We start from the raw sequence: 54,493 nt of genomic DNA, 5'->3' as shown, positions 1-54,493 counted from the left end.
CGTCTCGGCCGCCCGAACGCTCGGTCTGCCGGCCCGCTACGTCTCGGGCTATCTGCTGACCGAAGGCCATCCCGAGCAGACCGCGAGCCATGCCTGGGCCGATGTGCACCTGCCGGGTCTCGGCTGGGTCGGCTTCGATCCGGCCAACAAGATCTGCCCCGACGACCGCTATGTCCGCGTCGCCACCGGCCTCTGTTACCGCGATGCCGCGCCGATATCCGGGCTGGTCCATGGCATCGCCAGCGAGACGTTGAAAGTCACCGTAACGGTGGAACGGCAAGGGCAGACGCAGAGCCAAAGTCAGAGCCAGTAGACGTCTCTGCCGAATCTGCCCCACATCCGGCCTGCCGGCCACCTTCGGCTGCGACGGAGACTCGGGCACGCCGCTCGATCTCCCCGCCGTTGACGGGAAAGCCTACGACAAGGGAAGTTTGGAGCGGGCAGCAGTTCGGAATTGCCACTCAACGCGAGGCGGTCGACTGCAGCAGCCGGCAGAGAGAGACAAGCCCGCTGTCATAGCCGCCGCTCACCACGTCGCGACAGCGTTTCAGCAGCTTCGTCCGTTCGTCGGCGGACATGGCGGTGAATGCGGTGACCGCAGCAGCGCCGGGCTGCCCGACGGCCCCGCCGCTTGCCGGCCCGCCGGCACCGGTACCGGTTCCGGGCAGGACGCCAAGTCCGAGACCGCCCGCACCGCCCGCCGCGGCGCCAACGGCAGCGCTCAATCCGCTGTTGCCTGAGCCGGCGCTCACTGCGGCGCTGACACCGTTGCCTCCACCACGCTTGACGACTGCATTGGCGTTGGTGCCATTGCCGACGCCCACCGTCGCATCGACATCGGCATTCACGCCCTGCCCCCGGCCGAGCGAGGCCGCGGCCGAGGCATTCGCACCGCGCGCGCCGCCGACGGATGCGTCGGCATCGGCACGGGCGCCGCCACGGCCTAACGCTGCGCTCACGCCCGCGTTAACCCCTCTCGTGCCCCCAAGCGATACATCGACATTCAGGCCGGTGCTTCCGCTGGAACTTTGAGCGAAGGATGGCGTCACCAAGAAAGTGGCCGACAAAAACAAAACAACAGCTGTCTTCCGCATGTTCGTCCTCCTAAGCGATCAGCGGCCCCAAACGGGCCGCTTGCAGAAATAAGACGGAACACGCCAATAAGTTTCAGAGGATGCTGCATCGAGGAATGCGACCCTGCCGCCTGAGCGACTGATGAGACGTGCAGGGGGGCGCGCTCCAGCGAGAGCGGCGGCACGCGCCTGGGGGTCGCGCCGCCGCTCTATCTGCCTGTTTTTTGCCGCGGGGCCAGGTGATTCCACCCGGCTGCAAGATGCCCTAATGGCTGTCGCGGTCCATCGGGATGCGATCGCCGCGCGGCCCGACCAGGAAGTCGAGATCGGCGCCGCTATCGGCCTGCATGACGGTCTTGATATAGAGGCCGCCATAGCCGCCGGTGAGCGGTTTGACCGGCGACACCCAGGCGGCACGGCGGCGGGCGAGCTCCTCGTCGGAGACGTGGAGGTGCATGGTCCGGTCCGGGATATCGACCTCGATCAGGTCGCCGTTCTGAACGAGCGCCAGAGGCCCGCCCTCGGCCGCTTCGGGTGCAGTGTGGAGGATGACGGTGCCGTAGGCAGTGCCCGACATGCGCGCATCCGAAATACGGATCATGTCGGTGATGCCCTTCTTCAACACCTTCGGCGGGAGGCCCATATTGCCGACCTCGGCCATGCCCGGATAGCCCTTCGGGCCGCAATATTTCAGCACCATGATGCAGGTCTCATCGATGTCGAGATCCTCGCGGTTGATGCGGGCGTGGTAGTCCTCGATGCTTTCGAAGACGACCGCCCGGCCCTTATGCTGCATCAGATGCGGCGAGGCGGCGGACGGTTTCAACACAGCGCCCTTCGGCGCCAGGTTGCCGCGCAGCACGGCGATGCCGCCCGATTTCGTCAGCGCCTTTTCCCTGGGTAGGATCACGTCCTCGTTGTAGTTCGTAACGCCCTTGACGTCGTTCCAGATCGTGTCGCCGCTGACGGTGATGGAGTCGTTGTGCAGCAGCCCCATCTCGGCAACCGCCTTGATGACCACCGGCAGGCCGCCGGCATAATAGAACTCCTCCATCAGGTACTTGCCGGAGGGCTGGAGGTTGACGATGGTCGGCACGTCGCGGCCGAGCCTGTCCCAATCGTCGAGCGAGAGATCGACGCCGATGCGACCGGCAAGCGCCAGGAGGTGCAGCACCGCATTGGTCGAGCCGCCGACTGCGCCGTTGACGCGAATGGCGTTCTCGAAGGCCTGCTTTGTCAGGATGTCCGAGGGCTTCAGGTCTTCCTTGACCATCTCCACGATGCGGCGGCCGGTGAGCTGCGAAATCACCCGGCGGCGGGCGTCGACGGCCGGGATGGCCGCATTGCCGGAGAGCGTCATGCCGAGCGCTTCGGCCATCGACGCCATCGTCGAGGCCGTGCCCATGGTCATACAGCTTCCTGCGGAACGGGCCATGCCCTGCTCGGCATCCATGAACTCTTGGAGACTCATCTCGCCGGATTTGACCATTTCCGAGAACTGCCAGATCGCCGTGCCGGAACCGACGTCCTTGCCGCGCCACTTGCCGTTCAGCATCGGGCCGCCGGAGACGACGATCGCCGGAATGTCGACGCTGGCCGCACCCATCAGCAGGCTGGGCGTGGTCTTGTCGCAGCCGCCGAGCAGTACGACGCCGTCGACCGGATTGCCGCGGATCGCCTCTTCGACATCCATCGCCGCCAGGTTGCGGAACATCATCGCCGTCGGGCGCAGCGTGCTCTCGCCCACGGAGAAAACCGGGAATTCGACGGGGAAGCCGCCGGCCTCGTAGACACCGCGCTTCACCCGCTCCGCGAGGTCGCGCAGATGCGCGTTGCAGGGCGTGAGCTCCGACCAGGTGTTGCAGATGCCGATGATCGGCCGGCCGTCGAAGGTGTCGGCGGGCAGCCCCTGGTTCTTCATCCAGGAGCGGTGCATGATGGCATTCTTGCCCGTACCGCCGAACCAGTCCTGCGAACGCAGCTTGCGCGGCCACTCAGCTTTCTTTTTCATTTCTTCCTTCCTTCAGGCCCCGTGGGTGCGGGCTGGAACACGACGGCTTTGGAGCGGGATGGGGAAGGCAAGTGCCGTCCGATCCCGCTCTTGGGCTTAAGCCAGCGTGTAGGCTGTCTTGACGGTTGTGTAGAATTCGGCGGCATATTTGCCCTGCTCGCGCGGGCCATAGGAGGAGCCCTTGCGGCCGCCGAACGGCACGTGGAAATCGACGCCGGCGGTCGGCAGGTTGACCATCACCATGCCGGCCTCGGCATTGCGCTTGAAATGCGTCGCATGCTTGAGGCTCGTCGTGGCGATGCCGGAGGAGAGCCCGAACGGCGTGTCGTTGGCAACGGCGAGCGCCTCGTCGTAATCCTTGACCCGGATGACCGCGGCGACCGGGCCGAAGATTTCCTCACGGGAAATCCGCATCGCATTCGTCGCCTCGGTGAAGAGCGCCGGCTGCAGGTAGAAGCCGGGCGTGTCGCGCGCAATGAGCTCGCCGCCGAAGGCGAGCCTGGCGCCCTCGTTCTTGCCGATGGCGATATAGTCGGTGTCCCGGTTGAGCTGGCTCTGGTCGACCACCGGGCCGATATGGGTGCCGGCCTTCAGCGCGTCGTCGACGACGAGGCCCTGCATGCGCTCACCCATTGCCGCGACGAACTTGTCGTGGATGCCCTCGGTGACGATGATCCGCGACGAGGCGGTGCAGCGCTGGCCGGTCGAGAAGAAGGCGGAGTTGACCGCCGCCTCGACGGCCACGGAAAGGTCGGCATCGTCGAGCACGACGAACGGGTTCTTGCCGCCCATTTCCAGCTGGAACTTGCGATTGTGCTCGACCGAGGCCATGGCAACGCGCTTGCCGGTCCCCACGGAGCCGGTGAAGGTGATCGCCTGCACGTCCGGGCTTTCGAGCAACGCCTGGCCGACGACCGAGCCCTTGCCCATGACGAGGTTCAGGACGCCCTTCGGCAGGCCGGCGCGATGCAGGATGTCGACGATCGCCCAGGAGCAGCCCGGGACGAGTTCGGCCGGCTTGAAGACGATGGTGTTGCCGTAGCAAAGCGCCGGGGCAATCTTCCACGCCGGAATGGCGATCGGGAAGTTCCACGGCGTGATGATGCCGACGACGCCGACCGCCTCGCGGGTAACCTCGACGCCGATGTTCGGGCGGACCGATGGCAGCGTCTCGCCGGCGAGGCGCAGGCATTCGCCGGCGAAGAAGTCGAAGATCTGGCCGGCACGCACCGTTTCGCCGATGCCCTCGGCGAGCGTCTTGCCTTCCTCGCGCGACAGCAGCCGGCCGAGCTCGTCCTTGCGGGCGAGGATTTCGTCGGCGGTCTTTCTCAAGATTGCGTGGCGTTCGAGAATGCCGGAGCGCGACCAGACCGGAAACGCCGCCTTGGCCGCGGCAATCGCGGCTGAAGCATCGTCGGCGGTGGCACGGGCATATTCGCCGATGACGTCGTTGGTGTTCGACGGATTGACGTTGGCGACGCCGTCGCTGCCGACCCATTCGCCGGCAATGAGATTCTGATGAAGTGTCATGGGCTTCAGCCTCCTTGTCTTCTTGTCGCAAGGGGCCGCCCGTCGCGGCCCGACGCTGCTTTAGCAGATATATCAGAGCTGATGTATGGCGATCTCTTCTTCCGCGGCGATCGCCAGCGGATTACGCAGCGCAAGGCCAAAATCCCTGGCCTCGATCTCGAAGACGTCTCCCGCTTCGGTGCGGATGCCGTCGCCGAAGGAAAGCGTCGCGGTCCCGAACATGTGCACATGCACGTCGCCCGGCTCGCGGAAGAGACCGTATTTGAAGTGGTGATATTCCAAGTTGGCGAAGCTGTGCGACATGTTGGCTTCGCCCGAGAGGAACGGCTTTTCCCACAGGACCTTGCCGCCGCGCAGAATTCGCGACGTGCCGCGAATGTCGTCCGGCGCCGCGCCGATGCGGATTTCCGGGCCGAAGCTTGCCTGCCTGAGCTTCGAATGCGCCAGCCACAGGTAATTGACCCGTTCGGTCTTGTGGTCGGAGAACTCGTTGGCGACCGCGAAGCCGAGACGATAGGGTACGCCCTTGTCGGAGATGATGTAGATGCCGGCCATTTCCGGCTCCTCGCCGCCGTCCTCGGCAAAGGAGGGCGAGGTGAGCGGCTGACCGGGGGCGACCGCGGCCGTGCCGTTGCCCTTGTAGAACCACTCCGGCTGAACGCCCTTTTCGCCGGCCTTCGGCTTGCCGCCTTCGAGCCCCATGCGGAACATCCTCATCGAGTCGGTGAGTGTCTCCTCGGCCGCCTCGGTGGTTTTCTTGTGCATCGCATCGCGCGTCGCGGCGGAGCCGAGATGCGTCAGCCCGGTGCCGGTCAGGTGCAGGTGCGCCGGATCGGGATGGGTGATCGGCGGCAGCATCTGCCCTTCGGCATAGGCCGCCTCGAGGTCGATCGTCTCTCCGAGGCCCTTGGCGTCGATGACCGCCTGGAGGTTCTTGCCGCCATTCGCCGCTTTCAGCGCCAATGCGTAGACGCTTTCCGCGTCCTTGACGACGCGCGCCGTTTCGCCCGGCACGCGCACTGCGACTGCAATCGATCCGTCTTGCTTCCTGACTTGGGAAATCAGCACGTCTCTATCCTTCCTGATCGAGTTGGATTCGGGCATCGGGTTTCCATGAGGAAAGGCAATGCTCCGCCTCGAGAGTGGCTCGCGCCACCCAGCTATGACGGCCTTGATCGGCCGCCGATTCATCATGTGGTCAGTGAGAGCTGACCGGATTCCCGATCAGCCCTTGCCCTTGTTCTTGTTGTAGACGTCGAAGAACACGGCTGCGAGCAGCACGAGGCCCTTGATGAGCTGCTGGTAGTCGATGCCGATGCCCATGATCGACATGCCGTTGTTCATCACGCCCATGATGAAGGCGCCGATCACCGCACCGGTGATCTTGCCGACGCCGCCCGAGGCCGAGGCGCCGCCGATGAAGCAGGCCGCGATGACGTCGAGCTCGAAGCCGACGCCGGCCTTCGGCGTCGCCGAATTCAGGCGCGCCGTGATGATCATGCCGGCAAGCGCCGCGAGCACGCCCATGTTGACGAAGGCATAGAAGGTCAGCCGCTCGGTGTTGATCCCGGAGAGCTTGGTGGCCTTCTCGTTGCCGCCCATGGCATAGACCCGGCGGCCGATCGTCGAGCGTGTCGTGACGAAGGTATAGGCGGCGATCAGCACGCCCATGACGATGAGCACGTTCGGCAGGCCGCGATAAGTCGAAAGCTGGAAGCCGATGAACAGGGCGACGACGCCGATGACCGCCATCTGGACCGCGAAGAACACGAAGGGCTCGTTTTCGGTGCCGTGCTGCTCGTTGATCCGGCGATTGCGGATACCGGCATAGATCGCATAGCCGACGAGGGCCAGCACCGCCACCAGCGCCACCATGTTCTTGATGATCTCCGGGCTCGGGTTGAGGAAGTAGAGAAAATCAGGAACGAAGCCGGTCGAAAGGATCTGGAAGTCCTTCGGGAACGGACCGATCGGGCGCCCGCCGAGGACCACATAGGTCATGCCGCGGAACACGAGCATGCCGGCGAGCGTGACGATGAAGGACGGTATCTTCTGATAGGCGACCCAATATCCCTGTGCCGCCCCCATGATGCCGCCGACGACAAGACAGGCGGGAACCACGACAATGGCCGGCAGACCCCATTTGACCAGCATGATCGCCGAAATCGCCCCGACAAAGGCGACGATCGAGCCGACCGACAGGTCGATGTGACCCGCCACGATGATCAGCAGCATGCCCAGCGCCATGATGACGATGAAGGAATTCTGCAGCACCAGGTTCGTGATGTTGACAGGCCTGAAGAGAACGCCGCTGGTGACGAACTGGAAGAACAGCATGATGATCACGAGGGCGACCAGAAGGCCGTATTCGCGGATGTTGTTCCTGAGGTAGTCCCCGATCGACGGTTTGGTGGTGTGGGTGCTCGTATCGGCGACCATTAGTGTTTCTCCCCTGAACGCATGATGGCCCGCATGATGGATTCCTGACTTGCTTCCTCCTTGGAAAGCTCCGCCACGATGCGGCCCTCGTTCATGACATAGATGCGATCGCAGGTTCCGAGCAGTTCCGGCATTTCCGACGAGATCATCAGGATGCCTTTGCCCTCGGCTGCGAGCTGGTTGATGATGGTGTAGATCTCATACTTCGCGCCGATATCGATACCGCGTGTCGGCTCGTCGAGTATGAGGACTTCGGGATTGGTGAACAGCCACTTGGACAGTACGACCTTCTGCTGGTTGCCACCCGAAAGGTTTACCGCCTCCTGATAGATCGAATGCGAACGGATCCGGAGCTTGGTGCGGTAGTCGCCCGCAACCTTCCTCTCCTGGCGCTCGTCGATCACGCCGTTCGCGGCCACCGCGCTCAGATTGGCGAGCGTGGTGTTCTCCTTGATATTGTTGATCAGCACGAGACCAAGCTGCTTGCGGTCTTCGGTCACATAGGCGAGACCCGCCTTGATCGCTCGCGGAATGGTGCTGACGTCCACAGGCTGACCGCGCATCGTCACCTCACCAGTGATCTTGTGGCCCCAGGACTTGCCGAAGATGCTCATTGCCGTCTCGGTGCGGCCGGCGCCCATCAGCCCGGCAATGCCGACGACCTCGCCGGCGCGGACCTTGAAGCTGACATCGTGGAGGAACTGGCGGTCGCGATGATGCTGGTGAAAGACGTTCCAGTTCTTCACCTCGAGCAGCGTATCGCCGATTTTCGGCTCGCGCGGCGGGTAGCGGTCTTCCATGGCGCGGCCGACCATCCCCTTGATGATCCGGTCCTCGCTGATGTCTTCCTTGTGGCAATCGAGCGTCTCCACCGTGCCGCCGTCGCGCAGGATGGTGATCTGATCGGCGACCTTTTTGATCTCGTTCAGCTTGTGCGAGATGATGATCGACGTCATGCCCTGGTTGCGGAACTCCATGAGCAGCTTCAGAAGCGCGTCGGAGTCCGTCTCGTTGAGCGAGGCGGTCGGCTCGTCGAGGATCAGCAGCCGCACCTTCTTGGAAAGCGCCTTGGCGATCTCCACCAGTTGCTGCTTGCCGACGCCGATATCCGTGATCAGCGTCGCCGGGGATTCGGTGAGGCCCACCTTCTTAAGCAGCTCCTGCGTCCGGGAGAAGGTCTGCGGCCAATGGATGACGCCCTTATCGGCGATCTCGTTGCCGAGGAAAATATTCTCGGCGATCGACAGCAGCGGAACGAGCGCCAGTTCCTGGTGGATGATGATGATGCCGAGTTCTTCGCTGTCGGCGATCGTGCTGAAGCGCCGCTCCTCGCCGTCATAGTGGATCTCGCCTTCGTAGGTGCCGGCGGGATAGACGCCACTCAGCACCTTCATCAGGGTCGACTTGCCGGCGCCATTTTCACCGACCAGGGCATGGATCTCGCCTTCGCGGACCTTGAACGAGACATTGTCCAGCGCCTTGACGCCCGGGAACGTCTTCGTGATGCCCCGCATTTCAAGAATGATATTGTCCATATTCAGCCATTCCAGCGGCAATCTGCGACAGACTGCTGGCTTCCACCCGCTGCATGGCCCCCGCATCGACGGAGATCCGGGGCACCCATGAGCAGTTCAAATTATCACAGCGACCATGGTGCGTCTGCAAAGATGCAGGTCGCGTCAGGCGAAAGGGTCCGCGGTCAGCCGCGGACCCTTGAGCCAGATCAGTTGTTGATCTGATCTTCCGTGTAGTAGCCGGAGCCGACGAGAACGTCCTTGGCATTGGTCTTGTCGACCGAGACCGGCTTCAGCAGGTAGGACGGAACGACCTTGACGCCGTTTTCATAGGTCTTGGTGTCGTTCACTTCCGGCTCCTTGCCACCCATGATCGCATTGACCATGCCGACAGTGACCTTGGCGAGCTCACGAGTGTCCTTGAAGACGGTGGAGTACTGTTCGCCGGCGAGGATCGACTTGACCGACGGCAGCTCCGCATCCTGGCCGGTGACGATCGGCATCGGCATGTCGCCGGAGCCGTAGCCAACACCCTTCAGGGCCGAGATGATGCCGATCGACAGGCCGTCATAGGGCGACAGAACGCCATCGACCTTGGCATCGGTGTAGGTGGACGACAGCAGGTTTTCCATGCGGGCCTGGGCAACTGCACCGTCCCAGCGCAGCGTACCGACCTGGTCCATGCCCATCTGGCCGGACTTCACGACGATCTTGCCGCTGTCGATCAGCGGCTGCAGAACCGACATCGCGCCGTCATAGAAGAAGAAGGCGTTGTTGTCGTCCGGCGAACCGCCGAACAGTTCGACGTTCTTCGGCTCCTTGGCTTCCTCGAGCTTCAGGCCCTGGACGAGCGAGGTGGCCTGCAGAACGCCGACCTGGAAGTTGTCGAAGGTGGCGTAGTAGTCGACATTGCCGGAATCGCGAATCAGGCGGTCATAGGCGATGACCTTGACGCCGGCGTCGGCGGCCTTCTGCAGGATGTCGGAGAGCGTCGTGCCGTCGATGGCGGCGATGACGAGAACTTTCGCGCCCTTCGTCACCATGTTCTCGATCTGCGCGAGCTGGTTCGGAATGTCGTCGTCGGCGAACTGCAGGTCCGGCGTGTAGCCGGCTTCCTTGAACAGCTTCTCCATGGTTTCGCCGTCGGAAATCCAGCGGGTCGACGTCTTCGTCGGCATGGAAATGCCGACCGTGCCCTTGTCCTGGGCAAATACCGGCGCAGCGAAGGCTGCGACGGACATCGCCGCGGCTGCGAGAAGCGAAGTAATCAATTTCATCAGATCTCTCCCTGAGTGTTGAAGCCGGCGGCCGGAGCCCCCGTCATATGCGCAGCGATTCACCGGTCCGGAGAGATCGTCCCCGGCGGCGTTTCAAGATAAAGGAAGGTCCTCCCTGTCTTAGCATACTCCCGCATGCGCTGGCGCACATCGGTGGAAACTGGAATCAATTGCCATAACTGTCAAATACAATATCGCTTTGCATGCATACCAAAATTGATATACGACTCTTAAAGAGTGTGATTTATGAGTCTCTTGAATAGCGGGGCCGGTCAATGACCCTCGACAGCAAGCCGAGCGTCGCGATCCAGGCGGGCGACTCCTTCGACACCGGCCTCTTCCGGTCGGGACTGAAGATCAACCACCTGCGACTCATCCTGGCGATCGACGACCATCGCCGCATCAGCGCCGCGGCCGAATCGCTCGGCGTCTCCCAGCCGGCCGCCTCGCGCATGCTCGCCGAAATCGAGGCGATCGTGAAGGCCCCGATCTGCGCGCGGGTAGCCCGCGGCGTCGAATTGACCCGCTACGGCGAAGCGCTCGCCCGGCGGGCGCGGACGATCTTTCTCGAGTTGCGGGAGGCCGCGCGCGAAATCACCGAATTGAAGACGGGGAGCGGCGGTTCGGTGTCGCTCGGCTCCGTCACCGGCCCGGCCCTCAACCTTGCCGTGCCCGCGATCCGCCAGGTTTCGACGGCCTATCCCGGCATCGAGATCAATGTGCAGATCGACAACAGCAATGTCTTGACGCGCGAGCTGCTCGCTGCACGCCACGACTTCGTCGTCGGCCGTATCCCCGACGACCTCAACCCCCGGCTCTTCAACCTCGTCGAAATCGGCTTCGAGGAGGTTTGCCTGATCGTTCGCCAGGGCCACCCGCTGCTCGACCATGCTTCCGCCAGCGCCGACGACTTGCCCGGCTATGATTGGGTGTTTCAGCCGCCGGGCACGCTGCTGCGCCGTGCCGTCGAGGACAGCTTCATCTCGGCCGGCGTCCGGCTGCCGTCGACCGTCATCAACACATCCTCGATCATCCTGACCCTGTCGATCGTCCGCAACACCAACGCCATCGCCCCTGTGGCGCTGGACGTGGCGAAGCTCGTCGCCGGCAACGGCACCCAGGCCGGAGAAATCCGCATCCTGCCGACCGAGTTCCCGATCCGCATCAAGCCCTACGGCCTGATCACCGCCGAGGGCCGGGCGCTCCCCCCGAGCGCGAAACTGCTCTACGACCTGATCCTCAAGCAAAGCCGCACGTGATCAGCCCCGCATAATCCTGGGCCAGCAAGATCATTCGGCTTGCACGCGCTCTTCGCGCGCGGCAGACCACGGGAGACGCCATGTTCGGCATGTCGGTGTTTCAATCGGTACTCGAGCGCCTGAAGACCGAGCAAAGCCTGCTGGGCGACGTGGAGGCTGGCGGGGATGAGACGGCGTGCGAAGGCCCGGGATCGCCGATCGGCCGTTCGAAGGCATTTGTCGTCGAGACGCCGGCACGAACGACCGCTCCGTTCGCCGCGGTCGAGAGAGCCTACCTGGACCTCGCATCGGCCGAACGGAGCGAGGAACCGTTCGTGATGCCCGACCACTTGCAGCGCACGAGCCTCACCGATGTCGCCGCCGAACTTGATCTCGGCGAAGGGGAAACCGGGCTGACGCTCGCTGCCAAGCGGCGCCGCTTTGCGGCCGCGAACCACCCCGACCGGCTGCCGCCGGAGTTCCGGTTAAACGCGACCATCCGCATGAAACTTGCCAACATGCTGATCGACGAAGCCTTGCGACGGCTCGGCCAAGCGGCGAACTAAGTTGCGCTACTTCGGCTCCTCACCCCCGCCGGTTCCTTTTTCCTCAGCCTGCTTCGGCCTGTAGAAGATCAGCAGTGCGGCTCCGGCATAGGCGGTCACGACGAGGAAGATCGTCGCCCACATCATCTGGCCGCCATAGAACTCGACAGCCGTCCACACCGCACAGAAGGCAACGATAAGGAGTCGGATCCACAGGGGTCGATAGAACGGATGATCCGGATCGATGAATTTGATCATGACATTGCCTCTGACGACACTCAGCGCCTTGCCCCTCCGTCTATCGCAAAATTCGCGGGATCGATACCGATTAATGGACAAATTGTTCGGCAATCGTCGGCGTCGGGAAAGGGCGCCGAAAAGACGAACGGCGGGGATCGACGAGCGTTGTCTCCGGCTTGACGCCCGAACTATAAATGGAATAAACATTCTGAAAATGCAAACGGCGGCCGTTTCGTTCCGATTTGATCCGCGTCCCATGAGGCAGAATGCAGGTCGGACGTGACGGCGTGGGAGAGAGGCGCAAGGTGCGGGAACCGCCGCTCGCCCCTCTCATCGGTTGGAATTCCGCGGACGCCACTGCGCCCGCAACGCCTCTGCGCGATGAGCGTCAATATCATCGCGCACCCACCCGGTCTGCGACCGGAATTCGAGAGAGACGAAGATGACAGTGAGATTTGGTCTTCTGGGCGCCGGACGTATCGGCAAGGTTCACGCGAAAGCCGTCAGCGGCAATCCGGATGCCGTCCTTGTCGCGGTTGCCGATGCGTTTCCGGCGGCGGCGGAGGCAATCGCCAAGGCCTATGGCTGCGACGTTCGCACCATCGAGGCGATCGAGGCGGCATCCGACATCGACGCCGTCGTCATCTGCACGCCGACCGACACCCATGCCGACCTGATCGAGCGCTTCGCCCGGGCCGGCAAGGCGATCTTCTGCGAGAAGCCGATCGACCTCGACGTCGATCGCGTCAAGTCATGCATGAAAGTGGTCTCCGAAACCGGGGCGAAGCTGATGGTCGGCTTCAACCGCCGCTTCGATCCGCATTTCATGGCCGTGCGCAAGGCGATCGACGCCGGCACGATCGGCGACGTCGAAATGGTGACGATCACCTCGCGCGATCCCGGCGCCCCGCCGGTCGATTACATCAAGCGTTCGGGCGGCATCTTCCGCGACATGACGATCCATGACTTCGACATGGCGCGCTTCCTGCTCGGCGAGGAGCCGGTTTCGGTGACGGCCACGGCCGCCGTGCTCGTCGACAAGGCGATCGGCGACGCCGGCGACTATGACAGCGTCTCCGTCATCCTGCAGACGGCATCCGGCAAGCAGGCGGTCATCTCCAACTCGCGCCGCGCCACCTACGGCTACGACCAGCGCATCGAGGTGCACGGCTCGAAGGGCGCCGTTTCGGCCGAGAACCAGCGCCCGGTCTCGATCGAGATCGCCACCGGCGACGGTTATACGCGCCCGCCGCTGCACGACTTCTTCATGACGCGCTACACCGAGGCCTATGCAAACGAGATCGAGAGCTTCATCGCTGCGATCGAGAAAGGCGCTGCGATTACCCCGTCTGGCAAGGACGGGCTCGCCGCACTCGCCCTTGCCGATGCGGCTGTCCGCTCGGTCACCGAAAAGCGCCAGATCAGCGTCGCCTGAGGCAGGCACTCTGAAAGGACAAAGGCCGGGCGTTCCCGGCCTTTGTTGCTTGAGGCAGATTACGCCTCGACCGACCGAAGAACCGGGGCGTCCGATGACACGTTCGCTGCGGCACTCGGCGCACGTCCCGGACGGCCGGTGAGGAAGCCCTGAACCTGCCGGCAGCCCTCCTCGACGATGATCTGCTTCTGCCGCTCGGTCTCGACACCCTCGGTCACGACCGGCAGGTCGAGGCTATGGCCAAGCGCGATGATCGCCCGGATGATCGCATGGGCGGCGGGGTCTTTGTCGAGCGCCGCGGTGAAGCTGCAATCGATCTTCAGCTTGTCGAAGGGGAAGGTCTGCAGGTTGGCGAGCGAGGAATGTCCCGTGCCGAAATCGTCCATGACGATCCGAACGCCGAGCAGCCGCAGCCGGACGAGCGCCGCCAGCACGTCTTCCCTATTGTGCAGCAGCGCCGCCTCGGTGACCTCCAGTTCCAGCCGCCGCGGTTCCAAGCCGGTGCGTCGCAGGATGCCGGCAATCTGGTCGAAGAGGCTCGGCACGAGAAACTGAACCGGCGAGATGTTGACGGAAACCGGCAGCGGCTCCGTCCAGCGGACCGCTTCGGCGCAGGCCTGTTCCAGCACCCATTCGCCGATCTGGATGATCGAACCGCTTTCCTCGGCGATCGGAATGAAGACATTCGGCCCGATGAGCCCGCGCTCCGGATGCCTCCAGCGCAGCAGCGCCTCGTATCCGACCACGCGATCGTCACGAACGTCGACGAGCGGCTGGTATTCGAGGAATAGTTGATGCCTGAGGATCGCGTGCCGGAGGTCGGTCTCCATCTGGCGGCGCGAGCGCACCGCCTCGTCCATTTCCGCATCGAAGAAGCAGGCGATACCCTTGCCCGTCTGCTTGGCCCGGTAGAGTGCCGTATCGGCATTGTTGCAGAGCCGCTCGGCCGTCGCTCCGTCAGCGGGATAGATCGCGACGCCCATGCTGACGCCGACGGCCATCGGATCGCGGTGTGTATCCATCTCCTCGGCAAAGAGCCGCAGGAAGCGGTCCGACAATTGCCGCGCCGCCTCCGGCTGGGCGGCGCCGGTCTGCAGGATGGCGAATTCGTCGCCGCCGAGCCGCGCGATCGTATCGGCCTCGCCCGCGGCGGCGCGCAGGATATCGGCAACCTTGCGCAGGATCCGATCGCCTTCGCCATGGCCGAATATATCGTTGACCGCCTTGAACCGGTCGAGGTCGAGACAGAAGATCGCGAGTTGTTCATTCCTCGCAGCGGCGACCGTCAGCGCCTGGCGCATCCGCCTTTCGAAGGAACTGCGGTTGGAAAGATCCGTCAGCGCGTCATGATGGGCGAGATGCTCGATCGTCCTTTCGGCCTCCTTGCGGGCGCTGAGGTCGCGCACGAAGATCACGTCGGATTGCCGGCCGCGATATTCGATCGTCCGGCAGAGGTGTTCGACCGGGACAAGCCGCCCGTCGGCCCGGACCAGTTCGACCTCCGCGGAACCGCTCTCGATCTGGCGCTCGCGGCCGTGCGATGAGGCGAAGAGTTCTTCCGGCTTTCTGCCGATGAGATCGGCCACCTTCATGCCGCAGAGGCCGACGAACCGCTCGTTCGCATCGATGATCCTGCCGTTGCAGACGATCATCATCCCTTCGAGCGACGCGTTGGCGAGGCCACGCAGGTCGGTCAAATGCCGATCTATGAAGAGCGCGCCCAGCGCCGTGAGGATCAGCGTCGTCGAAGCCACGACGACACCGCCGGCGAGCCAGACAGGATCAAAGGCATCCGCTGCCGTCGCGCTCGGATCGGGCACCAGGGTGACGCCGCTCATCGAGGTGAAGTGCAGGACGCATATCGCCAGCACGAGCAGCAGCGTCGGAACGACCAGCTTGCGCACGCCGCCGAGAGCCTGAAAGGTATGGAGCGCAAAGGCGGCGATCAGCGGCCCGACGACGACGGCGGCGAAACTCATCTGCGGATCGAAATCGATGCGCGCCTGCGTCTCGACGGCGCGCATGCCCGTCACATGCATGGCGGCGATGCCGAGGCCGAGGAAAATGCCGGCGCCGGGGAAGGCGTAGCGGGAGGTGCCGAGAAGGGCGCCCGCAAAGGCGAGCCCGGAGGCGACCACCGCGACCAGCGCCGAAAACAACGTACCCCAGGCATCGTAGGCAATCGGCACGCCGCCATCATAGGCGAGCATCGCGATGAAATGCGTCGACCAGACCCCGACGCCGCAGGCACAGGCGCAGGCTACGGTCCAGAGGTGCCGCTGGAGGCCCTCGCTGCGCTCGGCGCGCTGCAAGAGCAGCATCGTCGCCGCGCTACCAGCCAGACAGACGATCGCCGCCACCGCAACCAGGCGCCAGTCGTGACGATCGCTTATGCATGCAATTACTGAGAACATGGCCGTCTCCCGTCCCGGAAACAGCTTGGCAAGCAGACGCTAAATAACTGTAAATTGCACCAGTATGATAATTCGCCTCTGGAATGTCTGACGCCTGAATTACCTAGGAATGCCCGGCGGCCGTGATGTCGCTGTCGACCGCGCTCAAGGCGCGGTCGAGATGGCCGTCGAAGACAAGCCGCTGCTCGTCGCCGACGACGGTGATCTCCGGCAGGCCTTCGAGGCGCACCTGCAAGGATTGCGCGAGCCCCTCCTCCACCCCCTTCTGCAGCAGGTCGAAATAGCGCGTCCCCTGCCCTGTGATGTAGATCGGCATCGGTTCGTAGAGGCTCAGCATGCGCGAAATGCCGTTTCCGAGCGCGATGCCCGCCTGGCGGAAGGCATAGCCGGGCATGCGCTGGCCCTGCCGCGCGCCGGCGGCGATCTTGTCCATTTCGGCAAGCGGCACGAATTTCGCCGGGATCGTGTCGGACGGCACCTCGAAGGCGGCGCGCAAGATGCCGTAGAAACCCGCCGCCGCCTCGATGCAGCCATAGGCGCCGCAGCGACAGAGACCCGCTGACGAGGCGTGCAGCATATGCCCGAAATTCGGCGCGGAAACGTCGAGCTCGCCCGACCGCCCCCTTCGGGCAAGACCGAGACCGATGCTGTGGCCGAGCGAGATGGCCGCCAGCCCCTTGAAGGCGTCGCCCTTCTCTTCTGCCTTGGCCGCCAGCGCCTGGGCGACGAGCAGTGTCTCGTTGCTGAGCATGATCCGGGCCCGCCAATCGGGCCGGAGCAGTTTCGAAAAATCGAGTTCTTGGCGGCCGAAGACCGGCGACCAGAGGAGCCGCGCCCCGTCGCCCGCCACCAGCCCCTTGCTGCTGATCGAAACGGCAAGCACCCCCTCTTTCTCAATGCGCGAGCGCTGCAGCAGACGCTCGAGCGCCGCCAGGAAAACCTGGCCGAAAGCCGCCGCGTCGCCGGCGTCATGGCTTCGCGCCTCCTCGAAGCGATCGAGGAGCACGCCGCCATAGTCGGCCAGCGAATATTGAACGATGTCGGAGGAGATCCGCACGACGATCACGTAGCCGCAGTCCCGCCGCTGCGCAAAGAGAACGCGCGGCCGCCCCCTGCCCCCTTGAACATGCTGCTCGGTCTTGGCGATCGTACCCGACCGTTCCAGTTCGGCGGTGATGACGGAGATCGTCGCCGAGGCAAGGCCGGTCTGCTCGGCAATCTCCGTATGGGACAGCGCGCCCTTTCGCCGAAGCGCAGAAAGCACGAGCGCAGTGTTTTGCTGACGCACGACTTCGGTGCTCGTTTTGGTCAGCATTGCACGTCCCTGGGCTTGGCGGATTGCGCGATCACGTGCCCTCTCAAAGCATCTGTTGACTGGCGAAACAAGACGTTACGGGCCTTGTTGACAGCCTTCTAAAACTCTGACATTTATTTTCTCGACTGTCGAGAAAAAAGCCTTGCACCTGTGGCGACGCTATTTGCGACAGCAGTTCACGGCTCGTCGGGGATGCGTGCGGGAGGTTCGTGCGCGCGGCGCTGCCACTTGGGAGGATAGAATGAAATCCATTTTGAAGCTGATGGCAGGGGCTGCCATCATCGCGTCCATGCATTCCGCAGCGGTCGCGAAGGACCTAGTCGTCGGCGTCTCCTGGTCGAACTTCCAGGAAGAGCGCTGGAAAACCGACGAAGCGGCCATCAAGGCAGCGCTCGAAGCCTCCGGCGACAAGTATATTTCCGCTGACGCGCAGTCCTCTGCCGCCAAGCAGCTCACCGACATCGAATCGCTGATCGCCCAGGGCGCCAACGCGCTGATCGTTCTGGCGCAGGACTCCGACGCGATCGCCCCGGCGATCGAGAAGGCCACCGCGGAAGGCATTCCGGTCGTCGGCTACGACCGCCTGATCGAGAACCCGGCGGCCTTCTACATCACCTTCGACAACAAGGAAGTCGGCCGCATGCAGGCCCGCGAAGTGTTCAAGGCGAAGCCGGAAGGCAATTTCGTCTTCATCAAGGGCTCCTCCTCCGATCCGAACGCCGACTTCCTCTTCGCCGGCCAGATGGAAGTGCTGAAGGAAGCCGTCGACGCCGGCAAGGTCAAGAATGTCGGCGAGGCCTACACGGACGGCTGGAAGCCGGAAAACGCGCAGAAGAACATGGAGCAGTTCCTGACCGCCAACGACAACAAGGTCGACGCGGTCGTCGCCTCGAACGACGGCACCGCCGGCGGCGCGATCGCCGCACTTTCGGCCCAGGGCCTTGCCGGATCCGTTCCGGTCTCGGGCCAGGACGGCGACCATGCGGCGCTCAACCGCGTCGCGCTCGGCACGCAGACGGTTTCCGTCTGGAAGGATGCCCGTGAGCTCGGCAAGAAGGCGGCTGAAATCGCCGCGACGCTTGCCGGCGGCAAGACGATGGACGAGATCGAAGGCGTCCAGACCTTCAACGGCGGTCCGAAGGGCGTCGCCATGAAGTCCGTCTTCCTGGCACCGATGGCGATCACCAAGGACAATCTGAACGTCGTCATCGACGCCGGCTGGATCTCCAAGGATGCCGCCTGCCAGGGCGTGGCTGCCGACTCCGTTGCCGCCTGCAAGTGACGGACGTTTGAAGTGACCTCAAGACGCCGCAACGGGTTCCGTTGCGGCGTTTGCATGAGGTCGGAACGGTTCTGCCAGCGCGATGCTATGATTGCGGCAACGCCGCGTGAGCGACCGGTAAACACGTAAAGTAGTGGGGGACGGCGGCCATGGCCGACACGACACATACCGCACCTTTCAATCGCGCCCGCAGCGCGGACGAAAGCCCGGTGAAGCGCTTCTTCCGCGCCACCGAAATCGATACGCGCCTGCTCGGCATGGTCGGCGCGATGCTGATCATCTGGATCGGCTTCCATTTTCTGTCCGGCGGCCTGTTCCTGACGTCGCGCAACCTCTGGAACCTGTCGGTGCAGACCGCCTCGATCGCCGTCATGGCGACCGGCATGGTGCTGGTCATCGTCACGCGCAACATCGATCTCTCGGTCGGCTCGATCCTCGGCTTCGTCGGCATGATCATGGGCGTGCTGCAGGCGGAGCTCTTGCCGCAGCTCCTCGGCTTCAACCATCCGGCCACGTGGATCATCACCCTCTTCGCCGGCCTGTTGCTCGGCGCCGGGATCGGCGCGCTGCACGGGATGATCATCGCCTTCCTGAACGTGCCGTCCTTCATCGTCACGCTCGGCGGGCTGCTCGTCTGGCGCGGCGCCACCTGGTTCGTGACGAGCGGCCGCACCGTCGCGCCGATGGATACGACCTTCCGCCTGATGGGCGGCGGCACCGAGGGCTCGATCGGCGCGGCCGCGAGCTGGATCGTCGGCCTCATCGCCTGCGTCGCGATCGTCGCCAGCATCATCCACTCGCGCAGGCAGCGCAAACGCTTTGGCTTTCCGCGCCGGCCTATCTGGGCCGAGTATTTCCTGTCGGCGGTCGGCTGCGCCCTGGTGCTCGGCGCCGTGGCGATCGCCAATAACTACGGCTGGCCCGTCAACATCGCCCGCAAATACGCCGACGCCAACGGCATCGCCTGGCCGGAAGGCGGCCTGTTCATCGCCCATGGCATCGCCATTCCGGTGCTGATCGCCATCCTGATCGGCATCATCATGACCTTCATCTCGACCCGGCTGCGCTTCGGCCGCTACGTCTTCGCGATCGGCGGCAACCCGGAAGCGGCTGAGCTTGCCGGCATCAAGACCCGCTGGGTCACCGTCCGGATCTTTGCGCTGATGGGCATGCTCTGTGCCGTTGCCGCGGCGATCTCGACCGCCCGCCTCAACGCCGCCACCAATGCGCAGGGCGAGCTTGACGAGCTTTACACGATCGCCGCGGCCGTTATCGGCGGCACCTCGCTTGCCGGCGGCATGGGCACCATCGCCGGCGCCATGCTCGGCGCGCTCGTCATGCAATCGCTGCAGTCGGGCATGGTGCTGCTCGGCATCGACAGCCCGCTGCAGCGGATCGTCGTCGGCATGGTGCTCGTCACCGCCGTCTGGCTCGACACCGTCTACCGCGCCCGCGCCAAGTAATCAGGAGTTCGAACAATGACTGAACAACGCACTCCGCTCGTGGAAATGAGGAACATTTCCATCTCCTTCGGCGGCATCCACGCGGTCGACAACGCCTCCGTCGACCTCTATCCCGGCGAGGTCGTCGCCCTTCTCGGCCACAACGGCGCCGGCAAGTCGACGCTGATCAAGATCCTCTCCGGCGCTTATAGACGCGACGAAGGCGAGATCCTGATCAACGGCGAGCCGGCCGACATCAGCAACCCCCGCGACGCCAAGAAATACGGCATCGAGACGATTTATCAGACGCTCGCCGTCGCCGACAATGTCGACGCTGCCGCCAATCTCTATCTCGGCCGGGAGCTGCGCACCCCCTGGGGCACGCTCGACGACGTGGCGATGGAGGCGAAGGCGCGTGAGGTGATGGGCCGCCTCAACCCCAACTTCCAGCGCTTCAAGGAGCCGGTGAAGGCGCTCTCCGGCGGCCAGCGGCAATCGGTGGCGATCGCCCGCGCCATCCTCTTCAACGCCCGCATCCTGATCATGGACGAGCCGACCGCGGCCCTTGGGCCGCAGGAGACGGCGCAGGTCGGCGAGCTCATCAAGCAGCTGAAGCGCGAGGGCATCGGCATCTTCCTGATCAGCCACGACATCCACGACGTCTTCGACCTCGCCGACCGCGTCTCGGTGATGAAGAACGGCCAGGTCGTCGGCCACGCCCGCACCGAGGACGTCACCAAGGACGAGGTGCTCGGCATGATCATCATGGGCAAGGTGCCGGCGAAAGCCACCCCCGGCCCCGGCGCCATGCAGATGGCTTGAGGCCCGAATGGTTTGGGGCCTGTATGGCTTGGGGCCCGTATAGCTTGAGGATTGAGCGGCCGACAGGCCGAACCGCGGCCCCGAACTCCGCTCCGGCCAGAGAAATCCGCTCACGCCTCGATGCCGCATCCCCCGGATGCGGCATTTTTTCTTGGGCGGCCAGCGCACGCCGATCGATGCACCGCGACCACAGCTTCCGCGCGGAAATCGAATTTCCCCCGCACTCTCTTGCAATTGGCCATTGAAGCGGCACGCAAGCTAGGCTAAGAACCGCTCACAGCCTGCTTCGGCGGCCCTGGCCGCCAACGGATGCACCCGTAGCTCAGCTGGATAGAGTGTTGGATTCCGATTCCAAAGGTCACAGGTTCGAATCCTGTCGGGTGCGCCATAATCCTAAAGATTTCATTAACTTAAGCATGTTTTTTCTTTCCTCCGGATCGCTACGATTTGGCGCTACATTCTTGCGTGGATCGATAGCTAGACGGCGACATGGGGGATGCCGATCTTGCTTAGCAGGTCAAGCAACGTAAAGGTTACACCTCGACCGGCAATGCAAACCGCTATTGCTTGATTATAATGTCTGTCGCTCGCTCAGACTGAGTGGTCAGCGGACGCTCGGACAAGCGATCACCACGCCATCCTCGATCTCATCTTTGCGGTCATCGCTCTTGACCGTGGCTGGCATAGGTAAACTAACCCCAGTGAGATCAACGGGTTTTCCCGAAGTTTCCTCTGAAGAACTCAACAACGAATCAGGTCGTTACTTGCTCAAAGTGCAGGTCGCGAATAACTTGTGTGCGAGGATGATAAGGACCGAGGCCTAATGCCGGAAGATTTTTCGTGGGAAGTTGAAAGACCTTCGACCCCCCTGTTCATCCACTTCGATGTTGAAGACCATCATATAAAACTCGATACCTTCATCCAGACGGCAGATAGCGCGCGGCGGATTATCGATTCTCTAGACCAAGCCTTGTTTGGAGGTGGTCTCGACTACGAACTCGTAGTCTTGCCGCCGGAGAGCGGCAGTTTTTTACAGAGGCTGGCGGTGCTACTGACCACTGCTGCTGCTGTTGTTGTTTTTCTGGATAGTGACACTCCTGCTGGTTTCATTGAGGGGCTGACTGGAAAGCCGACGTCAGCGTGGATGAAGGAGTTGGGCAGCCTTAGTCGAGAGACCATCGAACATGGTCTTGCAACGGAAGAACCGACCGAAGATGAAGTTAACAACGTGCGTCTGGCTCCCCCCGATCCCACACGCGAAGAACTCGCGTGCAGGTCCGCTGAAAAGTTTCTGACAACGGTAACGCGTGCCATCCTCGAAAAAGAAACCCACGAACTAGTTCGGCTTGGCATGGACGATGGAGAGCTTGTGGGCGCGCTGGACGCTCGTGCCGACTTCTATGCTGCCTGTTTCAACGATGGAGACGTCAAACGCGTCGGCTTTACACCGGATGACACATTTCCTATTCCTCGCAATTCCTTCCCCGGCCGATCGCAGAAGCCCATTCGAAAGGAGGGCGAGGAAGACCCGCCAGAATGGATAGTTGCCATCGAAAGTATCAATGTTACGTCGCCGAATTGGGTTCAGGAGGATCAACGAACTCGCCAGTGGAAGGGCAAAGATGCCAGCCGACGCGACTGCTACTTTGTCATTGAGGATGCTGAGTTTTGGCGACTCGTTAAGATGAAAAACCTTCAGGTAGAAGTTTGGGATAGCCTCAAAGTCCAATGGGCCTATCGCGTCGTTGATGGCAAGGCAAAGCAGCGACGCGTCTTACGCGTGCTTGAGTTCAATGGGACAAACCTCGCGACGCCTCTGCCCCCTGATGCGATAAATGCTATTTTGGGAGACCACTCGTCTGCGACTGGATCACGGGCAGAACCATCACTCTTCGAAGGCTGGTAAACCTGAGCGAGTGCTCGCCGAGGTCGGCCGCCTCGATTTCCATCTTCTCTTGCTCCTCGGGCAGGCTATTCTGGCGGAGGCACCGGCGCCGATCCGTGGATGCTGCTTCATCGCCCTTCTTTTGCCGCACACGCCGGCCCCATCGCAATCATTATCATCCACTCACCTGAGGCAATCATGACCGCATTCAACGTCGTTCGTTTCAAGGTTAAGCCCGGCATGGAGGACACCTTCCTCGATGCGCACCGAAACATCGCCGCGAGCTGGGAAGGCATGCGGCACGCCAACATCGTGAAGACCGGCGAGGGGCGCTTCTGCATCATCGTCGAATGGGAGAGCATGGAGGCGCTGGCCGCCAGTCGGCCACAGATGATCGCCACGCTCGACAGCTTCCGCGAGTCGCTCGAGGACCTGGGCGGCGGGTTGGGCGTGACCGACCCGGTCGCGGGACCGGTGGTCCTTTCGTTGAAATAGGTGTTCGCGGGTCAGAACCGATCGGCGCGCGTCGGCTCGGAGGCGCCAAGCCCCTCACTGGTTCTCCTCCAGCCACGCCTTCAGCGCCACCGCATTGTTGTGGTTCTCGTCGCGCGCCGCATAGAGCAGCGTCACCGGCCCTTGCTTGAGCAGATCGCGCAGCTCTTTCACCGCCGCCTGCGCCGCCTCCTCTTCGAGTTCCTGGGCATAGGCTTCGCAAAACGCCTCCCAGTCCTCCGGCTTGCCATGGAAGCGCTCGCGTAGCGCGTCGCTGGGCGCGATGTCCTTCAGCCAGAGGTCGATCCGCGCCTTGTCCTTGGCGATGCCGCGCGGCCAGAGGCGGTCGACGAGGATGCGCGTGCCATCCGACGCTTCCGGCGCCGCGTAGACGCGCTTCAACCTGAATGACGTCATCCGCCCTCGCAACATCTTGGGGCCGGTGAGGGCCGGCCCTGCAACAAGAGAGAGCGTAGCGGACGGTCGCTAGTTGTGGAAGTAGGTCTGGATTTCCTCGGGCGTCGCCTTGCCGTCGCGGTTGACGTCCACCTTGTCGAAGATGCGTTTGTGGATGGTGCTGATCTCCTCGAAGGAAAGCGCGCCGTCATTGTCCGCATCGGTGATGGCGAACATGATTTTCATCATCTGCCGGTGCATCATTCCGGCCCGCATCCGGTTGCCGTGCCGCATCCGGTCGCGCATGCGCTCGCCGCGCCTGCCGTCGCGCCAACCGTCGTCGCGCTGCATGTCCGGGCGATCCGCCTGGGCGTCCTGATCCTGGGTGCCCTGATCCTGGTTGGGTGTTTCCTGGTCGGGCGTTTGCGCGGCCGGCGGAGGCGGTGCGGGCGTCTGCGCGGCGGCGAAGCCCGAAGGGCTGACGATCATCAGCGCGGCAAGGGCGGCCGCGATTGGCAGTCTCATCGTTGACATGGGAATTCCTCCTCCCGTTCGATCAAGTCAAACTGGCCGGGTGAAGCAGCTTGGCCGGCCTCGGCACGGCCGCGCGCCGCGGTCGTCCTGCACCCGCTCCAGAAGCTGATAACCACAGGCGCGGCTGTGAGGTTCCCGCTACCGTCACGATGCGTTCGACGCCGCGGGCCGGTGGAATGCGGATTCGTATACCCCCTGGTCACGAACCCGCCGGTTCGCTGACAGCCCGCCAGGCAGCGATGATGGCATCGGCGGCCGTGTCTGCGGCGCTGTCGTCAGTCAGCCACGAGATGACCGAGACACGCATCACCTTTCGTCCGCGCCAGCTGGCGCCGCCGGCGAAGCAGACGCCGTCGGCCTGCAGCCTCTCGACCGTCTTCTGCGTGAGCCGGTCGGCCTCCTCGTCCGGTCGTCCCGCGCCGAAGCGGACCATGAACTGGTTGAGCACGATCTCGTTCAGGACGGCGATGCCGTCTTCGAGGCTCAACCGCGCCGCCATCCGGCCGGCAACCCGGCAATGGCGCTCGACCATGGCGGCAATGCCCTTTCGGCCGAGATGCCTGATCATCGCCCAGGTGGCAAAGCCGCGTGCGCGGCGCGACAGTTCCGGCACGAAATGGCTCGGGTCGCGCTCGCCTTCATGGCTCGGCGGCAGATAGCTCGCCGCGATCGTCATGGCCCGGCGATGCGCCTCCTCGTCCCGGATGATGGCGTAGCCGCAATCATAGGGCGTCTGCAGCCATTTGTGACCGTCCGTCGCCCAGGAGTCGGCTTCATCGGCTGCTGCGGCGAGCACCCGTTTCGGCGGACAGGCGCGGGCCCAGAGCCCGAAGGCGCCGTCGACATGGACCCAGGCGCCGATGCGACGGGCGACGGGAATGAGAGCGGCGAAATCGTCGAAGGCGCCGGTGTTGATCTGCCCGGCCTGCAGGATGACGATCGAGGGGCCGGAGATCTTGGCCGTCTGTTCTTCGAATTCCGATACGCCGATGCGGCCCAATGCGTCGGTCTTCAGGCGAATGACGCGGTCGTTTCCAAGGCCGAGAAACTGGAGTGCGGAGAAGACAGTCGCATGGGCGTCGTCGCCGATCAGCACCGTGGGCGGCGGTGCCCCGAAAAGGCCTCGCGCCTCGGCGTCCCAGCCGACGCGCCGCAAGACCTCGCCGCGCGCCGCTGCAAGGCAGACGAAATTCGCCACCGTCGCCCCGGTGACGAAGCCGACGGAACATGTCCGCGGCAGCTCCAGGAGTTCGAGCAGCCAGCCCGCGGCGACCGTTTCCGCCGCAGCGGCTGCCGGAGACGCATAATGATTGGCGGCATTCTGGCCCCAGGCGCTGGTCAACCAGTCTGCCGCCACCCCGACCGGATGCGAGCCGCCGATCACCCAGCCGAAGAAGCGCGGGCCGGTCATGACGTGAAGCCCGGGCTCCGCCTTGGCGGCAAGCGTATCGATCACATCGGCGCCGGCTGTCCCCTCCTCCGGAACCGCCTCGCGGAAGGCGTCCAGCGAGCCGTGATAGGAGACCTCAGGTCCTTGCCGGCGATCGGAGATCGTCTCGCGAAACCGCGCGGCGTGATCTGCCGCGCGGCGGAAAAGGTCACGGACAGATCCGTCCTCCATGCGGTTTCTCCATCAGCTTGCGTGACCCTTGGTCATGCTGCGCCGGCCAGTTCGCTCGGCCGCACGTTCTGGTTCATCCGGAACAGGTTCTGCGGGTCGTAGCGGCGCTTGACCTCGACGAGCCGCCGGTAGTTGCCGCCATAGGCCGCCTCGACCCGGTCGCCCTCATCCTCCGGCATGAAGTTGATATAGGCCGTGCCGGCCGCATGAGGCTTGGCGGCTTCGAAGAGCCGGCGTGCCCACGCGATGCAGGCTTGATCCATTGAGGGTTCGCGCCAGCGGGCATGGACATTCATGATGAAATGCGAATTGCGCTGTGGAAAGGCCGTCTCCTCCACCGCAACCCGGCCGGCGGCGCCGCCAATATGAGCGATGAAGACCTCGCATTCCGGTCCCGGCAATTGGCGGATCGCATCCGTGAGGATGCCGATCGTTTGATCCGAAAGCTCCATGAAATCATGGCTCTTCCAGTAGTTGCGGGCGCCGGGCGCCAGCAGCGGATCGAAGGCCTGCTGCCAGGCGACGAAGGAAACGGGACCGACGACATCGGCGATCGGCTCGCCGATGGAACGCAACTCCGCGGTCGGCTTCTCGCCTGCTTCGGGATCGCCGCAATAGCACATCGCCAGCGCGAGGATCTCCTTCCCATGCCATTCCTCGGGCAGGAAGGGCAGCGGCGGCGCCTGCCGCATCACCACCCAGCAGGTGAGCTCTTCCGGAGCGTTTTCCAGGGCCTGCCGATACTGCCTGAGGACGTTTTCGGCATCGGCGAAGGGATGCACGACCAGCCCCGCGACAACGTCCGGGCCAAGTTCGTTGAGCGCGAATTCAAAAGCTGTGACGACGCCGAAATTGCCGCCGCCTCCCCGCAATGCCCAGAAGAGATCGCGGTGTTCCGTCTGGCTGGCGCGCAGCAGCTCGCCATTTGCGGTCACCACATCGACCGAAACGAGATTGTCGATCGTCAATCCGAATTTGCGCGTGGTCCAGCCGAAGCCCCCCCCGAGCGTCAGGCCGGCGATGCCGGTGGTCGAGTTGATGCCGGTCGGCAGCACCAGGCGGAAGGCCTGGGTTTCCTTGTCGACGTCGGCAAGCGTCGCGCCGGGCTCGACCCAGGCCCGCTTCGTCGTCTGGTCGACGCGCACCGATTTCATAGGCGAGACGTCGATCATCAGGCCGCCGTCGCAGACCGCATTGCCGGCGATATTGTGTCCGCCGCCGCGCACCGCGACGAGCAACTGGTTCTCCGCCGCGAAACGAACCGCATTGATGACGTCGGAGGCGCCGGCCGCCTGCACGATGAGGCCCGGCCTGCGGTCGATCATCGCGTTCCAGACGGTGCGCGCCTCGTCATAGGCCGGATCGCGCGCATCCAGCACCCGGCCGCGCAGCCGCCCGGCAAGCGCCTCGACGGCCGCGGCGCCGATCGTTGTCTTGCCTGCTTCGAGATTGGTGAGGCTCATATCGTTCATGATTCGATCCTCCCTCGATGAACCATGCCCCAGCGCGCGGCATTCTGCGCCTTTGCCGGGCACCCGGCAAGCGACGCCTCCCGCCAGGCGGTATACTCATTTCGGATTAGCGGCAGCGCCGGCGAACCCGGGACAAGCACCGCAATTGTTGCAATCGGGCTGAAAATGCTCCAATGAACCGCCGGAACGCCGGCCATAAGGGCGGCAGATTGGGTAGAGGCAGGTTAGGGCATGAAGGTCGTCATTCTCGCCGGCGGATACGGCACCCGCATCTCCGAGGAAAGCCACCTGAGGCCGAAGCCGATGATCGAGATCGGCGGTCGGCCGATCCTCTGGCACATCATGAAGATCTACAGCCATTACGGCTTTACCGATTTCGTGATCTGCCTCGGCTACCGCGGCTACATGATCAAGGAGTATTTCTCCAATTACATCCTGCACTTGTCCGACGTCACCTTCGACATGGCGACGGGCGAGACGATCTACCATTCGAGCAAGGCCGAGCCCTGGCGGGTGACGCTCGTGGACACCGGGGCGGAATCGATGACCGGCGGGCGCCTGAAGCGCGTCGGCGAATATCTCGGCGACACGTTCTGCCTCACCTATGGCGACGGGGTCGCCGACATCGACATCCGGGCGCTCACCGATTTCCACCTTCGGCATGGCCGCGAGGCAACCGTCACCAGCGTCGTGCCACCGGGGCGTTACGGCGCGCTGGCGATCGACTCCGGCAAGGTGCAGAGCTTCATTGAAAAGCCGGCCGGCGACAATGGCCGCATCAATGGCGGCTTTTTCGTGCTCAATCGCTCCGTGCTCGACCGCATCGACGGCGATCACGTGGCGTTCGAGAGCGCGCCGCTCGAGGGATTGGCACGCGACGGGCAGCTGATGGCCTTCCCGCATGACGGCTTCTGGCGCCCCATGGACACGCTGCGCGACAAGAACCAGCTCGAGGAGCTCTGGCAGCAGAACCGCGCCCCCTGGAAGCTCTGGTCATGAGCCGCCTGCCCGATCCGGATTTCTGGAAAGGAAAGCGCGTCCTGCTGACCGGCCACACCGGCTTCAAGGGCAGCTGGGCGAGCCTGTGGCTGAGGAAGTTGGGTGCCGAGGTCACCGGCTACGCCCTGCCGCCCGCTTCCGAGCCGTCGCTGCATGCGCTTCTCCATGCGGACGGGCTACCGCACGGGCAGTTCGGCGACGTCCGCGACGGCGAGGCGCTTGCCACCGTCACGCGCAAGAGCGAGCCGGAGATCATCCTGCACATGGCGGCGCAGCCGCTGGTGCGCGAGAGCTATGCGACGCCCGCCGAGACCTTCGACGTCAATGTCATGGGCACCATCCGGCTGCTCCAGGCGGCGCGTGCGGTTCCCTCGGTGAAGGCGGTCCTCGTCGTCACCACCGACAAGGTCTATCGCAATGACGAGAGCGGCAGGCACTTTCGGGAAACCGACACCCTTGGCGGCCACGATCCCTATTCCGGCTCCAAGGCGGCCTGCGAGGTCGCGGTGGCGACCTGGCGCAGCGCCTTTCTCCAAGAGCGTGGCATCCGCATCGCGACGGCCCGTGGCGGCAACGTGATCGGCGGCGGCGATTTTTCCGCCGACCGGCTGGTGCCTGACATCGTCCGAGCCGCCCTTTCCGGCACCAGGCTCAATATCCGCAGCCCGCTCGCGACGCGCCCCTGGCAGCACGTACTTGATTGCCTGAACGGTTACTTCCTCTTCGCCGAAGCGATCTATAATGGCGCGAGCGCGGTCGATGCCCTGAACTTCGGCCCCTCGCCCGCCGAACTGCAGATCCCCGTGCGCGATGTGGCGAACGCCATCCAGGCGGCCATGGGGCTCAAACCCGAATGGGACGACGTCTCGTCGCAAAAGCAACCCCGCGAGATGCAGACGCTCGGCCTCGACCCGGCGCTTGCCGGCGAAAGCCTCGGCTGGCGCGCCCGGTTTACCCAGCGGCAGGCGATCGAATGGACCGCCCGCTGGTACGACGGCTGGCGCCAGGGCAAAGCCGCACTGCCGCTGACGCTTGATCAGATCGACGCATTCACGAAAGGCCGCTGATGTCTCACTCCTGCCGCTTCTGCTCGAGCCCGCTTGAAACCGTTGTCGCCGACCTCGGCGTCACACCCTGGTCGAACTCGTTTCTGGAGCCGAGCGAGGAAGCGATCGCGCGGGAAAAAGCCTTCCCCTTGAAGGTGATGGTCTGTTCGGAATGTCTGCTCGTCCAGACCACCGAAACGGTGCCGGCGGACGAAATCTTCAATGCCGACTATCACTATCTCTCGTCTTTTTCGACGAGCTGGCTCGACCACGCCAGGCGCTATGCCGAAAAGATGACCGAACGCTTCGGTCTTGACGGCACGTCGCGAGCCGTCGAGGTCGCCTCGAATGACGGTTATCTGCTGCAATATTTCGCCGCCAACGGGATCCCCGTGCTCGGCGTCGAGCCGGCCGGCAATGCAGCCAAGATCGCCGAAAGCCGCAACGTGCCGACCCATGTCGCCTTTTTCGGCCGCGACACCGCCAACGAACTCGTCGGCCGCGGCATCCGCGCCGACCTGACGGCCGCCAACAATGTTCTTGCCCATGTGCCGGATATCGCCGATTTCGTCGGCGGCTTCGCGATCCTCCTGAAGCCGGATGGTGTCGCAACCTTCGAGTTCCCGCATCTCTTGCGCCTGATCGAGGGCATCCAGTTCGACACGATCTATCACGAGCACTATTCCTATCTCTCGCTCGTGGCCGTCGAACGCATATTCGAGGCCAACGACCTCAAGGTTTTCGACGTCGAGGAATTGCCGACCCACGGAGGCTCGCTGCGCGTCTTCGCCCAGCCGGCAACCGGCACACGGGCTGCGACCGAGGGGCTTGCGAAGGTGCGGGCGGACGAGGCCAAGGCCGGCCTTGCGGATATGGAGGCCTACGTGGCTTTCGGCAAACGGATCGCCGCCGTCTGCGAGGGCTTTCGGGCATTTCTGGAAAAGGCGAAGAGCGAGGGCAAGCGCGTGGCAGCCTATGGCGCGGCCGCCAAGGGCAATACCTTCCTCAATGTCTGCGGCGTGACCTCGGCCGATATCGACTTCATCGTCGACCGCAACGACCTGAAACAGGGCAAGCTCTCGCCGGGCAGCCATATTCCGATCTACGAACCGGCCAGGCTCGAGGCGGCGAAACCCGACTACGTGGTCATCCTGCCTTGGAACCTGACCGACGAGATCGTCGATGCCCATGCCTATATTCGCAGCTGGGGCGGCCGCTTCGTCGTCGCCATTCCGGAAGTGCGGGTGATTTGACCCGGCGGCTCGGGGCAGCGGGGCCGAAAGCAAAAGGGGCCGTCGCTGTCGCGAACGGCCCCCTCTTCAATTGCTGTGGTGATCCCGTCGCTGCACGGTTATAGCCGCTTCAGGAACCCGTCCGGGGCAACCGTGACCATCAGCTTGTTCTGAACGGACCTGTCGATCTCGAACTCCGGATGGGTTTGCAGATACTCATGCACCGCGGTCTTCGGGTTGTCGCCGACATCCCAGGGACGGTCGCTGAAGAAGCCGGCCGGCAGGTCCTCGACCAGCGTGTCGAACACGACGCAGTAGCAGCCGGGCGTCACCAGGGGCGCATAGGCCTCGAGCTCAGCAAGCACATGCGCGTGGGTATGCATGGAATCGAGGCAGACCATGACGCGCTTGTAGCCAGCCGACGCCTCGCGCACCTGTGCGACGATCTCGGGGTCGATGGCCGAACCTTCGAACATCTGAATGCGGCTCGCCATCGGGTGGCTTTCGATCGCCTCGCGATTGTGGGCGCGAATGTCGATGTCGATGCCGATCACCTTGCGCTTGGATTGGCTGGGGTCGAACGAAACGCCCGTTTCGATCGCATCGCACATGTCGAGCATGGCAAGCAGCGAGGCGCTGAGGATCAACGAGCCGCCATGGGCGATCCCGGTTTCGATGACCAGATCGGGACGCGTCGCCCAGATCAGTTCCTGCATCGCCATGATATCCTGCGGATACTGGATGATCGGACGGCCGAGCCAGTCGAAATTATAGACATAGCGCTTGGCCATGGTGGCTTCGCGCCACTGATCGGAGAGCGCCTGGAAATCGCCGTCGCGGCCATAGCTTTCGATCGTCGCCACCCGTTCGGAGCGAAATTGTTCGATAGGGTCCATGTCAGGTCCTGTCTTCATGTGGAAGGCCGCGGATCGGTATCGGGGCCCGATCCGCTCATGCCCAGGATTTCAGAGATGCGCTCTAGCACAGGTGTGGCGGCAAAAGCGAATTCCTCTTTCACCCGTTCATTGGAGATCGGCGCAAGAGAAACGGCCGGCGCCTCGTCGTTGACGGCAACGTTGCACCCCGTGCGGGACTGAATTGCCACGCACCAGTCCGCGTGGCTGGTCTGCCCGCCGCTCGCCACGTTGTAGACCGTGTGACGCCCCTGCTCAGCGATGCGGAGCAACAGATCGACGGCATCGTCGATCCAGATATAGTCCTTGCCGGAATCGAGCGCCGTCTGGAGCTGGATATGGCCCGCCTTCGCCTCTCGGCAGAGCGCGCCCAGGAACGTATCCGCCTGTGCCTCATCGGGGCCGACGACATTCGACAGCCGGGCCACCCGCACGTTCTCGCGCCCGGAGGCAAGGCAGATCGCCTCCCCCGTCAGTTTCGACAGATTGTAGAGGTCCGAGGGATTGAGCGGGGACGCCGAAAGATGGGCAGTCTCGCGCGTATCCTGGCCGTTTGCATAAACCCGCGTCGAGGAAAGATAGAGAAAGGAGGAAAACGCGTTGTGGCGCAAGACGTCGGCCGCGAGCGACACATGCGCCTCGATCGTGTCGAACGGCCGGGTACGAAAGTCGGCGGTCAGGCCGATGGCATAGATGACATGGCCGAGATTCCGGTTGGCGAGAGGCAAATCGGCACGGGCGGGGACATCGACGACGTGTCCGAGCGCGTGCAGCCGGCGGACCAGGTTGCGCCCGATGAAGCCGGAACCGCCGAGAACCGTGAACATCACGACCTCTCGCCGAGCCGGCGCAGCGGATTGCCGCCGCAGATCGTGTAGGCGCCGACCTCGCCGCGCACGATCGAGCCGGCGGCGATGACGCAGCCTTTCCTGAGGATGGCGCCGTCGAGGATCACCGAATTCGCGCCGATCCAGACATCCTCCTCGACGGTGATGCCGCCCCGGCTCGGCTGGAATCCCTGTTCGCGGATCAGGCGATCCCTGTCCTTGAAGGCGTGATTGACCGGGGCAAAGGTGCAATTGGCGGCGATCAGCACGTTGTCGGCGACCCGGATGCCGTTGCCCGTGTAGAAGACGCAGCCGCTATTGACGTAACAGAAGCGGCCGATCGTCAGGTCGCCCGAGCCGCCGGCCGGCTTGATCTTGACGAAGCTGTCGATGACCGACTCCTCGCCGACGACGATCCGCGTCGCGCGGATGGAATCCTCGATGTCGCTCAGCGGACTGATCCTGGCCGTCGGGTGCACGTCGATCATGGTGGCTCCAATGTCGTTCGGCACTCTTTTCCAGTTACCGCTTGCCGCGTCAACGCTAGATCGTGCAAGAAGCGGTTCGGAAAAGCACCACCTCCCGAGGAACATCATGTCGCGCTTCAACCGCATCCAGACCCCTTTGCCGGACCTGATGGTCATCGAGCGCAAGCAGGCAGGTGACGAACGCGGCTTCTTCTCGCGCTTCTTTTGCCGAGACGAGCTGCGCGATTTCGGTGCGGACGGTTCCGTCGCGCAGATCAACCACACTTTGACGCGCATCAAGGGGGCGATCCGTGGCATGCATTTTCAGCGGGCGCCGCACGACGAGACGAAATTCGTCTCCTGCCTTTCCGGCGCCGTCTTCGACGTGGCTGTCGACATCAGGCCGGATTCGCCGACCTATCTCAAATGGCATGGCGAAATCCTGAGTGCCGAAAACGCCCGCTCGATGATGATCCCAAGCGGCTTCGCGCATGGCTTCCAGACGCTGACCGAAGACTGCGAACTTCTCTATCTGCACGATAAGCCCTACGCCCCCGGCGCCGAAGGCGGGCTCAACCCGCTCGATCCACGGCTCACCATCGCCTGGCCGCTCGAGGTGACGCAAATGTCGGAGCGCGATCGAGGTTTCGCTTTGCTCTAATCGGGAAGGCGGGTGTGGATACCTCCCTCTGCCCTGCCGGGCATCTCCCCCACAAGGGTGCTGGCCTCCGCAACTCGGAGACGTCGCTTCACGAGACCTGTGTCCTCCACCTAGAAGCCTTACGCGCTCTTCCGCCGAAATCCCTTGCTCGCCACCATCAGATTGCGTGTGTAGTCCTCGGCAATGCGGCCCGCGACGAGGTCCGTGGACGTCAGCCGCTCGACCACGCGGCCGCCCTGCATCACCGCTAGCCGCTCGCACATATGGGTGACGACGCCGAGATCGTGGCTGACCATGAGGAAGGTCAGCTTGCGGTCGCGGCGCACCTGTTCGAGCAGGTTCAACACCTCGGCCTGGACCGACGCATCAAGCGCCGAGGTCGGCTCGTCGAGCAGCAGGATCGAAGGCTCGAGGATCAGAGCCCGGGCGATGGCCACGCGCTGGCGCTGGCCGCCGGAAAGCTGATGCGGATAGCGGAAGCGGAAGCCGGAGCCGAGGCCCACTTCGTCGAGCGCCTTCAGGATGCGGCGTTCGCCGTCACCGATGCCGTGGATCGCCAACGGCTCCACCAGCTGCCGGTCGATGGTCTGGCGCGGATGCAGCGAACCGTAGGGGTCCTGAAAGACCATCTGGACGGCGCGGTAGAACGCCTTGTCGCGGCGCGCGCCGCGAAGCTCGCGCCCCTCGACCCGGATGGTGCCTGCGCTGACCGGCGCGAGCCCGGCGATTGCCCTCAGCAGCGTCGACTTTCCCGAGCCGGACTCGCCGACAAGCCCGAAGGATTCGCCGGCCTCCACGTCGACGCTGGCGGTGTCGAGCGCGCGGAAATCGTCATAGACGACGCTGAGGCCTTCGAGGGAGACGGCCGCGGTCATAGCGCCCACTCCGGCTTGCGGTCGAGAACCGGCAAGGGATGGCGGCCGGCACCGATAACCGGCATGCAGTTCAAAAGTCCCTGGGTATAGGGATGCTTGGCGTTGCCGAGCTCCGATGCGGCGATCTCCTCGACGATCTTGCCGGCATACATGACGAGCACCCGGTCGCAGAACGACGAGACCAGCCTCAGATCGTGCGAGACGAAGATCAGTCCCATGCCGCGCTCGGCTACCAGCCTGTCGAGAATCGACAGCACTTCGAGCTGCACGGTCACGTCAAGCGCCGAGGTCGGCTCGTCGGCAATCAGCAGTTCCGGCCCGGCGACGAGCATCATGGCGATCATCGCCCGCTGGCCCATGCCGCCCGAGACCTCGTGCGGATAAAGGTCGAAAACGCGGGCGGGATCGCGGATCTGCACCGCCGCCAACATGTCGAGTGCCCGCTTGCGCGCTTCGGCGCGGCCAATCTTCTCATGGCGTTGCAGCGTCTCGACGATCTGCCGGCCGATGCTCATCACCGGGTTCAGCGAGTATTTCGGATCCTGCAGGATCATGGCGATGCGCTTGCCGCGAAGATCGCGCCTGAGCTTCGGCGGCGCCGAGAGGAGGTCGATACCGTCGAAGGCGAGCCGCTTCGCCGTGACTTCCGCATGCGGCGGCGTAAGGCCCATGATCGCCCTGCCCGTCTGCGATTTGCCGGAGCCGCTCTCGCCGACGATGCCGAGGCGTTCGCGTCCGAGCGTGAAGGAGACGCCGCGCACCGCCTCGACGACACCGGTGCGGGTCGGGAACCGAACGCGAAGGTCTTCGACTGTCAGCAAGGCGCTCATTGGCCGCTCTCCCGCGGATCGAGCGCGTCGCGCAGGCCGTCGCCGAGAAGGTTGAAGCCGAGGCTGACGACGAGGATGGCGATGCCCGGCATGGTGGCGACCCACCACTGGTCGAGGATGAAGCGGCGGCCGGAAGCGATCATCGCACCCCATTCGGGAAGCGGCGGCTGGGCGCCGAGGCCAAGGAAGCCGAGGCCCGCCGCCGTCAGGATGATGCCGGCCATGTCGAGGGTTACGCGGACGATCAGCGACGACATGCACATAGGCATCACGTGACGCAAGACGATGCGCGTCGGCGAGGCGCCCATCAGCCGGACGGCGGCGATATAGTCGGAATTGCGCAGCGTCAGCGTCTCGGCACGGGCAATTCGCGCATAGGGGGGCCAGGAGGTGATCGCGATGGCGATGACGGCGTTTTCGATGCCGGGCCCAAGCGCTGCGACGAAGGCGAGCGCCAGGACGAGCTTCGGAAAGGCGAGGAAGATGTCGGTGATGCGCATCAGCACCGCATCGATCCAGCCGCCGGCATAGCCGGCCGCGGCGCCGACGACCAGGCCGACCGGTGCGGCGATGATCGCGACGAGCACGACGACGGCGAGCGTCAGCCGCGAACCGTAGATCAGCCGCGACAGGATGTCCCTGCCCTGGTCGTCGGTGCCGAGCAGATAGCCCTCGCTGCCGGGCGGCAGCAGCCGCGCGCCGGCGAGATTGCCGATGACCGGCGAATGCGGCGCGAGAAGATCGGCGAAGGCGGCGACGATGCAGAGGCCCAGGAGAATGAGCAGGCCGACCACCGCGAGACGGTTCGCCGAAAACCGGCGCCAGGTCATGTAGGCACGGCCGAGGCGCGCCTGCAGCCGCGACTGCGGCCGATCGGAAAGCAGCCATTCGCGGCGCGTCAACGGGCGAGTTTGCGTGGCAAGGCTCATCGGGCGCGCGTCCTCGGGTCAAGCGTCCGGTAAAGCAGATCGGACAGGAGATTGATGCCGATGAAGACCGAACCGATGATGATCGTTCCGCCGAGAACGGCGTTCATGTCGGCATTCTGCAGCGAATTGGTGATGTAGAGGCCGAGCCCCGGCCAGGCGAAGACGGTCTCGGTCAGCACCGACCCCTCGAGCAGGCTGGCATAGGAAAGCGCGATCACCGTGACGAGGGGCACGGCGGCATTGCGCAGCGCATGGCCCCAGATGATCCGTGCCTCGGAAAGCCCCTTGGCCCGAGCCGCGACAATGTACTCCTGCTGCAGCTCGTTCAGCATAAAGCTGCGGGTCATCCGGCTGATATAAGCGAGCGAGAAATAGCCGAGCAGCGAGGCCGGCAGGATGATGTGCCGGAAGACGTCGCGCAGCACATCCCATTGCCGCTGCCAGAGCGCATCGACGAGATAGAGGCCGGTGATCGGCGAGAACGTATATTCGTAGACGACGTCGATACGGCCGGGATAGGCGACCCATTTCAGCCGCGCGTAAAAGACGAGGAGTGCGAGCAGCGCCAGCCAGAAGATTGGCACGGAATAGCCAACAAGGCCGATGACGCGGACGATCTGGTCGGCAATGCTGCCGCGCTTGACCGCGGCAAGGACACCAAGAGGAACACCGATTAGAGCGCCGATCAGCGTCCCAAGCGTCGCAAGCTCGATCGTCGCCGGGAAGACGCGGCGGATGTCAGTCATCACCGGGTTGGTCGTCAGCACCGACACGCCGAAATCGCCCGAAAGCGCCTGTCGGCAGTAAAGAAGGAACTGCTGGTAGAGGGGCAGGTTGAGCCCCATCGCCTCGCGGGTCCGTTCGACCAGGTGCTGCGGCGCCCGGTCGCCGAGAACAGCCAGAGCCGGGTCGATCGGGATGACGCGGCCGATGAAGAAGGTGACGGCAAGAAGACCGAGATAGGTGGTCGCCACGACGACGAGAAACTGCAGCACCGTGGCAACGGCCTTGCGGGAACGGGCGCGCCGGCGCCCGCTCATTCGCACTGTATCGCTCATGCTCAAGGGAATGGTCCTCTCGACTATTCCTTGGAGACGTTCCAGACGTAGTTGGTGTCGAAGCTCGGACCGAGCTTGAAGCCCTTCAAGTTACCCCGAAGACCGGCGACCTCCGTCTGCTGGAAGATGATTACGAAGGGGCTGTCGTCGAGAACGCTCTTCTGCAGTTCCTTGTAGATCTCCGCACGCTTGGCGCTGTCGCGCTCGAGGAGTGCTTCCTTGGTCTTCTTGCTCAGTTCCGGAACGTCCCAGGCATTGCGCCAAGCGAGCGTCTTGTTCGTACCCGCGTCGGAATTGTCCGGATTGTTGGTGAACGTATCGGCATTCGAATGCGGGTCGAAATAATCCATGCCCCACTGGCCGATATACATGTCGTGATTGCGGGCGCGGTATTTCGTCAACGTCTGCTTACCGTCGCCCGGGATGATTTCGAGCTTCACGCCGGCCTGCCCCAGCGTCTGCTGGAAGGATTCGGCAATGCCGGTCGCCGGCTGAGTGTTGCGCACGTCCATAGTGACGGTGAAGCCGTCCGTATAGCCGGCTTTGGCCAGCAGTTCCTTCGCTTTGGCGACGTCGAACGTGTAGGGATTCTCGTTCAGCGCACCGAGCACGTCCTTCGGCAGGAAGCTCTGGTGGATCTCGCCGATCCCCTTGATCAGCGTGGCGCCGATCGCATCGTAGTCGACCAGATATTTGAAAGCCTCCCGGACCTCGGGCTTTGCGAGATTCTCGTTCTTCTGGTTGAGGCTGATGTACCAGACCGTGCCCTTTGGCGCGCTGGTCGTCGCCAAATCGGCATTCTTCCCGACCGCCTCGTAGTCGCCCGGCTCCAGGTTGCGGGCAACGTCGATATCGCCGGCCTCGAGCGCCAGCCGCTGGCCGGAGCTTTCCTTCATGTGCCGGTAGATGACCCGGGCGAGCTTGGCCGGCTCGCCGTAGTAATTGTCGTTACGCTCCAGCACGACCACTTCGTTGGCCCGCCATTCGCGCAGTTTGAAGGGGCCCGAGCCCCCGTAGCCGGTTTTCAGCCATTCATTGCCGAAATCGTTGTCGTATTTGTAGTCCTTGGTCGGTTCGACGGACTTGACGTGTTCGAGCACCAGCTTCTTGTCGACGACCGAGGCGACGGTCGCAGTCAGGCAGTTCAAGACGAAGCTCGGTGCGTAGGGCTGGTCGACGGTGAAGACGAAGGTATGCTCATCCGCCGCCTTGGCCTTTTCCGTGACGTTGTCTCCGCTGAGGCCGAACTGGGTGAGGATGAAGGCCGGGCTCTTGTCGAGCTTGACGGCCCGCTCGAAGGAATAGGCGACATCCTCGGCGGTGATCGGATTCCCCGAAGCAAACTTCATGCCCTGCTTCAGCTTGAACGTGTAAGTGAGGCCGTCATCGGAAACGGTCCAGCTTTCTGCGAGGTCGCCGACGACCTTGGACGTATCGTTGAGGTCGAGACGGACGAGCAGGCTGTAGGTGTTGCTGGTCACTTCCGCGGTCGAAAGCTCGAAGGCTTCGCCCGGATCCATGGTGATAATGTCATCGAAGGCGAAGCCCTCGACCAGCGTGTCCTTCGGCGTTTCGGCAAATGCCGGCAGGGCGGCACCCAGCGCGAGCGCGAGCGCCGCGGAAGCAGTCAGAAGTCGAAGACGTCCATTGAGCTTATGCATCATTTTGCGCTTCCCTCTATCTAGCCCTTTGCGGGCTCTTCTTCATGGGTTCAGGCAGCCTCGTGCCACGCCTGCCCCAGAACTCTCAGCCAGTTCTCGCGGCATATTTTTTCGAGCTCGCGGTCACCATATCCGGCGCTCTTGAGCGCGGCAACGAGCTTCTGATTGCCTGCAGCATCGGCGATTTCCTCGGGTATCGTCGCGCCGTCGAAGTCCGATCCGAGCGCGACGCAATCGATACCGACACGCTCCACCATATAGTCGATGTGGCGCACCATGTCGGAAAGCGGCGTGGCCGCATTTTCCTGCCCGTCGGCGCGCAGCATGGTCGTCGCATAGTTGAGGCCGACCAGGCCGCGGCTCTCGCGGATGGCATCCAACTGCCTATCGGTCAGGTTGCGGGCGACCGGCGTCAGCGCGTGGGCATTGGAATGGCTGGCGACGAGCGGCTGATCGGTGGTCTCCGCCACGTCCCAGAAACCTTTCTCGGTGATATGGGCGAGATCGACCAGGATGCCGAGCCGGTTGCAGGACCGTATGAGCTCAAACCCAGCCTCCGTGAGACCCGGCCCCGTGTCCGGCGACGAGGGATAGGCGAAGGGCACGCCATGGCCGAAGACATTGTGGCGGCTCCAGACCGGTCCGAGCGACCGCAAGCCGGCCGCATGGAAGGTCTCGAGTGCGGCGAGATCCGGCCCGATCGCCTCGCAGCCTTCCATATGCAGGACGGCCGCAAAGATGCCGTCTGCCATTGCCTTGCGGATCTCGGCGGTCGAGCGGCAGAGCCGCCAGGCGCCCGCGCGGTCGAGTCTCATGGCGACGTCGGCAAGCTCGATCGCCGTTGCGAGCGACGGCATTCGGTCGAGCGGCACGGACATCGGCGTCACATAGTGGCCGTTCCTGTCGGGGGTTCTGAGCACCAGATCGCCCGATGGAATGTAGATGGCGCATAGGCCGCCGGCGAGGCCCCCGGCCCGGGCACGCGGCACGTCGATGTGGCCCTTGTCGGTTCCTTCGATGAATTCGGCTACCGGGTCGCTCCCGCCGCGCGCGTGCTGCCAGAGGCGCAAAAGCACATCGTTATGGCCGTCGAAAACCGCCTGCATTCCCTCTATTCCTTTGGTATTTCAGGGAGATCGGATGGATCATCCGCTATCGCCGCACCCGGTCAGGATAGGCTCGATGCTATTGAAAGACATCCGCCATTTCAATGAATATCCGGGGGATTTCCTGCCCGCGCTTTGTAGCGAAAACTTGCATGAACGCCGCAATGGAACCGAGCGGTGGCAAGTCGGGGCGATCAGAAAAATGTCGGGCGGGGTGTCGCGACAAACAAAAATCTGCCATTGGTTCGATGAAGAAGGGGACGCTGTCCGATAGTCGCCGGTCATGACGGCCGGTGCGAGTTGTGCTCATGAGGGGGCTCAGGGTGCCGTCGATCGCTGATGCAAACCTGGCTGCGCGGATGAACCGCGTCCTGCTCTTCCTGGGGCTGATGCTCTGCCTTGCCGGCTGTGGCGGGCGCCCGGTCGGCGTTCTTGCTCCCTCCGGCACCGCAGCCGGGGCCTCGCAAGTGGACCTGCTCGTGGCAACCACCCGCGCCCAGTCGGATGATCCGGGCATCCTCTTCACCGGCGAACGCGCCCCGGAGCTTTCGCTGACCGAAATCGTCGTCTCGGTTCCCCCGGAGAAGAACCGCAAGGTTGGCCAGGTCCAATGGCCGAAGAGATTGCCGGCCGATCCGACCCGCGATTTCTCCACCGTCAGCGTCAAACCGCTGGAGGCCGGGCAGGAGACGCAGGCCTGGCTCCACGGGCATCTACCAAAAAACCGACGTGTGCTGATCTTCGTCCACGGCTTCAACAACCGCTTCGAGGACGCCGTCTACCGCTACGCCCAGATCGTCCACGATTCCGGCGCCGATGTCGCGCCGGTCATCTTCACCTGGCCGTCGCGCGCCAGCATCTTCGACTACAATTACGACAAGGAAAGCACCAACTATTCGCGCGATGCGCTCGAAGAGCTGCTGCATCGCGCCGTGCAGAATCCGTCCGTTGGCGAGATCACGGTGATGGCCCATTCCATGGGATCGTGGCTCACTGTCGAGGCACTCCGGCAGATGGCAATCCGCGACGGCCGCGTGCCCTCGAAGATCACCGACGTCATCCTCGCCTCGCCCGATCTCGACGTCGATGTCTTCAAAAAGCAGATGCAGGCCATGGGCAAGTCGCGGCCGAAATTCACGCTCTTCGTCTCCCGTGACGACCGGGCACTGACCATCTCGCGGCGGATTTCCGGCAATATCGACCGGCTCGGGCAGATCGATCCTGCGGCGGAACCCTATCGCAGCCAACTCGAGCGGGCGGGGATCACGGTGATCGACCTGACGGCGCTCAAAGGCGGCGACAAGCTCAACCACGGCAAGTTCGCCGAGAGCCCCGAGGTCGTGCAGCTGCTCGGCAACCGCTTGATCGCCGGGCAGACCGTGACGGATTCGGATGTCGGTCTCGGCGAACGGATGGGCGCAGTTGCCCTCGGCACTGCCCAGACCGTCGGCAGCGCGGCAAGCGTCGCCGTCTCGACGCCGATCATGATCTTCGATCCGCGCACTCGTCGAAATTATGACGCGCAGCTCCGCCGTTTCGGTCAATCGGTGGGGAACACCGTTGGTTCGACTGTCACGCCGTAAGACGCGAAGCGCTACCCCGAAGCGACGGCAACGGCCTCAGTGAAAGGTCGACTTCGAGAAGAGATTGAGCACCAGCACGCCGGCGATAATCAGCGCCAGGCCGAGAATCGCCGCCGGATCGAGCTTCTGGCCAAAGGTGACGTAGCCGACCGCCGAAATCAGCACGATGCCGAGGCCGCTCCACAGCGCATAGGCGATCCCGACGGGAATATAGCGCAGCGTATAGGACAGGAAGAAGAAGGCGACGGCATAGCAGACCACCATCAGCACGGTCGGCGCCAGCCGCGTGAAATGCTGCGCCGCCTGCATGGCTGAAGTGCCGAGCACTTCGAAGATAATGGCGATCACCAGGACGGTGTAGAGCATTGCGGGGTTCACGGCACGTCTCCGATCGATTGGCGCAAAATATGGTTGGCCCGTTGCGGGCGGCCTCACTGCAACGAAAGCGCCTTGAGCTTCTGGAGCAGCACGGCGCGCGTGGATGCATCGATGGCATGGTTCTCCAGGAGGTCCGCCAGCCAGACGCCGTCAGCGGCGAAGCGGGCAAGAAGACAATCCGGCGAGCCGTCCGTCGCGTCGAACTCGGCCGACCGTCTCTCCACCCATTCCCGCCAGCGCGCCTTGAGATGCGGCTCCGCCAGCAGCGCGATCGTCAGCACCTGCCAGCCCTTGCCTTCCTCCTCCGCATCCAACGCAAAACAGACGGTGAGGTAGGCGCGGGTAAAGCGGCCCCGTTCCACCGGATCATCGGCCATGGCCGCCGCGATCGCCCGGTCGAAACGCGCCACCAGCTCGTCGAACAGGCCGTCCAGCAAGGCGAGTTTGTTGGGGAAGTGGTGCAGCAGCCCGCCCTTGCTGACGCCTGCCGCCTGAGACACTTTATCGAGCGTCACGGCGGCGATCCCCTGCTCAAACGACAGCCGCGCGGCGACATCCAACAATTGCTGGCGAACCCGCTCCGGCTGCTTTTTTCTCTGATAGGCGTTCGTCATGCTTCAAAAAGATACCGTCTGGACGGTTTTGTCAAGTCCAAGGAGCGGAGGCGACGCGCGATGAAACGCCGCAACACACGGGTGGACGTTGTCCCCGGCGCGACGCCGCGATACGAAGTCGATCAAGGACAAGCACATGACGGAAACAAAAACCACAACGCTCTATGAGGCGATCGGCGGCGATGCCGCGGTTCGCGCCCTGACGCGTCGGTTCTACGCGCTGATGGATAGCCTGCCGGAGGCGGCTCGCTGCCGCGCTGTGCATCCGCCGGACCTCTCCGGCAGCGAGGAAAAGTTTTACGAGTATCTGACCGGCTGGCTCGGCGGGCCGCCGATCTATGTCGAGAAGCGCGGCCATCCGATGCTGCGCCGGCGGCATTTCGTCGCCGAAATCGGTCCGGCCGAACGCGACGAGTGGCTGCTCTGCTTCACCCGCGCCCTCGAGGAAACGGTGCCGCACCCGCAGCTCCGGGACATCATCCTCGAACCGATCACCCGGCTCGCCCATCACATGCAGAACAAGGAATGAGCGTCAAATGCCGAACCGCGGAATGCGTGGGAGCGTGCTTTTCATCGCCGGCTTGATGGGCGTCTTCGGGGTCGCCGCCGCTGCAGCCGCCTCGCACGGAACGGATCCGCGGCTCCTCGGCGGCGCCTCTGCCATGTGCCTCGCCCATGCGCCGGCGCTCGTCGCGCTCCATGCCGGATGGTCACACTTCCGAACAGCAACAATCGCCGCGCTGTTGCTCGCGCTCGGCACAGCCCTCTTTGCCGCCGATCTCACCATGCGCCATTTCACCGGCCACGGCCTCTTCCCGATGTCGGCGCCGCTCGGCGGCGTGACGATGATCGCCGGATGGCTCGCGGTGGCGCTCGGGGCGCTGTTGCCTCGCAAAGCCGACTAGAGACGCTCAGGCGCCCTCGACAATCGTATAGCCTTCGAACTTCGGCGGCCCTAGATACATGGCCCGATTGTCGGCGGCGTTGCGGTGCGCGGCCCGGAAGTTTTCGGATTTCGTCCAGGCGACGAAGGCGTCCCTGCTTTCCCAATTCGATTTCGAAATGAACGGCGTGTAGCCCTCTTCCGGCACGCTCTCGCCGCGCAGCAGATGGAAGTCGATGAAGCCAGGCATGTCCGAAAGGCTTGAATCCCTTGCCTTCCAGACGCCCTCGAACGCCTCTTCCTGACCGATAGCGACGTGGAAACGGTTCATGGCGACAAACATGGGGTTACCTTTCACGTGCCTTCTTTTCCGGAACTCCGCCTTCGCTCCCGCGGGAACGGCAGGATAACGGCGCTCGACGATGGTTCAAGCCCGAACGGTTCGCGGACCGGAGGGCGGGCCTGCCGGGCCGGAAATTCCGCCACATTGGGGTTGTCCTCCAGCATGCGTGAGCGGCGCTTCAGGACTTCATAGAGCTCCGGCACCAGACCATCGCCGAGCTGTGAGGCAAGCTTGTGAAGACCGATCATCATCATTTGATCGGGACGATCTTCGTTCATCATCGATACTCCGGGCGACGACATCAGACTGTCAAATGCGCCGTCGCTTCATCAAAGGTTTAGTTGTCGCCGCTCGCGGACAGGTCCTGAAGGGCCCGCTCCAGGCTCGATTTCGAGCCGTTGCGCAGCGGCACGAAGGCCTTGCCCCACTTCTTGCAGCCGGTCTTCACCCGCAGACACGCATCGTGGCTGATGCAGTCGATGGGGCAGAAGACGCAGTCGACCGAGGGAAGGACCCGGTCGATGCGCGATACCGCCTCTCGTAAACCGCCATCGTGATGGATGAGTTCCGCGCCATAGGAGCTGGCGATCTCGCGCAAATGGGCGACCTGGCAATCGCGGCCGCCGACATAGAGGAAGCTCCGCCCCTCCAGCGTTGCCTTGCCGCCGTTCGGCTGCACCGCAGGCGTTTCCTCCCTCGCCTTTCCCTTGCCGCCCTTGCCTGCATTCTGGTGCCGCTTGCCGCGCATCGGTTTTCTCCGTTCTGTGGGCGACGTGCGGACCTTCCGCTGACCGCCATCAATATTCGTTCGGCACACCGCTCGGTTGTGCGACGGCGGCAACTTATAAAACTTGATTGTCCGAGTAAAGTATAAACATGAGTATTGCAGTCATATTAAATATCGGCTCGCCGAAGGCCTCTGCGGCGTGGTGCCCAGGGGAAATTAACGTTTGAATTCAACGGGGACGGTGAACTGCCAGCTGTCACGTCGGGCCGCGGCAGGAATAGCCGGAAAGGGTGCGGCGCGTCGCACGGTGTCAAGTGCAGCTTGGTCGAGAATCGGCGACCCCGTGCTTCTTGCCAGACTGACGCCGGCGAGCCCGCCACTGGACGTGACGGTAAAGCGCACCTGCGCGACGCCGCGCAGCCCTTGGCGCTTGGCTTCGGCCGGATAGCGCATGGCCCTGTTCAGCTTGCGCTGGACCTTCCCCTTGTAGTTGTCGACTGCGGCATTGCCCGCTTCCCGGGCCACTGAACTCTGTCTCGCGCCGGTGGCCGCGGTCGCATTTGCATTCTCCACGCCGTCCGCCTGGCCCTTGCTCTGCGAATTCGCCTGCTCCCCGCGCTCGCCGGCCTTCTTGCGCACGATTTTTTTCTTCTTCACCGGCTCCTTCTTCGGTTCCGGCTTCTCGACCTTCTCTTCGATTTTTTCCGGCTCCGGCTTCTGTTCCGGAACCACGGTTTCCACAGGCGCGACAGTGGCCGTGACCGGCGCCTCGGCGACCTCGGTCACCGGCATTTGATCTGCCGGTAGGATGACGTCCGCCTCCGTCGGCGCAATGTCGGTCGGCTGCTCGGAGACGCTCTCTGGCATTGCCGCCGGGATCTCTTCCGCCATCTCCTCCGTCGGCTGGACTTCGCTCGGCTGCACCTCCTCGGGCGTGTCTTCGGTGGGTTCTACGACGTCCGAGAGGTCGCCGGCTTGCAGCGTCTCCTCGAAGGCGTTGCCGAGCAGCGTAACTTCGGTCGCCGCCCCGCCGGCCATCTGGAAGTCGTCTTTGCTAGGCTCCAGCAGCATCGCTCCGCCGGCATGCGCCAACAGAGAGAGGCCGACCGCGCCCGTCCATTTCACGATGTGCTTCATCCAAGTCTGCCTTCCAACGGCACCTCAGTGATCGGGCAATCAGCCCTTGAGTTCGACTGCCGACTTCGAGCCGGTCTGGAGCCCCGTCATGCAGGCGCCCTTGTCGATGCCCTCACCGACACAGGCCGGTGCATCGTTGATCAGCAGGCTCTTCACCGCCTCGCATTTCGTCCCCGGCAGGTCGAACTGACGGACCTTCGTCTTGCCGGCAGGCAGGTCGCGAAAATCGAGAATGGCCATGCGTTCGACCAGGCCTTTCTGATCGAAGAGGACGAACTCGAACGAGACCTTGGAAAGCGATTGCTGCAGGCCGTTGCCGGCGACGAAGGTCAGCTTGCACCCCTTCTCGGAAGGCGCGACCTCGTTGAGCTCGACCGTCAGCCCGCCGACGGCCGTTGGCTCCTGTGCCACGGCCGTCCCGGCGATCGACAGGATCATCGCTGCGGTCGAGGAAGCGAAACGGGAAAGACAGACCATCATTAACACCACCCATGCTCCGCATCCGAGCCGCCCGCCTTGAGCCAGCGACGGAGGCGATAAACTAAACTTGACTGCAAGTCTCCGGTATTGCGTCCTTAATGAAATATGAGTAATGCAGTCAAGATACTAATTGGAAATGCACGAGCGAACAGGGGACATCGACCCGCTTCCACCCTCGTGAACTGGCGAAACTGTGACACCGAACGACACCGATACCCCCCTCTCCTCGCCGGCGCCGAGCGCGACCACCCGCTCGCAGCCGATTGTGGAAAGCCACGAGCTCTTCCGCGGCACCAGCGAGATCCTGATTTCCCATGACGGCGCGATCTACCGAATGCGGATCACCCGGCAGGGCAAGCTGATTCTGAATAAATAGCGAGACAACGATGATCGACAGCACGCGCCCCACTCCCTCCGAGATTCGCGCCTACCGCGCGGCGAACCCGACGATGCGCGAGCGCGACATAGCCGCCCAGCTCGGCATTTCCGAAGCCGCCCTCGTCGCCGCGGAATGCGGCCTGACGGCAAGCCGCATCGATGCCGACGCCAATCGTTTCCTGGGCCGCGCCGGGGAGCTGGGCGAGGTCATGGCGCTCACCCGCAACGAATCCGCTGTCCACGAGAAAATCGGCATCTACGAGAACGTCAAGACAGGTCCGTCTGCGAGCCTGGTTCTCGGATCGGAAATCGATCTGCGGGTCTTCCCGTCCGCCTGGGCGCACGGCTTCGCCGTCACGAAGACCGATGCCAAGGGCGAGATCCGCCGCAGCCTGCAGTTCTTCGACAAAAGGGGGAATGCGGTTCACAAGGTTCACCTGCGCCCGACGTCTGATCTTGAAGCCTATGACAGGATCGTCGCGGACTTCCGCCTCGAAGATCAGTCGCAGCAATTTGTTGCCGAATCCGGCGCCGCGGCGGGCGACGACGCGTCCGCCACCGTCGACACCCAGGCGCTGCGTGAGCACTGGACGAAGCTGACCGACACCCATCAGTTCCACGGCATATTGCGCAATCTGAAAATCGGCCGGCGCCAAGCCTTGCATGCGGTCGGCGACGATCTGGCCTGGCAGCTCGACGCGCGGGGCATCGAGACGATGATGCGGGGCAGTGCCGAGACCGAGCTGCCCATCATGTGCTTCGTCGGCAATCGCGGCGTCATCCAGATCCACTCCGGCCCGGTCAAGAATATCGCCTCCATGGGTCCGTGGCTCAACGTCATGGATCCGACCTTCCACCTGCATCTGCGCGCGGATCACATCGCCGAGCTTTGGGCGGTGCGCAAGCCGACGTCGGACGGCCATGTAACCTCGCTCGAAGCCCTCGATGCCAAGGGCGAAATGGTCATTCAGTTCTTCGGCAAGCGGAAGGAAGGCTTTGGCGAAAGACCGGAATGGCGCAGCCTGGTCGAGAACCTGCCGCGCCTCGACAGCATCGTCGCAGCCTGAGGAGACAAGGCATGCACCGCTTCGACTTCCGCCGCCTTCGCCGCTGGGAATTGGCGCTCGCCGCCTTTGCGCTCTCGACACCCTTCCTGCTGCCGGCGCTCGCCCCCGTCTCCTCGTCCCTTGTGAGCCCCGCAATGGCCGAGACGGTCGAGAAGCCGGACACGTCCCGGATCGTTTCGATCGGCGGAGCGGTCACCGAGATCATCTATGCGCTGGGCGAGGAAAACCGGCTCGTCGGCCGCGACTCGACCAGCACCTATCCAGAGGCGGCGGCGAAGCTCCCCAATGTCGGCTACATGCGGCAGCTGGCGCCGGAAGGCATAATCGCCGTCAACCCGGCGGCGATCGTCGCCATCGAAGGCAGTGGCCCGCCCGAGGCGCTTTCCGTGCTGAAGCAGGCGAACATTCCCTTCACGACGATTGGCGAGACCTATGACGAGGCGGGCATTCTTGCCAAGATACGCGCCGTCGGCGCCTTTCTCGGGGTGCCTGACAAGGCCGAAGCGCTCGTGAAATCCGTCGAGCAGGATCTGGACACGGCGCTCGCCGACAGCGCCGCACGCCGGGAAAGCGAGCGCAAGCGGGTTCTCTTCATCCTCAGCACCCAGGACGGCAAGATCATGGCATCGGGCACCGGCACGGCCGCAAGCGGCATCATCGAGCTTGCCGGCGCCGTCAATGCCGCCGGGAAGTTCCCCGGCTACAAGCCACTGACCGACGAGGCGATCGTCGAGGCGAAGCCCGACGTCATTCTGATGATGGATCGGGGCGGCGCCCATGGGATGAGTGCCGACCAACTCTTCGCCCTTCCCGCCCTCAGCCTGACGCCAGCGGCGAAAAGCAAGGCACTCGTCCGCATGGATGGATTGCATCTGCTCGGTTTCGGCCCGCGCACCGCAAGCGCGATCCGGGAACTGAACACGGCAATCTATGGAAAGAAGACCAATGCCTCGCAGTGAGGCGATGGATGGCGCGCGGGGGCCTGCCTTGGCTGCAAGGATCGTGCATGCGTGGTGGAAGGGCGACCGCTCCGGTCTGGCGCGCACGCTTATTGCCATCCTCGCAGTGCTTGCTGCCGCGACCTTCGCGACGTCGATCATGACGGGAGCCGCCGACGCTTCGGTGGGCAATGTCCTGCGATGGCTCGCCGGTGACGCGTCCGGCGACCAGGCCCTGAGCATGCGCGATCGCATCATCATCCTCGATATCCGCCTGCCGCGCGCCGTACTCGGCATGCTGGTCGGCGCCGCGCTCGCCGTTTCCGGCGTCGTCATGCAGGGACTGTTCCGCAATCCATTGGCCGACCCCGGTCTGGTCGGTGTGTCTTCCGGGGCGAGCCTCGGCGCCGTCCTGCTGATCGTCCTCGGCAGCACCACCTTCGGGCCAGTCTTTGCGCTCTTCGGCTTTTATGCGCTGCCGCTTGGCGCCTTCTGCGGCGGCCTTGCGACGACCATGCTCCTCTATCGCATCGCCACCCGCAGCGGTGAGACCTCCGTGGCGACGATGCTGCTTGCCGGGATTGCGCTCGGCGCACTCGCCAGCGCGGTAACGGGCGTGCTCGTCTTCGTCGCCGACGACAAGCAACTTCGCGATCTCACCTTCTGGGGGCTCGGTTCGCTGGCCGGCGCCAATTGGACGAAAATCCTCACCGCCGGGCCAATCATCCTCCTGTCGCTCTGCGTCGTCCCTTTCCTGGCGAGGGGCCTCAACGCAATCACCCTCGGCGAGGCGGCCGCCTTCCACATGGGCGTGCCGGTGCAGCGCCTGAAGAACATCGCCGTGTTCAGCGTCGCCGCGGCAACCGGCGCATCCGTCGCCGTCAGCGGCGGCATCGGCTTTGTCGGCATCGTCGTGCCGCATCTCCTGCGGCTCGTCATCGGCCCGGATCACCGCTACCTTCTGCCAGCTTCGGCGCTGCTCGGCGGCACCATGCTGATCTTTGCCGACATGCTGGCCCGCACGATCGTTTCCCCCGCCGAGCTGCCGATCGGCATCATCACCGCCTTCGTCGGGGCGCCGTTCTTCCTGTGGGTTCTGCTCCGCGGGCGCTCGAACATGGGACTTTGACCTAAGATGATCCGCGCCTCCGACATCTCCGTCCGCCTCGCCGGCCGGCCTGTGCTCCACGGCGTCTCGTTCGAAGCGGCTCCGGGCACAATGACGGCGATCGTCGGTCCGAACGGCTCCGGCAAGACGACGACCTTGAAGGCGATCTCCGGCGAGCTTCAGCTGTCCAAGGGCAAGGTGACCATCAACGGTGATGACATCGCCCGGCTGAAGCCCTTTGAACTCGCCCTGAAAAGAGGCGTCCTGCCGCAGTCGACGATCATCTCCTTTCCGTTCACGGTCCGGGAGATTGTCGGTCTTGGGCTTTCAACAGGCGGTGCCGATGGCGGCGGAAATGGCCGCACCGTCGATGAGGCGCTCGAAGCCGTCGATCTCGCCGGCTTTTCCGGCCGCTTTTACCAGGAACTGTCGGGCGGCGAGCAGCAGCGCGTCCAGCTTGCCCGCGTGCTTTGCCAGATCGCCGCGCCGGTCGGCGACGGCGAGCCTCGTTACCTCCTGCTCGACGAGCCGGTCTCGAGCCTCGACATCCGCCACCAGCTGACCATCATGCAGCTGGCGCGCCAATTCTGCGAAGGCGGCGGCGGCGTCATCGCGGTGATGCACGACCTCAACCTGACCGCAATGTTTGCCGACCAGATGGTGATGATGAAGGTCGGCCGCATCCGCGCCCTCGGCGCCCCGAAGGAGGTCCTCACCGACGAGACGATGGAAGCGGTCTTCGGATGCCGGATGCGGGTCGGCATCGCGCCGGCACGCGATGTCCCCTTCGTTCTGCCGCAAACCGCGTCGCTTTGACCTCGGCGCTGAGAGCAACGTCAAGATTTATCGAAACAAAATTCCTCCCTCATGCGTTGATCCCCGGCGTGCCACGTCCGGTGCGCCGCCGAGAATGCGCCGGCCTTCAGCCGGCATCGCAGCGAAGCGAAGGGAGCGACAGGATGGCGACGGGTCTCTTTTCAGGTTCAGGCAGCAGGAAGCGCAACGGCGGTGCGGTCGACGCATCGATCGAGGACCAGCTTCATGATCTTCGGGAAGACGTTGCGCAACTGATGGCGCTGATCGCGGATCGGGGTGTGGCGGCCTCGCGAGAAGCCAAAGCTAAAGCGCGCAGCACCCGCAAGCAAGCCGAATCGGAGTTGCAGGACCTGCTGGAGAGCGGTGAGGAGCTGCTGTCGGATCTGCGCGGCCGCTATGCGGACACGGAAAAACAGGTCCGCCGCGCGATGCGCGAACATCCGCTCGCCACGCTCGGCGCCGCAGCGGCAATCGGTCTGATCGCTGCAGCCCTTCTGCGCCGCTAGCGGGCCTCGGCGCTTTCGGCCTGTTGTGAAGGGGAGACAATGGCATGCAGTCCCTAGGCGCCGTTCTCACCGCCTTGCTTGCAGTCGATTTCGGTGCCGCGGCCTCGCGCCTCAAACGCAATGCGGCTCTATGGGGGATCGTCGCGGTGCTTCTCATCACCGCTTATGTTTTCGCCCTCGTGGCGATCGCACTCGTTCTCGCCGAGTATTATTCGCCAATCATCGCCTCTGTGGCGATCGCCGTGGCGCTTCTGGCAGTCGCCCTGATGATTGTCGCGCTCATGGCTGTACGAAACGCACGCGACCGGCGTCTCGTCGACGAACGGCGTCGCCGCTCCTTGCTTCAGACGAACCTGGCACTTGCCGCGGCGACCAGCATCCTGCGCAAGCAGCCGCTGATCGGCGTCGGGACGGCGATCGCCGTAGGACTCCTGCTGGGGCTCGGCAAACGGCGGCGCCGCAGCGACCGCCGTTGATTTCCGGCGCGCTCAACGGTTATCTCAGAGCGGCAGGCGGATCAGCGCGGTAACGCCGGCGGGCAGATACTCGACCTTTACGGAACTGCCGATGATCTTGTCGAGGCTCCGCTCGATCAGCAGCGAGCCGAAGCCGCGCCGGCGCGGTTCCCGGACCGGCGGTCCGCCGACTTCCGTCCAGGTCAAATGCAGCACGGCACTGCCTTCCTCGACGACGCTGCGCGCCGTCAGCACGATCTTGCCTTTCGGTACGGAGAGCGACCCGTATTTCACGGCATTGGTCGCCAACTCGTGCAGCACCAGGCCGAGACCAACCGCCTGGTCCGGTCCGAGCAGGACTTCGTCCTTGTGGATTTCCACCTGCTCGGCATAGTCGCTGACATAGGGTTTCAGCTGCTTGGAAATCAGCTCCGCAAGGCGGATCGTCCCCCATTCATAGTCCGAAAGCAGCCCATGCGCCTCGGAGATCGCCTGTAGCCGACCCGCGAAGGCGGTCATGAACTCGGCCGGGTCGCTCGTCTGGCGAAGGGTCTGGCGCGCCAGCGATTGCAGCATTGCCAAAGTGTTCTTGACCCGGTGGTTCAATTCCTTCAGCAGCAGCCTCGTCCGCTGCACGGACGCCTGCTGTTCGGAGACGTCGATGGTCATGCCGAGAAAGGTCAGCGCCAGACCTCTACTGTCGCGATCGTGCACCCGGCCGCGGCCGAGCAGCCAGCGCCCGTTCGCCCGAATCCGGAACATGCCGTCATATTCCTCGTTGGCGGCCATCGCCTGCCTGAGCTTCGCGAAGGTTGCACCTCGGTCGTCCGGATGGATCGCGCCGAAGACGGCCTTGGCGCTCAGGGTCCGTTCCGGCGGCAGCCCGAACATGCGCATCATCGCGCCGTTGCCCGCAACGGTACCGGAGCGAATATCCCAGAGCCAGCTACCGACATTGGCGGCGTCGAGCGCCATGCCGAGCCGTTGTTCCTCGCGCGACAGCGCCGCCTCCTTCAGCGCACGCCGACGCGCCTCGTCCTTCAGCTTGAGGAGCGAGGCGGCGGCATCCGCGATCTCCTGCAAGGCATCGAGCTGTTTCGCCGCAATTTCGGCGCGGGGTGTTCCATCCAGCACGCAGACGGTGCCCACCGCCTGCCCTCCGAGAACGATCGGTGCCCCCGCATAGAAACGCAGGAATGGCGCTTGCGCGACCTTTCGGTTGTGCCGCAAGACCGGGTGCGCCGACGCATCGAGCACGAGAAACGGGCCGCGATCGCCGATCGCGTGGGCGCAGAAGGACTCCTCGGTTCGTGTCCGCGTCTCCGTCGTCCCGACAGCCGCCTTGAACCATTCCCATTCGTGATCGACGAGGGTGACGAGGGCGATCGGCGCGTCGAACAGGCTGGCGGCGAGCCTGGCCAGCGGTTCGAAGTCGCTGTCGGCGACCGTCATGTCCGGTGCGGCCGCATGCAGGACACTGAGGCGCTCACGCGAACCAAGTGTCTCAGCCACTGCGGGAAGCATTGCTTCTGCCCTCTCGTGCATTCGGCCCGAACTCCAATCCCGCTCCCGCCGGCAAGACCGATTGGGAATTATGCGGCAATTCAAGAGACTGCCGCAATCCTTGCTCCGAGTAAACGCGCATAGCAAAGCAGAAATAAGGAAGGAAGGGTCGAAGGCGATGAGGATTTGTCAGGACACGAAAGCGCGCGAGGTGATGGGCGCCGAGGTTTCATCCGGCCCATAGTCGTTCTCGCCCTTGATCTGGAGAATCTCCTGGAGGCGCTGGCGTGCGCGGTTGACGCGGCTCTTGATCGTGCCGAGCGCGCAACCGCAGATCGTCGCAGCCTCTTCGTAAGAGAAGCCCGAAGCGCCGACGAGAATAATCGCTTCGCGCTGATCCGGCGGCAACTGATCGAGGGCACGGCGGAAGTCCTGCAGGTCGAGCGATCCGTATTGCTCCGGATGGTGCGCCAGCGTTTCCGTGAAATGACCGTCGCTGTCCTGGATCTCGCGGCCGCGCTTGCGCATTTGGCTATAGAGTTCGTTGCGCAGGATCGTGAAGAGCCAGGCTTTCATATTGGTGCCCATCTCGAAGTGGTCCTGCTTGGCCCAAGCCTTCATGATGGTGTCCTGCACCAGATCGTCGGCCCGGTCGTGGCGGCCGATCAGCGACATTGCAAAAGCGCGGAGGCTCGGCAACGCCGCAAGCATCTCACGCTTGAACTCTTGATTTTCGGACATTCCGGCGTTCACTCCTTGCCATCCAGCACGGATCGTTGTTCCACGGCCTCGAGTTTTTCCAGAAGATCAAGGAAGCGAGCCGGAATTCCCTCCTCCTGCACCGAAAGATAAAGCGCTTTGAGCTTCGCCGCGATCTGCGCATTCGGATCGTCAGACTTCGGACGCATGCTGACCGTCCGCCCTGCCCCTGAATTATATCTCATCGTATGACTGCCGCCCTAGAAACTTCGCCTGCCACATAACGCGACAAAAAAATGAAATGTTCCATTCCGGAACCTTTTTTTCCACGGCACGTTTCCGCAGCGGAACAAGATCAAAAGACACGATTGAGGGAGTCCTGCATGACATTGTCCACCCGCATCGCGCCATTTCTTCCCTATCTACGCCGCTATTCGCGCGCTTTGACTGGATCTCAGACCTCCGGTGACGCCTATGTCGCGGCGGTGCTTGAAGCGCTGATCGCCGATACTTCCATTTTCCCCGAGGCCAGCAGCGACAGGGTCGCCCTATTTCGTCTCTTCACCTCGCTGTTCGGTTCCTCGTCTGTCCTCGTCCCCGAACCGGTCTCGCCATTTGCCTGGGAGCAGCGCGCTTCCGTCAATCTGGCGGCCGTGTCCCCGGTCGCACGCCAGGCTTTCCTGCTCGTCTCCGTGGAGGGCTTTACGCCCCAGGAGGCCGCCGAAGTTCTCGACGTCGACACCGCCAAGCTCACCTCGTTGCTCGACCGCGCTTCGCAGGAGATTTCCCGTCAAGTGGCGACCGACATCATGATCATTGAGGACGAGCCGCTGATTGCCATCGACATCGAGCAGATGGTGGAAAGTCTCGGCCACCGGGTGACGGGAATCGCGCGCACCAAGGACGAGGCGATCGCGCTCTACAAGACGGCCGAGCCGGGGATGGTGCTTGCCGATATTCAGCTCGCCGATGGCAGTTCGGGCATCGACGCGGTCAACGAAATCCTCAAGACCAGCACCGTACCGGTCATATTCATCACGGCTTTCCCCGAGCGGCTGCTGACCGGCGAGAGGCCCGAGCCGACATTTCTGGTGACGAAACCCTTCAACCCCGAGATGGTCAAGGCGCTGATCAGCCAGGCATTGTTCTTCAATGAATCGACGAAGGCCGCGGCCTGACGAGAAAAGATCAGAGAATCGCTCCGCCGAAGCAAAGTTTGGCGGGGCGTTTCTCGTGCGCGGGCGAAGAACCGAGGCAATCCATTCAATCCTGGCAGTCGCGAACCTGGCGCTGCAA

58 protein-coding genes and 1 tRNA gene (1 of these 59 cut by a window edge) are annotated in these 54,493 nt (G+C 63.7%); 26 read left to right on the top strand and 33 right to left on the bottom strand.

What is annotated here, in order from left to right; genetic code table 11:
• Window positions 1-313, top strand: partial view of a transglutaminase family protein gene (locus tag ATC00_RS29535; protein WP_064255377.1) — the 3' end only. 515 nt of this gene lie to the left of the window's left edge; 313 of the gene's 828 nt are visible here — the last part of the coding sequence; the start codon falls outside the window, past its left edge; its stop codon occupies window positions 311-313.
• 148 nt (window positions 314-461) lie between these two features.
• Here ATC00_RS29535 and ATC00_RS29530 read toward each other — a convergent pair whose 3' ends face one another.
• From ATC00_RS29530 to chvE, 7 genes are all read right to left on the bottom strand, one after another.
• Window positions 462-959, bottom strand: coding sequence for a hypothetical protein (locus tag ATC00_RS29530; RefSeq protein WP_327291367.1), 498 nt, complete (start codon window positions 957-959; stop codon window positions 462-464).
• Between the two features lie 379 nt (window positions 960-1,338).
• The gene (gene araD / locus ATC00_RS29525; protein WP_064255375.1) at window positions 1,339-3,084 is read right to left on the bottom strand and encodes an L-arabinonate dehydratase; all 1,746 of its coding nucleotides are present in this window, start codon (window positions 3,082-3,084) and stop codon (window positions 1,339-1,341) included.
• Window positions 3,085-3,180: 96 nt separating this feature from the next.
• Entirely contained in the window at window positions 3,181-4,614 is a 1,434-nt protein-coding gene (locus ATC00_RS29520; protein ID WP_064255374.1) for an aldehyde dehydrogenase family protein, read from the bottom strand.
• 72 nt (window positions 4,615-4,686) lie between these two features.
• Window positions 4,687-5,682: an AraD1 family protein gene (araD1, locus tag ATC00_RS29515; RefSeq protein ID WP_064255436.1), complete on the bottom strand. Its 996-nt coding sequence runs from the start codon at window positions 5,680-5,682 to the stop codon at window positions 4,687-4,689.
• A 156-nt stretch (window positions 5,683-5,838) separates the two neighbouring features.
• A complete protein-coding gene (gene mmsB, locus ATC00_RS29510; RefSeq protein WP_037387529.1) occupies window positions 5,839-7,053 on the bottom strand; it encodes a multiple monosaccharide ABC transporter permease in 1,215 nt (404 codons plus the stop codon).
• Window positions 7,053-8,588, bottom strand: coding sequence for a multiple monosaccharide ABC transporter ATP-binding protein (gene mmsA / locus ATC00_RS29505; RefSeq protein WP_037387939.1), 1,536 nt, complete (start codon window positions 8,586-8,588; stop codon window positions 7,053-7,055). The genes mmsB and mmsA overlap by 1 nt, the downstream gene beginning before the upstream one ends.
• A 188-nt stretch (window positions 8,589-8,776) precedes the next feature.
• Window positions 8,777-9,844: a multiple monosaccharide ABC transporter substrate-binding protein gene (gene chvE, locus ATC00_RS29500; protein ID WP_037387531.1), complete on the bottom strand. Its 1,068-nt coding sequence runs from the start codon at window positions 9,842-9,844 to the stop codon at window positions 8,777-8,779.
• A gap of 275 nt (window positions 9,845-10,119) precedes the next feature.
• On the opposite strand from chvE, the gene ATC00_RS29495 reads away from it, so the two are divergent.
• On the top strand, window positions 10,120-11,103 hold the full coding sequence (locus tag ATC00_RS29495; protein ID WP_037387533.1) for a LysR family transcriptional regulator: 984 nt from the start codon (window positions 10,120-10,122) through the stop codon (window positions 11,101-11,103).
• 80 nt (window positions 11,104-11,183) lie between these two features.
• Window positions 11,184-11,648, top strand: a complete 465-nt coding sequence (locus tag ATC00_RS29490) for a hypothetical protein (RefSeq protein ID WP_037387535.1) — start codon at window positions 11,184-11,186, stop codon at window positions 11,646-11,648.
• A gap of 6 nt (window positions 11,649-11,654) precedes the next feature.
• On the opposite strand, the gene ATC00_RS29485 is transcribed toward ATC00_RS29490, so the two are convergent.
• Window positions 11,655-11,885, bottom strand: a complete 231-nt coding sequence (locus ATC00_RS29485) for a hypothetical protein (RefSeq protein ID WP_037387537.1) — start codon at window positions 11,883-11,885, stop codon at window positions 11,655-11,657.
• Window positions 11,886-12,309: 424 nt separating this feature from the next.
• Between ATC00_RS29485 and iolG the strand changes: the two genes are divergently transcribed.
• Window positions 12,310-13,302, top strand: coding sequence for an inositol 2-dehydrogenase (gene iolG, locus ATC00_RS29480; protein ID WP_037387540.1), 993 nt, complete (start codon window positions 12,310-12,312; stop codon window positions 13,300-13,302).
• Between the two features lie 59 nt (window positions 13,303-13,361).
• Here iolG and ATC00_RS29475 read toward each other — a convergent pair whose 3' ends face one another.
• A complete protein-coding gene (locus tag ATC00_RS29475; protein ID WP_064255373.1) occupies window positions 13,362-15,716 on the bottom strand; it encodes a bifunctional diguanylate cyclase/phosphodiesterase in 2,355 nt (784 codons plus the stop codon).
• Between the two features lie 103 nt (window positions 15,717-15,819).
• Window positions 15,820-17,031, bottom strand: coding sequence for an ROK family transcriptional regulator (locus ATC00_RS29470; RefSeq protein WP_064255372.1), 1,212 nt, complete (start codon window positions 17,029-17,031; stop codon window positions 15,820-15,822).
• Window positions 17,032-17,272: 241 nt separating this feature from the next.
• On the opposite strand from ATC00_RS29470, the gene xylF reads away from it, so the two are divergent.
• The 6 genes from xylF (at window position 17,273) to ATC00_RS29440 (ending at window position 22,957) form a co-directional block, all read left to right on the top strand.
• A complete protein-coding gene (gene xylF / locus ATC00_RS29465; RefSeq protein WP_064255371.1) occupies window positions 17,273-18,313 on the top strand; it encodes a D-xylose ABC transporter substrate-binding protein in 1,041 nt (346 codons plus the stop codon).
• A 149-nt stretch (window positions 18,314-18,462) separates the two neighbouring features.
• On the top strand, window positions 18,463-19,776 hold the full coding sequence (locus ATC00_RS29460) for a sugar ABC transporter permease (RefSeq protein ID WP_064255370.1): 1,314 nt from the start codon (window positions 18,463-18,465) through the stop codon (window positions 19,774-19,776).
• A 15-nt stretch (window positions 19,777-19,791) separates the two neighbouring features.
• Window positions 19,792-20,577 carry an ATP-binding cassette domain-containing protein gene (locus ATC00_RS29455; RefSeq protein WP_064255369.1) on the top strand — a complete coding sequence of 262 codons (786 nt, stop codon included), beginning with the start codon at window positions 19,792-19,794 and terminating at the stop codon, window positions 20,575-20,577.
• Between the two features lie 311 nt (window positions 20,578-20,888).
• Window positions 20,889-20,965 (top strand) — tRNA-Arg (locus ATC00_RS29450).
• Window positions 20,966-21,400: 435 nt separating this feature from the next.
• Window positions 21,401-22,483, top strand: coding sequence for a hypothetical protein (locus ATC00_RS29445; protein ID WP_064255368.1), 1,083 nt, complete (start codon window positions 21,401-21,403; stop codon window positions 22,481-22,483).
• 99 nt (window positions 22,484-22,582) lie between these two features.
• Entirely contained in the window at window positions 22,583-22,957 is a 375-nt protein-coding gene (locus ATC00_RS29440) for an antibiotic biosynthesis monooxygenase (RefSeq protein ID WP_412458442.1), read from the top strand.
• A 54-nt stretch (window positions 22,958-23,011) separates the two neighbouring features.
• Here ATC00_RS29440 and ATC00_RS29435 read toward each other — a convergent pair whose 3' ends face one another.
• The 4 genes from ATC00_RS29435 to ATC00_RS29420 form a co-directional block, all read right to left on the bottom strand.
• Entirely contained in the window at window positions 23,012-23,371 is a 360-nt protein-coding gene (locus tag ATC00_RS29435; RefSeq protein ID WP_064255367.1) for a DUF488 domain-containing protein, read from the bottom strand.
• Window positions 23,372-23,440: 69 nt separating this feature from the next.
• On the bottom strand, window positions 23,441-23,884 hold the full coding sequence (locus tag ATC00_RS29430; protein ID WP_064255366.1) for an EF-hand domain-containing protein: 444 nt from the start codon (window positions 23,882-23,884) through the stop codon (window positions 23,441-23,443).
• A 199-nt stretch (window positions 23,885-24,083) separates the two neighbouring features.
• Window positions 24,084-25,505, bottom strand: a complete 1,422-nt coding sequence (locus ATC00_RS29425; protein ID WP_064255365.1) for a pyridoxal phosphate-dependent decarboxylase family protein — start codon at window positions 25,503-25,505, stop codon at window positions 24,084-24,086.
• A gap of 32 nt (window positions 25,506-25,537) precedes the next feature.
• Window positions 25,538-26,977, bottom strand: a complete 1,440-nt coding sequence (locus ATC00_RS29420) for an FAD-binding oxidoreductase (protein WP_064255364.1) — start codon at window positions 26,975-26,977, stop codon at window positions 25,538-25,540.
• A gap of 231 nt (window positions 26,978-27,208) precedes the next feature.
• On the opposite strand from ATC00_RS29420, the gene rfbF reads away from it, so the two are divergent.
• The 3 genes from rfbF to ATC00_RS29405 are packed head-to-tail and all read left to right on the top strand — an operon-like array spanning window position 27,209 to window position 30,275.
• Complete coding sequence (gene rfbF / locus ATC00_RS29415; protein ID WP_064255363.1) at window positions 27,209-27,976, top strand: glucose-1-phosphate cytidylyltransferase; 768 nt, start codon at window positions 27,209-27,211, stop codon at window positions 27,974-27,976.
• On the top strand, window positions 27,973-29,043 hold the full coding sequence (gene rfbG, locus ATC00_RS29410) for a CDP-glucose 4,6-dehydratase (RefSeq protein WP_064255362.1): 1,071 nt from the start codon (window positions 27,973-27,975) through the stop codon (window positions 29,041-29,043). Before rfbF ends, rfbG begins: the two co-directional genes overlap by 4 nt.
• Entirely contained in the window at window positions 29,043-30,275 is a 1,233-nt protein-coding gene (locus ATC00_RS29405; RefSeq protein WP_082912614.1) for a class I SAM-dependent methyltransferase, read from the top strand. Before rfbG ends, ATC00_RS29405 begins: the two co-directional genes overlap by 1 nt.
• 98 nt (window positions 30,276-30,373) lie before the next feature.
• Here the strand turns inward: ATC00_RS29405 and ATC00_RS29400 are convergent, their stop codons facing one another.
• The 3 genes from ATC00_RS29400 to ATC00_RS29390 are packed head-to-tail and all read right to left on the bottom strand — an operon-like array spanning window position 30,374 to window position 32,483.
• Window positions 30,374-31,150 (bottom strand): cephalosporin hydroxylase family protein, encoded by a 777-nt coding sequence (locus ATC00_RS29400; RefSeq protein ID WP_037387567.1) that lies wholly within the window; start codon window positions 31,148-31,150, stop codon window positions 30,374-30,376.
• Between the two features lie 14 nt (window positions 31,151-31,164).
• Window positions 31,165-31,995, bottom strand: coding sequence for an NAD-dependent epimerase/dehydratase family protein (locus tag ATC00_RS29395; protein ID WP_037387569.1), 831 nt, complete (start codon window positions 31,993-31,995; stop codon window positions 31,165-31,167).
• Complete coding sequence (locus ATC00_RS29390; protein WP_037387571.1) at window positions 31,995-32,483, bottom strand: acyltransferase; 489 nt, start codon at window positions 32,481-32,483, stop codon at window positions 31,995-31,997. The genes ATC00_RS29395 and ATC00_RS29390 overlap by 1 nt, the downstream gene beginning before the upstream one ends.
• Window positions 32,484-32,589: 106 nt before the next feature.
• Here ATC00_RS29390 and rfbC point away from each other — a divergent pair, with 106 nt between their 5' ends.
• Window positions 32,590-33,123, top strand: coding sequence for a dTDP-4-dehydrorhamnose 3,5-epimerase (rfbC, locus tag ATC00_RS29385; RefSeq protein ID WP_037387573.1), 534 nt, complete (start codon window positions 32,590-32,592; stop codon window positions 33,121-33,123).
• A 119-nt stretch (window positions 33,124-33,242) separates the two neighbouring features.
• Here rfbC and ATC00_RS29380 read toward each other — a convergent pair whose 3' ends face one another.
• From ATC00_RS29380 to ATC00_RS29355, 6 genes are read right to left on the bottom strand one after another with little or no spacing between them, the layout of a single operon-like run.
• Window positions 33,243-33,998, bottom strand: coding sequence for an ABC transporter ATP-binding protein (locus ATC00_RS29380; protein WP_037387575.1), 756 nt, complete (start codon window positions 33,996-33,998; stop codon window positions 33,243-33,245).
• The gene (locus ATC00_RS29375; protein WP_064255361.1) at window positions 33,995-34,828 is read right to left on the bottom strand and encodes an ABC transporter ATP-binding protein; all 834 of its coding nucleotides are present in this window, start codon (window positions 34,826-34,828) and stop codon (window positions 33,995-33,997) included. Before ATC00_RS29375 ends, ATC00_RS29380 begins: the two co-directional genes overlap by 4 nt.
• Complete coding sequence (locus ATC00_RS29370; protein WP_037387580.1) at window positions 34,825-35,757, bottom strand: ABC transporter permease; 933 nt, start codon at window positions 35,755-35,757, stop codon at window positions 34,825-34,827. The genes ATC00_RS29375 and ATC00_RS29370 overlap by 4 nt, the downstream gene beginning before the upstream one ends.
• On the bottom strand, window positions 35,754-36,797 hold the full coding sequence (locus tag ATC00_RS29365) for an ABC transporter permease (protein WP_037387582.1): 1,044 nt from the start codon (window positions 36,795-36,797) through the stop codon (window positions 35,754-35,756). The genes ATC00_RS29370 and ATC00_RS29365 overlap by 4 nt, the downstream gene beginning before the upstream one ends.
• A 41-nt stretch (window positions 36,798-36,838) precedes the next feature.
• On the bottom strand, window positions 36,839-38,479 hold the full coding sequence (locus ATC00_RS29360) for an ABC transporter substrate-binding protein (protein ID WP_037387584.1): 1,641 nt from the start codon (window positions 38,477-38,479) through the stop codon (window positions 36,839-36,841).
• Between the two features lie 47 nt (window positions 38,480-38,526).
• A complete protein-coding gene (locus tag ATC00_RS29355; RefSeq protein WP_064255360.1) occupies window positions 38,527-39,582 on the bottom strand; it encodes a dipeptidase in 1,056 nt (351 codons plus the stop codon).
• A 34-nt stretch (window positions 39,583-39,616) separates the two neighbouring features.
• On the opposite strand from ATC00_RS29355, the gene ATC00_RS32420 reads away from it, so the two are divergent.
• Window positions 39,617-39,856, top strand: coding sequence for a hypothetical protein (locus ATC00_RS32420; RefSeq protein ID WP_132073654.1), 240 nt, complete (start codon window positions 39,617-39,619; stop codon window positions 39,854-39,856).
• A gap of 85 nt (window positions 39,857-39,941) precedes the next feature.
• Window positions 39,942-41,165 carry an alpha/beta hydrolase gene (locus ATC00_RS29350; RefSeq protein WP_037387941.1) on the top strand — a complete coding sequence of 408 codons (1,224 nt, stop codon included), beginning with the start codon at window positions 39,942-39,944 and terminating at the stop codon, window positions 41,163-41,165.
• Between the two features lie 36 nt (window positions 41,166-41,201).
• Here the strand turns inward: ATC00_RS29350 and ATC00_RS29345 are convergent, their stop codons facing one another.
• On the bottom strand, window positions 41,202-41,531 hold the full coding sequence (locus ATC00_RS29345; RefSeq protein ID WP_064255359.1) for a DMT family transporter: 330 nt from the start codon (window positions 41,529-41,531) through the stop codon (window positions 41,202-41,204).
• A 65-nt stretch (window positions 41,532-41,596) separates the two neighbouring features.
• Window positions 41,597-42,157: a TetR/AcrR family transcriptional regulator gene (locus tag ATC00_RS29340; protein WP_037387590.1), complete on the bottom strand. Its 561-nt coding sequence runs from the start codon at window positions 42,155-42,157 to the stop codon at window positions 41,597-41,599.
• A gap of 136 nt (window positions 42,158-42,293) precedes the next feature.
• Here ATC00_RS29340 and ATC00_RS29335 point away from each other — a divergent pair, with 136 nt between their 5' ends.
• Window positions 42,294-42,686, top strand: coding sequence for a globin domain-containing protein (locus ATC00_RS29335; protein ID WP_037387943.1), 393 nt, complete (start codon window positions 42,294-42,296; stop codon window positions 42,684-42,686).
• Between the two features lie 7 nt (window positions 42,687-42,693).
• Window positions 42,694-43,062: a DUF423 domain-containing protein gene (locus ATC00_RS29330; RefSeq protein ID WP_037387592.1), complete on the top strand. Its 369-nt coding sequence runs from the start codon at window positions 42,694-42,696 to the stop codon at window positions 43,060-43,062.
• A gap of 6 nt (window positions 43,063-43,068) precedes the next feature.
• On the opposite strand, the gene ATC00_RS29325 is transcribed toward ATC00_RS29330, so the two are convergent.
• The 5 genes from ATC00_RS29325 to ATC00_RS29305 form a co-directional block, all read right to left on the bottom strand.
• A complete protein-coding gene (locus ATC00_RS29325; RefSeq protein ID WP_037387594.1) occupies window positions 43,069-43,383 on the bottom strand; it encodes an antibiotic biosynthesis monooxygenase family protein in 315 nt (104 codons plus the stop codon).
• A gap of 11 nt (window positions 43,384-43,394) precedes the next feature.
• Window positions 43,395-43,661, bottom strand: coding sequence for a hypothetical protein (locus ATC00_RS29320; RefSeq protein ID WP_064255434.1), 267 nt, complete (start codon window positions 43,659-43,661; stop codon window positions 43,395-43,397).
• 59 nt (window positions 43,662-43,720) lie between these two features.
• A complete protein-coding gene (locus ATC00_RS29315) occupies window positions 43,721-44,131 on the bottom strand; it encodes a DUF2325 domain-containing protein (protein WP_064255358.1) in 411 nt (136 codons plus the stop codon).
• Window positions 44,132-44,326: 195 nt separating this feature from the next.
• Complete coding sequence (locus ATC00_RS29310) at window positions 44,327-45,247, bottom strand: energy transducer TonB (protein ID WP_064255357.1); 921 nt, start codon at window positions 45,245-45,247, stop codon at window positions 44,327-44,329.
• Between the two features lie 39 nt (window positions 45,248-45,286).
• Window positions 45,287-45,724: a hypothetical protein gene (locus tag ATC00_RS29305; RefSeq protein WP_064255433.1), complete on the bottom strand. Its 438-nt coding sequence runs from the start codon at window positions 45,722-45,724 to the stop codon at window positions 45,287-45,289.
• A gap of 196 nt (window positions 45,725-45,920) precedes the next feature.
• On the opposite strand from ATC00_RS29305, the gene hemP reads away from it, so the two are divergent.
• The 7 genes from hemP (at window position 45,921) to ATC00_RS29270 (ending at window position 51,016) form a co-directional block, all read left to right on the top strand.
• A complete protein-coding gene (gene hemP / locus ATC00_RS31780; protein ID WP_072597046.1) occupies window positions 45,921-46,103 on the top strand; it encodes a hemin uptake protein HemP in 183 nt (60 codons plus the stop codon).
• Between the two features lie 10 nt (window positions 46,104-46,113).
• The gene (locus ATC00_RS29295) at window positions 46,114-47,172 is read left to right on the top strand and encodes a hemin-degrading factor (protein WP_064255356.1); all 1,059 of its coding nucleotides are present in this window, start codon (window positions 46,114-46,116) and stop codon (window positions 47,170-47,172) included.
• 11 nt (window positions 47,173-47,183) lie between these two features.
• Window positions 47,184-48,131 carry a heme/hemin ABC transporter substrate-binding protein gene (locus ATC00_RS29290; protein WP_064255355.1) on the top strand — a complete coding sequence of 316 codons (948 nt, stop codon included), beginning with the start codon at window positions 47,184-47,186 and terminating at the stop codon, window positions 48,129-48,131.
• A complete protein-coding gene (locus tag ATC00_RS29285; RefSeq protein ID WP_037387604.1) occupies window positions 48,118-49,239 on the top strand; it encodes a FecCD family ABC transporter permease in 1,122 nt (373 codons plus the stop codon). The genes ATC00_RS29290 and ATC00_RS29285 overlap by 14 nt, the downstream gene beginning before the upstream one ends.
• A gap of 6 nt (window positions 49,240-49,245) precedes the next feature.
• Window positions 49,246-50,034, top strand: coding sequence for a heme ABC transporter ATP-binding protein (locus tag ATC00_RS29280; RefSeq protein ID WP_037387606.1), 789 nt, complete (start codon window positions 49,246-49,248; stop codon window positions 50,032-50,034).
• 143 nt (window positions 50,035-50,177) lie between these two features.
• On the top strand, window positions 50,178-50,540 hold the full coding sequence (locus tag ATC00_RS29275; protein ID WP_037387608.1) for a DUF883 family protein: 363 nt from the start codon (window positions 50,178-50,180) through the stop codon (window positions 50,538-50,540).
• Window positions 50,541-50,584: 44 nt separating this feature from the next.
• The gene (locus ATC00_RS29270) at window positions 50,585-51,016 is read left to right on the top strand and encodes a hypothetical protein (protein WP_064255354.1); all 432 of its coding nucleotides are present in this window, start codon (window positions 50,585-50,587) and stop codon (window positions 51,014-51,016) included.
• Between the two features lie 24 nt (window positions 51,017-51,040).
• Here ATC00_RS29270 and ATC00_RS29265 read toward each other — a convergent pair whose 3' ends face one another.
• The 3 genes from ATC00_RS29265 to rsiA1 all read right to left on the bottom strand — a co-directional run bounded on the left by ATC00_RS29265 (window position 51,041) and on the right by rsiA1 (window position 53,406).
• On the bottom strand, window positions 51,041-52,540 hold the full coding sequence (locus ATC00_RS29265) for a sensor histidine kinase (protein WP_064255353.1): 1,500 nt from the start codon (window positions 52,538-52,540) through the stop codon (window positions 51,041-51,043).
• A 147-nt stretch (window positions 52,541-52,687) separates the two neighbouring features.
• Window positions 52,688-53,239, bottom strand: a complete 552-nt coding sequence (locus ATC00_RS29260; RefSeq protein ID WP_037387615.1) for an RNA polymerase sigma factor — start codon at window positions 53,237-53,239, stop codon at window positions 52,688-52,690.
• 8 nt (window positions 53,240-53,247) lie between these two features.
• On the bottom strand, window positions 53,248-53,406 hold the full coding sequence (gene rsiA1, locus ATC00_RS29255; protein ID WP_234782438.1) for a NepR family anti-sigma factor: 159 nt from the start codon (window positions 53,404-53,406) through the stop codon (window positions 53,248-53,250).
• 174 nt (window positions 53,407-53,580) lie between these two features.
• On the opposite strand from rsiA1, the gene rsiB1 reads away from it, so the two are divergent.
• A complete protein-coding gene (gene rsiB1 / locus ATC00_RS29250) occupies window positions 53,581-54,375 on the top strand; it encodes a PhyR-type response regulator RsiB1 (RefSeq protein WP_037387618.1) in 795 nt (264 codons plus the stop codon).
• The last annotated feature ends 118 nt before the right edge of the window (window positions 54,376-54,493 follow it).

This window comes from Sinorhizobium americanum (genome assembly GCF_001651855.1).
GTDB lineage: Bacteria > Pseudomonadota > Alphaproteobacteria > Rhizobiales > Rhizobiaceae > Sinorhizobium > Sinorhizobium americanum.
The sequence above is the reverse complement of the archived record's forward strand: the minus strand, read 5'-3'. Positions and strand labels throughout refer to the sequence as shown.

What these genes read in the sequence shown, in the direction of transcription:
- ATC00_RS29435 (WP_064255367.1), bottom strand. Translation starts at nt 23,371, where the DNA reads ATGACGTCATTCAGGTTGAAGCGCGTCTACGCGGCGCCGGAAGCGTCG.
- ATC00_RS29310 (WP_064255357.1), bottom strand. Translation starts at nt 45,247, where the DNA reads ATGAAGCACATCGTGAAATGGACGGGCGCGGTCGGCCTCTCTCTGTTG.
- ATC00_RS29405 (WP_082912614.1), top strand. Translation starts at nt 29,043, where the DNA reads ATGTCTCACTCCTGCCGCTTCTGCTCGAGCCCGCTTGAAACCGTTGTC.
- ATC00_RS29520 (WP_064255374.1), bottom strand. Translation starts at nt 4,614, where the DNA reads ATGACACTTCATCAGAATCTCATTGCCGGCGAATGGGTCGGCAGCGAC.
- ATC00_RS29375 (WP_064255361.1), bottom strand. Translation starts at nt 34,828, where the DNA reads ATGAGCGCCTTGCTGACAGTCGAAGACCTTCGCGTTCGGTTCCCGACC.
- ATC00_RS29395 (WP_037387569.1), bottom strand. Translation starts at nt 31,995, where the DNA reads ATGTTCACGGTTCTCGGCGGTTCCGGCTTCATCGGGCGCAACCTGGTC.
- ATC00_RS29420 (WP_064255364.1), bottom strand. Translation starts at nt 26,977, where the DNA reads ATGAACGATATGAGCCTCACCAATCTCGAAGCAGGCAAGACAACGATC.
- ATC00_RS29280 (WP_037387606.1), top strand. Translation starts at nt 49,246, where the DNA reads ATGATCCGCGCCTCCGACATCTCCGTCCGCCTCGCCGGCCGGCCTGTG.
- ATC00_RS29495 (WP_037387533.1), top strand. Translation starts at nt 10,120, where the DNA reads ATGACCCTCGACAGCAAGCCGAGCGTCGCGATCCAGGCGGGCGACTCC.
- ATC00_RS29260 (WP_037387615.1), bottom strand. Translation starts at nt 53,239, where the DNA reads ATGTCCGAAAATCAAGAGTTCAAGCGTGAGATGCTTGCGGCGTTGCCG.
- mmsA (WP_037387939.1), bottom strand. Translation starts at nt 8,588, where the DNA reads ATGGACAATATCATTCTTGAAATGCGGGGCATCACGAAGACGTTCCCG.
- rfbF (WP_064255363.1), top strand. Translation starts at nt 27,209, where the DNA reads ATGAAGGTCGTCATTCTCGCCGGCGGATACGGCACCCGCATCTCCGAG.
- rsiA1 (WP_234782438.1), bottom strand. Translation starts at nt 53,406, where the DNA reads ATGCGTCCGAAGTCTGACGATCCGAATGCGCAGATCGCGGCGAAGCTC.
- ATC00_RS29445 (WP_064255368.1), top strand. Translation starts at nt 21,401, where the DNA reads ATGCCGGAAGATTTTTCGTGGGAAGTTGAAAGACCTTCGACCCCCCTG.
- rfbG (WP_064255362.1), top strand. Translation starts at nt 27,973, where the DNA reads ATGAGCCGCCTGCCCGATCCGGATTTCTGGAAAGGAAAGCGCGTCCTG.
- ATC00_RS29320 (WP_064255434.1), bottom strand. Translation starts at nt 43,661, where the DNA reads ATGAACGAAGATCGTCCCGATCAAATGATGATGATCGGTCTTCACAAG.
- mmsB (WP_037387529.1), bottom strand. Translation starts at nt 7,053, where the DNA reads ATGGTCGCCGATACGAGCACCCACACCACCAAACCGTCGATCGGGGAC.
- ATC00_RS29490 (WP_037387535.1), top strand. Translation starts at nt 11,184, where the DNA reads ATGTTCGGCATGTCGGTGTTTCAATCGGTACTCGAGCGCCTGAAGACC.
- ATC00_RS29390 (WP_037387571.1), bottom strand. Translation starts at nt 32,483, where the DNA reads ATGATCGACGTGCACCCGACGGCCAGGATCAGTCCGCTGAGCGACATC.
- ATC00_RS29470 (WP_064255372.1), bottom strand. Translation starts at nt 17,031, where the DNA reads ATGCTGACCAAAACGAGCACCGAAGTCGTGCGTCAGCAAAACACTGCG.
- ATC00_RS29355 (WP_064255360.1), bottom strand. Translation starts at nt 39,582, where the DNA reads ATGCAGGCGGTTTTCGACGGCCATAACGATGTGCTTTTGCGCCTCTGG.
- ATC00_RS29325 (WP_037387594.1), bottom strand. Translation starts at nt 43,383, where the DNA reads ATGTTTGTCGCCATGAACCGTTTCCACGTCGCTATCGGTCAGGAAGAG.
- ATC00_RS29335 (WP_037387943.1), top strand. Translation starts at nt 42,294, where the DNA reads ATGACGGAAACAAAAACCACAACGCTCTATGAGGCGATCGGCGGCGAT.
- ATC00_RS29360 (WP_037387584.1), bottom strand. Translation starts at nt 38,479, where the DNA reads ATGATGCATAAGCTCAATGGACGTCTTCGACTTCTGACTGCTTCCGCG.
- ATC00_RS29485 (WP_037387537.1), bottom strand. Translation starts at nt 11,885, where the DNA reads ATGATCAAATTCATCGATCCGGATCATCCGTTCTATCGACCCCTGTGG.
- ATC00_RS29365 (WP_037387582.1), bottom strand. Translation starts at nt 36,797, where the DNA reads ATGAGCGGGCGCCGGCGCGCCCGTTCCCGCAAGGCCGTTGCCACGGTG.
- ATC00_RS29330 (WP_037387592.1), top strand. Translation starts at nt 42,694, where the DNA reads ATGCCGAACCGCGGAATGCGTGGGAGCGTGCTTTTCATCGCCGGCTTG.
- ATC00_RS29305 (WP_064255433.1), bottom strand. Translation starts at nt 45,724, where the DNA reads ATGGTCTGTCTTTCCCGTTTCGCTTCCTCGACCGCAGCGATGATCCTG.
- ATC00_RS29265 (WP_064255353.1), bottom strand. Translation starts at nt 52,540, where the DNA reads ATGCACGAGAGGGCAGAAGCAATGCTTCCCGCAGTGGCTGAGACACTT.
- ATC00_RS29345 (WP_064255359.1), bottom strand. Translation starts at nt 41,531, where the DNA reads ATGCTCTACACCGTCCTGGTGATCGCCATTATCTTCGAAGTGCTCGGC.
- ATC00_RS29430 (WP_064255366.1), bottom strand. Translation starts at nt 23,884, where the DNA reads ATGTCAACGATGAGACTGCCAATCGCGGCCGCCCTTGCCGCGCTGATG.
- ATC00_RS29475 (WP_064255373.1), bottom strand. Translation starts at nt 15,716, where the DNA reads ATGTTCTCAGTAATTGCATGCATAAGCGATCGTCACGACTGGCGCCTG.
- ATC00_RS29350 (WP_037387941.1), top strand. Translation starts at nt 39,942, where the DNA reads ATGAACCGCGTCCTGCTCTTCCTGGGGCTGATGCTCTGCCTTGCCGGC.
- rfbC (WP_037387573.1), top strand. Translation starts at nt 32,590, where the DNA reads ATGTCGCGCTTCAACCGCATCCAGACCCCTTTGCCGGACCTGATGGTC.
- araD (WP_064255375.1), bottom strand. Translation starts at nt 3,084, where the DNA reads ATGAAAAAGAAAGCTGAGTGGCCGCGCAAGCTGCGTTCGCAGGACTGG.
- ATC00_RS32420 (WP_132073654.1), top strand. Translation starts at nt 39,617, where the DNA reads ATGGATCATCCGCTATCGCCGCACCCGGTCAGGATAGGCTCGATGCTA.
- ATC00_RS29270 (WP_064255354.1), top strand. Translation starts at nt 50,585, where the DNA reads ATGCAGTCCCTAGGCGCCGTTCTCACCGCCTTGCTTGCAGTCGATTTC.
- ATC00_RS29400 (WP_037387567.1), bottom strand. Translation starts at nt 31,150, where the DNA reads ATGGACCCTATCGAACAATTTCGCTCCGAACGGGTGGCGACGATCGAA.
- xylF (WP_064255371.1), top strand. Translation starts at nt 17,273, where the DNA reads ATGAAATCCATTTTGAAGCTGATGGCAGGGGCTGCCATCATCGCGTCC.
- ATC00_RS29370 (WP_037387580.1), bottom strand. Translation starts at nt 35,757, where the DNA reads ATGAGCCTTGCCACGCAAACTCGCCCGTTGACGCGCCGCGAATGGCTG.
- ATC00_RS29460 (WP_064255370.1), top strand. Translation starts at nt 18,463, where the DNA reads ATGGCCGACACGACACATACCGCACCTTTCAATCGCGCCCGCAGCGCG.
- rsiB1 (WP_037387618.1), top strand. Translation starts at nt 53,581, where the DNA reads ATGACATTGTCCACCCGCATCGCGCCATTTCTTCCCTATCTACGCCGC.
- ATC00_RS29285 (WP_037387604.1), top strand. Translation starts at nt 48,118, where the DNA reads ATGCCTCGCAGTGAGGCGATGGATGGCGCGCGGGGGCCTGCCTTGGCT.
- chvE (WP_037387531.1), bottom strand. Translation starts at nt 9,844, where the DNA reads ATGAAATTGATTACTTCGCTTCTCGCAGCCGCGGCGATGTCCGTCGCA.
- ATC00_RS29455 (WP_064255369.1), top strand. Translation starts at nt 19,792, where the DNA reads ATGACTGAACAACGCACTCCGCTCGTGGAAATGAGGAACATTTCCATC.
- ATC00_RS29290 (WP_064255355.1), top strand. Translation starts at nt 47,184, where the DNA reads ATGCACCGCTTCGACTTCCGCCGCCTTCGCCGCTGGGAATTGGCGCTC.
- ATC00_RS29380 (WP_037387575.1), bottom strand. Translation starts at nt 33,998, where the DNA reads ATGACCGCGGCCGTCTCCCTCGAAGGCCTCAGCGTCGTCTATGACGAT.
- ATC00_RS29340 (WP_037387590.1), bottom strand. Translation starts at nt 42,157, where the DNA reads ATGACGAACGCCTATCAGAGAAAAAAGCAGCCGGAGCGGGTTCGCCAG.
- ATC00_RS29425 (WP_064255365.1), bottom strand. Translation starts at nt 25,505, where the DNA reads ATGGAGGACGGATCTGTCCGTGACCTTTTCCGCCGCGCGGCAGATCAC.
- ATC00_RS29295 (WP_064255356.1), top strand. Translation starts at nt 46,114, where the DNA reads ATGATCGACAGCACGCGCCCCACTCCCTCCGAGATTCGCGCCTACCGC.
- ATC00_RS29275 (WP_037387608.1), top strand. Translation starts at nt 50,178, where the DNA reads ATGGCGACGGGTCTCTTTTCAGGTTCAGGCAGCAGGAAGCGCAACGGC.
- ATC00_RS29315 (WP_064255358.1), bottom strand. Translation starts at nt 44,131, where the DNA reads ATGCGCGGCAAGCGGCACCAGAATGCAGGCAAGGGCGGCAAGGGAAAG.
- iolG (WP_037387540.1), top strand. Translation starts at nt 12,310, where the DNA reads ATGACAGTGAGATTTGGTCTTCTGGGCGCCGGACGTATCGGCAAGGTT.
- ATC00_RS29440 (WP_412458442.1), top strand. Translation starts at nt 22,583, where the DNA reads ATGCTGCTTCATCGCCCTTCTTTTGCCGCACACGCCGGCCCCATCGCA.